The organism is Ruegeria sp. CJ6 (genome assembly GCF_056536665.1).
Genome location: NZ_JBQFQB010000008.1, coordinates 1 through 57,671 on the forward strand (window position 1 = coordinate 1; position 57,671 = coordinate 57,671).

A 57,671-nucleotide genomic window follows, 5' to 3' on the forward strand; every position below is an offset into this window, starting at 1 on the left:
CCCAATCAAAAACCTCAGATGCCCCCAGTCTCTCCCGAGCGTCTCCGCAGCTTCCACCGCGTCCCAGCACCTCAGCAGCGCCGGTGAAGGGGTATTTACGGATTAGGTCTGGGACCTGCAACCCCCAATTTGAAAAAACTTCACATTTCCGACCACCTTCTTCTTCACCTTAATAAAAACAACAGGTTAGCTTAACAAATCCTCCCGAGAACTCACAAAAAGGAGGTTTACAGAAAGAGAAAGAACAGTCTCTCGGCGGAATCGTACCCAATGCTTGGTACGCGCCCTGAGTCAGGCGCATGAAAACGCCGCCCGACTCTCCTCGGGCGGCGCAATTTACTGCGATGGTTATAGGGTTACTTCAGATCAAAACGATCCGCGTTCATCACCTTGTTCCAGGCCGAGATGAAATCGCAGACAAATTTGCCACCTGCGTCGTCCTGACCATAGACCTCAGCCAGTGCCCGCAGCTGCGAGTTCGACCCAAAGACCAAATCCACGCGGGTACCTGTCCACTTCACGTCACCACTTGCGCGGTCGCGGCCTTCATAGACGCCGTCACCGGATGGTTTCCATTCGGTGCCCATATCCAGCAGGTTCACGAAGAAATCGGTGCTGAGCGTGCCGACCCGTTCGGTCAGCACACCATGAGAAGTTCCGTCAAAGTTTGTGCCCAGCACACGCATCCCACCTACAAGCGCAGTCATCTCCGGTGCCGACAGCGTCAGCAGTTGCGCTTTGTCCACCAGCAGGGCCTCGGCCGGAACCGAGTATTCCTTGTGCAGGTAGTTGCGGAAACCGTCCGCGATCGGTTCCATCACCGCGAAAGACTCGACATCCGTCTGCTCTTGCGAAGCATCGGTGCGGCCGGGGCTAAAGGGAACATCAACGTCATGACCTGCGGCCTTGGCTGCCTTTTCGATGGCAGCACCACCACCCAAGACAATGAGATCGGCCAATGAGACCTTCTTGCCACCAGACTGCGCGTCATTGAACGCTTTCTGAACGCCTTCCAGCGCATTCAGCGCCTTGGATAGTTTCAGCGGTTCGTTGACCTCCCAATCCTTCTGCGGGGCCAGACGAACGCGCGCACCGTTGGCACCGCCACGCATATCCGATCCCCGGAAGGTCGAGGCCGAAGCCCATGCGGTCGACACCAGATCTGAGACAGACAATCCCGTCGCGAGTATCTTGGCTTTCAGATCGGCTACATCAGCGTCGTCAATAAGCGCGTGATCGACGGCCGGGACGTTGTCTTGCCAAATAAGCTCTTCGCTGGGAGCCTCGGCTCCAAGATAACGCGCACGCGGACCCATGTCGCGGTGGGTTAGTTTGAACCACGCGCGAGCAAAGGCATCGGCAAATTCGTCCGGGTTTTCGTGGAAGCGCTTCGAGATCGGGCCATAGATCGGATCCATGCGCATCGCCATGTCGGCGGTGGTCATCATAGTCTTGACCTTTTTCGATGGATCACCCGCTGCCGGGGCCATGTCCTCTTCCTTGACCCCAACAGGTTCCCAGATCCACGCGCCCGCTGGGCTCTTGGTCAGGTTCCAGTCGTAGCCAAACAGCAGGTCGAAGTAGCCGTTGTCCCACTTGGTCGGGTTTGCGGTCCAGGCACCCTCGATGCCGCTGGTGGTGGTATCATCACCCTTGCCGCTGCCAAAGTCGTTGATCCAGCCAAAGCCCATCGCCTCCATCGGGGCGGCCTCGGGTTCGGGACCGACAAGACCGGGATCACCGGCGCCGTGGGCCTTACCAAAGGTGTGGCCACCCGCAACCAAAGCAACGGTTTCTTCGTCATTCATCGCCATTCGGCCAAAGGTGTCGCGAATATCGCGACCTGAAGCCAAGGCATCTGGCTGACCATCTGGACCTTCCGGATTCACATAGATCAGACCCATCTGAACAGCGGCCAACGGGTTTTCCAGATCACGTTCGCCCGAATAGCGGCTGTGCGGGTTCTCGGTTGGGGCCAGCCATTCGGTCTCGGCACCCCAATAAATGTCTTCCTCAGGTGCCCAGATGTCTTCACGACCACCGGAGAATCCAAAGGTCGTGCCGCCCATGGATTCGATCGCGCAGTTGCCCGCCAATATGTAAAGGTCAGCCCACGAGATCTGGTTGCCGTACTTCTGCTTGATCGGCCAAAGCAGACGGCGCGCCTTGTCCAGGTTGCCATTGTCCGGCCAGCTGTTAAGAGGCGCAAACCGCTGATTGCCGGTCGATGCGCCACCGCGGCCATCTGCCGTGCGGTAGGTGCCCGCTGCGTGCCAGGCCATACGAATGAACAAACCACCATAGTGCCCATAATCTGCGGGCCACCAATCTTGCGAATCCGTCATCAGCGCATACAGGTCTTCCTTCAGTGCCTTCAGGTCGAGCTTCTTGAACTCTTCGGCATAGTCGAATGTCTCGCCCATCGGGTTCGATGCAGGGCTATGCTGATGCAGAATCGACAGGTTCAGTTGGTTCGGCCACCAATCCCGGTTGGACCGGGCCTCGGCGCCATGCATTACCGGGCATTTGCCCATGTTGGGGGTATCACTTCCGTCCATATCGATCTCCAGTCCTGGCTAGATGTATGCGTCGCGCGGTTAACTTTGAAACGAGAAACAGGGGTCTTGAGTGTTTTTGCGCTCGTCCTTGGAATGGGCATTACGCGGGATCGCGCAGATCGGCCCGGCCTTCATTGTAGGAAATAGCATTAACGACTCGTTCTTTCTGTTTGGATGTAGATTTAGCAAATCCAAGCCATTCATATAAGTTTTGTTTTTTGATGATATTGATAATCCAGAGCTATCATTTGAACATCTGCGCGCAGCCTGACCCTGAAGCGCGTGATCGCGATTGCACCGCCAAGCTTCACCATGCCTCGCAAGTCGGGCACGAGAGAGAGTAGACGCAAATAAGCTTACGATGATGGCCGCGCATGAAACGACTGAACTGAGTCTAACGCAAAACGGATTGACCGGCCCAGATTCAGTGGCCACTGACCTTCTTATAAAGGGCCGATTTATAGCCGAAGGGAATTCCCAATACCCCGACAAGCCACCCAACCGTTCGGGCGATCTGGATCAATCGCCGATCTGGTTGGAACGGAAACAGAAGGATTGCCCCTAACAACGCCAACAAGCGAAAGGGGGTGCTCAAAAACCCCAAGATCGCCTTTGTTGGCTTCTGATCAAGCTTACGGCGCATATGGGTGTTGGACTGGTCCCTTCCCCGGGCGGTCTGATACCAGAATGACAACCTTTCGGGAGGAATGGTCTCGTACACAAAAGCGTCGGGCACCCAGCCGACCGGTAAGCCTGCAGCAACGGTCTCGGCATAAAACTTTGCATCGGTCCCGCCGGTCATCCGCATGGTTTCATCGAACCAAAGGCCGGTTTCGCTGAACAGACGTGTCTCGCCCAGCCAGTTATTTGTCACGATGGTCACGCCACCGGTACCGTTCAACGTGGCTTTCTTTGCAGCCGCGTTTTCCTTGTCGAGGTAACGATTGCTGATATTGCGCAACATCAGCCGCTGAATCGCGGTCTCCTGCCCCGATGGCCCCGCCGCACGAAGCGGAGCGCCCATTAGCACGGCAGAGCTGTTGCGATACCCGGCGACCAACCGTTCAAGCCAATCGACCGCCACCACTTCGTCATCATCGACAAAACAGAGCAGATCCGAGCCATTCTCCAACGCTTCGCGTGCGGCTCGGTTGCGTCCGAACGGGATGCCGAGTTCGGTCTCAAGGACATAGTTCAGACTTGCTCCATTAGGCAGCTTCTCCCCTACTGCCTGCACGGTACCTTCGCTGAGCGCTGAGCTGTCGTTTTCCACCACCAAACATCGCACCGAGCAGTCGGGCGGCAACTTCATCTCTCCCCAGCTTCGAATCAAAGCGGCCAGCATCTCGGGCCGCTGCCGGGTCAGGGTCGAAACGGTAATGTTCAGCGGGACAGAGCGGTCTTTCATCGAAATCCCATACAATCCGTGCCGGTTTCTTGGCAAGGCGCGGTGATCAAGTGGCATCCTTCTGATGCTGCATCAGTGCTTCCAACCCTACACGGTAGTTCGGATAGAGCAATGAGACGCCCAGTTCATCCTTGATCCGATCATTCCGAACGCGCTTGTTCTCATTATAGAAACTGCGCGCCATCGGGGTCAGATCAGCCTCATCAAACGGAACAGCAGGTGGCATCGGCAGACCTTGCAATTCGGCGGCATAGCCGATCACATCCTGCGGCGGCACCGGTTCATCATCACAGACATTGTAGATCGCACCCGGATTGGGTTTGGCCATCGACGCGATCAAAACTTGTGCAATGTCGTCAACATGAATGCGCGAAAACACCTGGCCCGGCTTGATGATCCGCCGCAACCCACCGCGTTTCAGCTTTGAAAACGGCCCGCGACCCGGCCCGTAAATCCCTGCCAGTCGGAAGATATGCAAGGGCAGGCCCGGAATGCCGCCCCATTGCTCCTCGGCACGCACGCGCCAACGGCCACGTTCAGCCGTCGGTGTGGCGGGCGTCGTCTCATCCACCCAGCCTCCCTGGTGATCCCCGTAAACGGCTGTGGTCGACAGGTAGCCGACCCATTTGAACTGTCCGATCCGCGCGGCGATCTCATCCTTCAATTCCGCCAGCACCGGATCACCTTCGGCTGTGGGTGCTGTAGAGACAAGCAGATGCGTCACCCCGTCCAGATCAGGCCGATCCCCTGGCCAGACACGAGGCTCGGCACCCGAATCGCGAATTGTCTCAAGTTGTTGGGAATCACGCGTGGTTCCGATGACCCGCCATGCGGTTGGATCCAGTTGCTTCGATATCGCTCGGGCAGAATAGCCGTGGCCGAAGGAGAATAGTGTCTGTGTCATGGTCCCTTTGATGATCTGCCCGGCACGTGGATGCAAGCGCCGGATGGACGCACTTGATTCGAATCCTCTGATGCGCATTCATTGAGAAATGACCAAAAAGACACCTGACTTGCACGCAGCCTACTCCCTGAAATCGCCCGAGGAGAACAAGCGCCTTTATGCGGAATGGGCAGGGGAATATGACGACAGTTTCGCAGCGCTTGAGGATTATCAACTCCACAACCACACGGCGCGCGCTTTTGTGGGTGCAGGCGGACAAGGCCCGGTATTGGATGTAGGCGCGGGCACGGGGTTATGCGGAGCTATTCTGGCCGGGTTAGGCGTGGGTCCGATCGACGCCACCGATATCAGCGCCGAAATGCTGGACGAGGCGATGCGCAAGGATATCTATCGCGACGCGATCGAAGCCGATCTCAATCAGGGCCTGCCGGTTCCGCGCGGCAGCTATGCCGGTGTCGTCTCGTCCGGAACGTTCACCCATGGCCATCTTGGGCCAGAAGTTTTGCCAGCGCTCTTGCGTGTCGCACGCCACGGTGCGCAGTTCGCCCTGTCGATCAACGCAAAACACTTTGAGGCGCTCGGGTTTGCCGATACCTTCCGCCGGCTCGAGGCGGATCAGATCAGAGACTTATCTTTAACGCAGGTCCGGATTTACGGCGATCTTGCTGCCGGCCCCAACAAAGATGACGTCGCTTTGATCGCGTTGTTTGAGAAAACCTGACCAAAGCTCTGCGTAGGTCATATACGGACCTATGCAGAACTCGGCGGGGCAGAACGCCCTCGTGTCTAAGTATACATCTGCTTCTTGAAAGCCCGTGTCCGCGTTGTCGCCTCGGCTGAACCATCGTGATAAGTGCCGAACCACTTGTCGAACGGAATCTCGGATGTGCCGTAGTTACACTCGAAATACCGGTGATGAAGCTGGTGGAAGAAATCCCCGGCCCGCGCGGCATCCGTTTCACCAGCCTTCAGCTTTTCGAAACCCGAGTGAGACAGTACCGGGCTGATCTGCTGGAAGTAGGCGTGAAATAGCAGATGCAGCGGATGCGAGGGTACAATCAGATGGATGAAGTAGGTGGTGAAATAAAGAAGGTTTTCATACCAGTGGTTCGATATTCCCGACCATGGTCCGATATTGACGTTACGATGGTGCACAGCATGAACGTGCTTGTAGAGTTTCGGGTGATGTTCCAATCGGTGCACCCAGTAGAAATGAAGCCCTGACCACATCGGGATGAAAAGCATCCAGATCACGAACCAAACGGGGGCCGCGGCCCAGGTTATCACTGGCGCATAGCCATTCGCCATCGCCCAGTAGATCAGCCACTGATAGACCGTCGCCACAGTCATCGCACTTCCCAGCGTCCACCAGATGTTATCCAAAACCTGATTTCGAAAGGTAAACGACCCATTGTCACGTGTCAGATCACGCCGGTCGAATTTCTTGTACATGCCCTGCCCTTTGCGCATGTAAAGCCACCAATGCAGACCTCCTGCTATCATGATCTGAGGCACCATGTTCAGCAGCCAGATACGGAACATCCAGCCGGGCGCGAAACTCTGCATGGTCTCTAATGGAGGTAAAAACACGAAATAGGCGGCAAAAGCCATCACCATGCAAAGCGTCAGCGACGTAAGGGGAAGCCAAGCCCCTTTGTACCAGTTCAGGATAGCCGCAGGACGCGGCGGCCAGTTGAACAAAGGGTTCAAACCGACGGGCCCTTCGGGGCGGTAATTCCATCGGGCGGCTTCTGCATCATGCATATCGGTCATGGCTGAAACTCCTAACAGTGCGCTTCAGGTTGCGTAATCCGAGCCTTCGGCATCCAGAACAGATTTGATTTCGCGTAGATGTGCTTCGGCCTGACCGGGATATTCATCAAGCTCTTGCGCGGTTTTCTCAGCAATCTCATCGGACAGAACGCGCAAAGGTTGCCTGGTTTGAAGAGCACGAATGTACGTTTCTGCGGCGCGTTCAAAATAATAGAGTCTGTTAAAGGCATCTGCCGGACTGTCGCCGATCACCAAAACCCCGTGGTTGCCCATGATCATGACTTTCTTTTTCGGGTCCGACAGCATCGCGGCACAGCGCTCACCTTCGTTTTCAAAAGCCAGACCTCCGAATTCTTCATCGATTACGTAGCGATTGAAGAAAGTTGCGGTGTTCTGATCGATCGGCGGCAAGCTGCTGTCTGCCAGCGAGGCAAGAACCGTCGCAAAAATCGAATGCACGTGCATCACGCAGCGCGCATGCGAGCAATGGCGGTGGATCGATCCGTGGAGCCCCCAAGCCGTCGGATCCGGTGCGCCGGGCTGGTCCATGACATCTTTGTCATTGGCATCAAGCAGCAGCAGATTTGACGCCTTGATACGCGCGAAATGCATCTGGTTGGCATTCATCAGGAACTGCGTGCCGTCTTCGTTCACCGCAAGGCTGAAATGGTTCGCCACCCCTTCATGCATGTTCAACCGTTCGGTCCAGCGGAATGCGGCGGCCATGTCCACGCGTTCGGACCAATGATCGATGTTGGGACGCAGGTTTGTAACGCTCATGCCGGGCTCCTTCGCTGGTCAATTGACTTCTGGGAAATCGTGCCTTCACCGCAAACGTTTGACCAACGAAAAAAACACGCCTAGTTCATTAGTAAAACTACTGGCAGAGTTATGAGCATGCAGAAATCACTTCCACCGCTCGGCTGGCTACGCACATTTGAAGCGGCGGCCCGTCATTTGTCATTCACGGGGGCGGCGCGGGATTTGAACATGACGCAAAGCGCAGTCAGCCAGCAAATCAAATCACTAGAGGGCTATTTGGGTCAGCCATTATTCCTACGTCGTCCGCGTGCATTGGAGCTGACCGAAGCTGGTATCACCTATCTGCCGGTCGTGCGTGAAGCCTTTCGAACTCTGGTAAGGGGGACACAAGCCGTCACGGGCGCACAACAAAACGCGGTTCAGGTCCAGAGCAACATCACATTTGCCGTCAACTGGCTGGCTCCGCGCCTACCCCGGTTTCGGGAACTGCATCCGGATGTACATCTGAATATCTTTACTGAGCTCTGGGAGCCGCGCGAAATGGCCGAAGGCGCGGCGGTGGAAATCCGCTATTCGCTGCGCCCGGCCGATACGGTGCGAACGGAATTGCTACGGACAGATCACTACTATCCTGTCTGTGCCCCCGACTTCCCGGTGACGCTGGAAACCCTGCAGGAACAGCCCCTGTTCGACTGTTCAAATTTGTTGTCGAATTGGGAGAGCTGGATCACAGATCAGAGTCTAACTTGGGGGAAACCTAAGGTAACCTATTCGACGACCTATCTGGTCAGCCTGTCGGTTGCGATGGCCGGAGGAGGCTTGTGTTTAGCCCACGACATGATCGCAAAACGGTTGATTGAAGAAGGCCGCCTGATCGCGCCGTTCATCCATCGCGCTGCTATGCCCGAGGCCTATTATCTATTGCTATCGCCCCAAGCCGAGGAAACGCCGGGCGCGTTGGCGTTTGTCGACTGGCTGCGCGCAGAGATTGAAGCCGATCGCCACAACTAATCGCGGGTCGCTCCCGCCCATCGTTGATGCCCTTTGGGCATCTCCTCTGGTTGGGCGTGGCAGCGCTGGCGCGCTGCGGATGGCAGGTTTTGTGATGATTCCATGATACCTTAATAGTGGGGGTTGCACCTTGCGCCGCATTCGGGAAAGTTGGGTCATGGAATACACTCCCTTCCCAAGTTGGCCCGATACCGCCCCTCGTCTCATCGCCGTGGCTGCTGGCCGCGAGGCTGCCGATTTGGTGATCCGTGGCGGCGTCTGGGTCAATGTGCATAGCCGCGAAACCCTGCCTGACCATGACGTGGCGATCGCTGCGGGGCGCGTTGCTTTTGTGGGGCCGGACGCCGCGCATTGTATCGGTCCTGAGACTCAGATCATCGAGGCGCACGGTCGCTATTTGGTGCCGGGGTTATGCGACGCACATATGCATATCGAATCGGGCATGTTGACCCCGGCAGAATTTGCCCGCGCAGTCATTCCGCATGGCACAACTTCGATGTTCACCGACCCGCATGAGATCGCCAATGTGATGGGGTTAGAAGGTGTGCGACTGATGCATGACGAGGCGCTGATGCAGCCGGTGAACATTTTCACTCAGATGCCGTCCTGTGCGCCATCAGCTCCCGGGTTGGAGACGACCGGGTACGAAATCACTGCTGAGGATGTGGCCGAGGCGATGTCGTGGCCCGGTATCATCGGACTGGGCGAGATGATGAACTTTCCCGGTGTCATTCATGGCGATCCGAAAATGTTGGCAGAGATCGCAGCCACACAGCGCGCCGGGAAAATTGTTGGCGGGCACTATGCTTCGCCTGATTTAGGGTCTGATTTCGCGGCATATGTCGCCGGCGGCCCTGCTGATGACCATGAGGGCACCTGCGAGGCAGACGCCATCGCACGTGTCCGTCAGGGAATGCGGTCAATGATGCGGTTGGGGTCGGCTTGGTATGATGTCGAAACCCAGATTACTGCGGTGACTGAAAAAGGGCTGGACCCGCGCAACTTCATCTTGTGCACCGACGACTGCCATTCGGGAACGCTGGTAAATGACGGACACATGAACCGCGTAGTGCGACATGCGATTGCCTGTGGTTGCGATCCTCTGGTTGCGCTGCAAATGGCGACGATCAACACGGCGACCCATTTTGGGTTGGAACGCGAGATCGGCTCGATCACACCCGGGCGGCGCGCTGACATTATCCTGAGTTCTGATCTGGTAGAGCTTCCGATCGAAACCGTGGTCGCGCGCGGTCAGATTGTGGCTGAAAACGGGACGGTAACGGTCGAATGCCCGCATCTGAACTGGCCCGCTAAGGCGCGAAATACCGTACACCTAGGGCATGCGTTGACCTCGACAGACTTTGAAATCGCAGCCCCTGCCGGAGCGAACCGTGTCACGGCCAACGTGATCGGGGTGGTTGAAAATCAGGCCCCAACGCTAGCGTTGAAATCCGAGCTGCCGATTATCGAAGGGCTTGTTGAAGGCGAAGGCGACGTGTGCCAGATCGCATTGGTCGAACGGCATCGCGCCACGGGGGGTGTGACTAACGCCTTTGTCTCGGGCTTTGGGTATCAAGGCAAAATGGCCATGGCCTCGACCGTTGCGCATGACAGCCACCATATGATTGTTGTCGGCACCGACCGTGAACAGATGGCGCTGGCCACGAACAGGCTGGCCGAAGTGGGCGGAGGCATCACAATCTTTCGCGATGGCGAGGAACTGGCCTTGGTGGAACTGCCCATCGCAGGCTTGATGTCCGACAACCCAGCGACTGAGGTTGCCGCCAAAGCGGAACAAATGGTCGAGGCGATGAAGACCTGCGGCTGTCAGCTTAACAACGCATATATGCAGCATTCTCTGCTGGCCCTGGTTGTGATTCCTGAACTGCGGATCTCGGACCTTGGGCTGGTGGATGTACGTACATTCGAAAAGATCGACCTTCTGGAACCCCTTGCATGACTACTATCCGAACACCTGACGTTCCCAACCCCGAGAAATTTAGCGATCCGCTTGCAGCTGTCGCACGTTTAGAAGAGCTCTATGAACAGGCGACAAAATTCCTGTGCGATAGGTTTGCAAATGCACTTAAGAACGGCGCTCCTACCGAGAGGTTTCGGGCGTTCTACCCCGAAATCCGGATCAGGACCTCGTCTTACGCGCAGGTCGACAGTCGGCTGAGCTTCGGTCACGTGTCCGAACCAGGTACTCATGCCACGACAGTGACGCGCCCCGATCTGTTCCGGTCATACCTTACCCAGCAAATCGCACTATTGATCAAGAACCACGATCAGCCGGTCACAATCGGAGCCTCGGAAACGCCGATCCCGGTCCATTTCGCTGTCGCCAATAACCCGGATCTGGTTGTCCCGCATCAGGGTGCAGCTGGTTTCACTCTGCGCGATGCGTTTGATGTACCGGACCTGAATACAACAAACGACGATATCGTGAATGGCGTGCACGAGCTGGAAAACGAAGCCGGGCCCCTTGCGCTGTTCACGGCCCAGCGGGTGGACTATTCGTTGGCAAGGCTTTCGCATTACACCGCGACTGACCCCGGTCATTTCCAAAACCACGTGCTGTTCACCAACTATCAGTTCTATGTCTCGGAATTTGAGAGCTACGCACGGGCTCAACTGGCCGATCCCGACAGCGGCTATACCAGCTTTGTCTCGACCGGGAATGTTGAGATCACGGACGCCGAAGCCGTACTGGAACAGCCCCTTAAACTGCCGCAAATGCCAACCTACCACCTGAAACGCGCGGATGGGTCTGGGATTACGCTGGTCAATATCGGTGTCGGGCCATCGAATGCCAAAACGGCCACCGACCACATTGCGGTTCTGCGCCCGCACGCCTGGTTGATGGTCGGCCACTGCGCCGGTCTGCGCAACACGCAGGCGCTTGGGGATTTCGTACTGGCACATGCCTACCTGCGCGAGGACAAAGTGCTAGACGACGACCTGCCCGTCTGGGTGCCGATCCCCCCGCTGGCCGAAGTCCAGGTCGCGCTGGAACAGGCTGTGGCCGAGGTAACCGAGTTGGAAGGCTACGAGCTGAAACGTATCATGCGAACAGGTACAGTCGCCTCGGTCGATAACCGCAATTGGGAGCTTCGCGATCAGTCCGGCCCGGTGCAACGGCTCAGCCAGTCCCGTGCGATTGCGCTGGATATGGAAAGTGCAACAATCGCAGCCAACGGTTATCGGTTCCGGGTTCCTTACGGCACCTTGCTGTGCGTCTCGGATAAGCCCTTGCATGGTGAATTAAAGCTTCCCGGCATGGCTTCGGCGTTCTATACCACTCAGGTCAGTCGTCATTTGGCAATCGGAATCCGGGCGATGGAGCACTTGCGCGGCATGCCGCTGGAACGGTTACACAGCCGGAAATTGCGTTCGTTTGACGAAACGGCCTTTCTCTGAAGCAAAAAAGCAACGAATTTCCCCTATTTTTGGGGTTTTTAGTGCTACTATTCGTTGTGTTCAGCCACAATATCCCGTTACAGTTACGCGGTGAGGCCCTATAGATCGGGCACGTTAAGGAGACCAAGAAATGGCAAAGCCTATGACAAAGACTCAGCTGGTGGCTGCTCTCGCTGAGGAAATGGGAACTGACAAGAAATCCGCAAATGCTGCGCTCGAGGCCATGACCGGCCTGATCACTCGCGAAGTTTCGGCCGGTGGTGCCGTCACCCTGCCCGGCGTTGGCAAAATCTACTGCCGCGAGCGCCCCGAGCGCATGGTGCGCAACCCCGCCACCGGCGAGCAGTTCAAGAAAGAAGCCGACAAAGTGGTCAAAATGACCATCGCGAAAGCTCTGAAAGACAGCGTCAACGGCTAATTCGCCGAAGACAGATCGCAAGATCGAAGGGGTCGCCACCGGGCGGCCCTTTTTTTGTCTGAATAAGTTATGTAAGCATCTGATTAATATCGAGTTTTTGCAGCTATCGCCATAGTTGTGTCATATTCCTCATCCACTCGCTTAATGGGAAGTATTATTGAGGAATCTCGATTTATGGCACGATATCAAACCACTGAATTCGATACAGAAAATCAATTCGACTGGGCAAGCATCCAATACACGATTGAAGACGATGTTGTCGTTGCAACGCGGACGACTTTTGATGCCGGATACGAGGTCTTCGGGACTTACGAAGACGGCGTTTTGCGTCAGGAATTTTATGTCGGAACAGAAGAGGCATTGGGCTTTGATAATCGGTTCATTGACTATGACGCCAATGGCATAATGACCGAACGCGGAACGGTTTATCCAGACAGTATCCGCGTGACCGAGACCTTTCAAAATGGTGTTCCGAATGAGATTCTCATCCAAGATGGGTTTTTCGGAGACGGTGCAAAACCCTGGGACCAGATCGTTCTACGCTATGATGCGTCGGGCAATATCATAGGCCGCACGATAACAAACGATAATGGTGCCCGGACGGTTGAAGCCTTCGCGCCCGGTCATTTCAGTACTGTTCAGGACTTTCTACAAACCAAATCCTGGGATCGGATCGACACGTTCTTCGATGTCAACGGGGAGACAACCGGACGGACGACCACCTATGACAATGGAATTGTCAAACAGGAAACGTGGACAGACGGACAGCGTAGCAACGTAACGCAGACAGACGGAAGCGACACAAAGTCGTGGGAAACCATCAGCACCTCATTTGATCGCAGTGGAAAGAAATCTGAAAAGACAACGACATATGACAATGGAGTCGTGAAACATGAGATCTGGTCAAATGGCCAGCGCGTCAGCATCAGCCAGACTGATGAGTTGGATGCGAAATCCTGGGATTCGATCACGACCGCCTATCAGGACGGACAAATCTCGGAACGTCGGCTGGAGAAAGATAATGGGGACGTAACCGTTACACTTTATGCGGATGGAAAACGTTCTGACGTGCTGCAACTGGACGGGGACGACAGTGCTTCTTGGGCATTGAAGGTCACCAGCTATCCAGACGCAGGCGGGAAAGAGATTTCTTTGTATGAAAAGGTCGAGGACATCCCTGAATCCTTGCTCCAATACTTCCCGGAACTGACCGCGCCTGACCCGCTTGAAGAGTTCGTGCTGGATTTCAATGACGGAACCCGCATCAATGACAGTGATCAGGTGCTGAATGGTGCATTTATTGCAAGTGTTAGCAAAGGGCAGAGCAACACTGATGGTATTCTAACCCCATACGAATACGGTGGCTCAAACCCCGACCCCGACCTGGAGGCGTTCAATTCCTGGGGGGCAACTGTCGGCTTCTCGAAAAGCGATGGCGAAGAATTCAACTTCAACAGCGTTTCCTTGGCCAATGCTTCCAGATCGGACACCACGTATATACCTGAATCGAACTGGGCAAACCAAGTCACTATCAATGCCTATAATGGCGATGAGCTGGTGCACTCTGCAGAGGTCGATCTGACATTCGATCACGTCACACACGAGTTTGACTGGCGCGATATTGATCACGTCGAGTTCGTTGCATCGGGAGGTGAAATTACCAATGACCATGTCGAGAACGCGGGTTGGTTCTCGATGGACGATCTTAGCTTTTTCGCCTGAATCAAGCGACAAGCTGAATCATAATGATGAGCAGCGCTTTTCTACAAAAGCTCTGCTCATTCTCATTGCGCGCAAGCTCATTGATGCCAACTATCGGGCGACCCCGCTATTCGACGCAATGGGTCCTTGCAGCTCATGTTAAAATCAGGAACAGTCGCCCGAATTTCATCAGGAGGCCGTAATGGACCTGCGCGCCATCGCCATGGGGCTTGTTTTCGCCCTCATCTGGTCTTCGGCCTTCAGCTCGGCGCGGATCATCGTTGCCGATGCCTCGCCTTTGTTCTCGTTGGCGCTGCGATTTCTGATTTCGGGACTAATTGGCGTGGCGATCGCACGCGCCATGGGGCAAAGCTGGCGCCTGACTCGCAACCAATGGCGCGCCACTATTCTGTTCGGAATCTGCCAAAATGCCCTTTATTTGGGTCTAAACTTCTATGCGATGCAGACAGTCGAGGCTTCGGTCGCGGCGATCATCGCCTCGACTATGCCCCTGCTGGTAGCCCTAGCCGGCTGGCTGCTATTGGGTGAGCGGATACGCCCGCTGGGCATCGTCGGCTTGCTGGCAGGTTTTGTCGGTGTCGCGCTAATCATGGGTAGCCGGATTAACGCTGGTGTCGATCTGTTCGGGGTTCTGCTCTGCGGAATCGGGGCGCTGGCGCTGACCTTTGCCACCTTGGCTGTTCGGGGGGCGACTTCGGGCGGTAACTTCATGATGGTGGTTGGGCTGCAGATGCTTATCGGATCGGCGGTGCTGTTTCTCGCCGCCCCGGTGTTCGAGTCTATTCATATCCACGCCACACTGCCTTTTATGCTGGCTTTTACCTACACCACGCTATTCCCGGGCCTTCTGGCAACTTTCATCTGGTTCCTGCTACTGGATCGCATCGGCCCGATCCGTGCAGCAACGTTCCATTTCCTCAACCCGGTATTCGGCGTGACCATCGCCGCCATTTTACTGGGTGAGAAGTTGGGCCCATTGGATGCGGTGGGGGTTCTGATCACAACGCTGGGAATTCTTGCCGTACAGCTGTCGCGCGAACCCGGTCAGCGCAGTAACGCCTCGACCTGATCTATCAATTTAGGCGCATTTGGCTTGGTGCTTGACCCATAGGTGGCAACGACCTCACCCTCGGGGCCAATAAGCACTTTGTTAAAGTTCCATTTCGGGACAAAGCCAGTCTGCGCAGCAACAGCTCGGTAAAACGGATGGGCATCCGAACCTTTCACTGGAGTGATATCCGTCATCGGAAGCGTAAGGTCATAATTTAGTTCGCAAAAATTCTTGACCTCTTTCGACGACGCCAGCTCTTGTTTGAACGAATTCGACGGGACCGCCAGTACCACCAGCCCGCGTACTTCATATGTTTCGTGCAGCTCCTGCAACGCTGCGTATTGTCCGGTAAAGCCGCAAAGCGACGCCGTGTTGACCACAAGCACGGGCTGTCCGCGCCAGTCTTCCAGTGATAATGTCCCGCCATCGATTGATGAAAATTCGCCCGTCAGTGGTGCCGCCTGAAGGGCTTTGCCCAACAAGATCAGAGCAGTCAACAGAGCCATACGGAACATCACTTCACCTCCTGTTATAAATCATACGCGCTGTGCATTCGTTTGGATCAACTGCACAGACCCGCGAGCGCGCTGTAATATGGTTTTGATTCCTACGCATCTATGCCCAAATAGGACATCATCATTCAAACACCGGAGGATCCATGTCCCGTTATACCAAAGACCCCGAGGTCATTGCGGCCCTCTCACCTGAAGAATTTCACGTCACCCAGCGCAGCGGCACCGAACGCCCGGGCACTGGCAAGCTGTTGAACAACAAGGAACCGGGCATCTACGTGGATATCGTCTCGGGCGAGCCGTTGTTCGCCTCGACCCACAAATACGAATCCGGCTGCGGCTGGCCCAGTTTCACCAAGCCAATCATACATGAACATGTCGAAGAGTTTCGCGACACCACTCATGGCATGATCCGGACCGAGGTCCGCTCGAAACACGGCGACAGCCACCTGGGCCACGTGTTTCCCGATGGCCCCCGCGAACATGGCGGGCTACGCTATTGCATCAATTCCGCCTCGCTGCGGTTCATTCATCGCGACGAGATGGAGGCCGAAGGGTATGGCGAATTTCTGATCCATGTGGAGGATTTCTGATGACCGATGAACGCGCCGTTCTGGCCGGAGGCTGCTTTTGGGGCATGCAGGACCTGATCCGCAAACTGCCCGGCGTCTCGCGCACCCGCGTCGGGTACACCGGCGGCGATGTGCCAAACGCAACTTATCGCAACCACGGCACCCATGCTGAAGGGATCGAAATCTGGTTCGACCCGACCCAGATCACCTATCGCGATCTGCTAGAGTTCTTTTTCCAGATCCACGACCCGACCACCCTGAATCGTCAGGGCAATGACCGCGGAATGAGTTATCGCTCGGCGATCTACTATGTGGACGATGCCCAGAAACAGGTGGCCGAAGATACAATTGCCGATGTCAACGCCAGTGGCATTTGGCCCGGCAATGTGGTGACCGAAGTCGAACCCGTCGGCGATTTCTGGGAAGCCGAGCCCGAGCATCAAGATTACCTAGAGCGCATCCCCAACGGATACACCTGCCATTTCCCGCGCCCGGACTGGGTGCTGCCAAAACGCTCCAGTGCGGCAGAATGACTTGCGCGGTATAGCCCCTTGCGGGGCTATCCGACCGCCACCCGAGGTCGTCCACTGGCCTCGACCGTGATCAACGCTTCGACGAATACCTCTTGCGCTTCAATCTTGGCGGTGCGGATATCGCGGTCGACTGTCACGCGTATATCCTCGGCACCTGCTTGGCGCACCGCGCCCTCAGCCTCGTTGCGCAGCACCTCTTCAAGCAGCTGCAGAGCGGAATTCGAGTCCGAGAAATCCTGCGGCCCCTCTTCCAGATGTACCCGATAGCGGCCTTCGGCCGGGGACGTAACTGAACCGGCCCGCCGAAGGGTCAGCCGCCCGACAACCGCACCGATGGCATTTGCAACACCGGCATGCTCTGGCAGGACCATCTTGCAATGCAACCGCTCTCCGACTGCCGGGTAATAGCTGGGGGCCGAAGCCCCAAGGCCCACTACATCCACATTCAGCGCGGTATCCAATGCCAACAACCCACGGTGTTTCGCCAACCCGCGCTGCGTCAGAACATGCCGGGCCAGATCTCTTGCAGGCTGGTCAAACCCATGGCTTTCCTCGGCAAAAGCAGTCTCTAATAAGGTCAATGAGGTTTGTTCCGTCAACTGATCGACAATGAGCTGAGCCAGCGCTTCAGGCGATACTGCCAGCCTGTCCCCTGATCCAACCCGCTTACGCGCCATCAGTTCCAGCGCCTTGAGCGCTGCCGAGCAGTCCCAATCCGCAAGCCGCCCCAGAGCATGGCTGGCATCCGAAGGGGTGACACCCGAGACCTGTACGATCCCGCGATCCACCAAACGGCCCAGTGCCCCATGCTCCATCCGGGTTTGCAACAGACTGCTGAGCGGCACAACACGATCCTCCAACCGGTCCAGTAATACTGTTTCACGCGGCCCGACCCCATCGGCGGGGATACCCGACACACGACGGGCAAACCTCGTGTCATGTTCACCTACGGTCGTCGCCCGCAATTGCTCATCCAATGCCGCATGTACCACATCCGGGGCCTCAGCTGCGATCAGCGACACCGGCAGAACCCGACGCGGCCCAAGGAAGACACCGCCGCCCAAGCCTTCGGTCACCACATGCACCTGACTGTCACCGCCCAAACCATGAGTCCGCATCGCAACCGCTTCAACCATGGTCCTGAAACCGCCAACCTGCGCGCCTGCGGGGTCGATGGCAGGTTTGCCATCTCTGATCAGCGCGACGTCGGTCGTGGTCCCGCCGATATCGGACACCAGCGCGTTCTCAACATCGGTCAGCCAGCGCGCGCCAACGATAGAGGCCGCAGGGCCACTTAGGATCGTTTCAATCGGACGCTCCCGCGCCTGCTCGGCGCTCATCAAAGCGCCATCCCCGCGCACAACCATCATTGGGGCGGTGATGCCCTGCGCGCGCAACTGATCCTGCGCGCGCCCGATCAAGCGGTCGATCATCCCGATCAATCGTGCATTCAGCACGGCGGTCACTGCACGCTTTGGCCCATTCAGCTTGGCCGACAGATGATGAGAGCACGTGACCGGCACTCCCGTACGCTCGGAAATCACGCGCGCCACTTCCAGTTCATGCGCCGGATTCCTGGTCGCGAACTGTGCCGCAACCGCATAGCCGGAAATGCCTGAATGTGAGTCTAAAAAGGCCTCTAGCCCTGCAACATCCAATTCGGCGACCTGACCCCCTGCATGGTTGTGCCCCCCAGCCAGAACCAAAGCCGGATCGCCCTTCAACGCCTCTCTTAGACCGTGTTTCTCAAGGTCGCTTTCCCGAAACCCGACATAGATCAACGCCACGCGCCCGCCCTGGCCTTCGACCAACGCATTGGTGGCCAGCGTTGTCGACAACGATGCCATCCCAATCTGATCCGGAGACACATCAGCCGTCTCTAGCACAGCAGAAACCGCGCGCCCCACACCAATCGCTAGATCCGCTCGTGTGGTCAGCGATTTGGCCGACGCGATCACCTCGCGCTCATCCCGGATCAGCACCGCATCCGTATAGGTTCCGCCCGTATCCACCCCCAAAGCCAACGCCATCGGGTCCTCCATCTGTTCGCCAGAACCGGGTGTAGCGTTTTCCTGCGGCGCGTCCAGCCTGTTTACGACAACCGGGATGCCGCCCAGCGCGCTGCATCAGCCGCGGTCGGATCCGGATCATCGGTCAGCGCCTGTGCAACCGGCAGTAACGCCGGCACCGCTGAGTTCCCAATCGCATAAAGCACGTTCCGCACGAACCGATTCCGGCCGATCCGCTTTATCGGCGAGCCCGAGAACATCGCGCGGAATGCTTTATCATCCAGCTGCGCCAGTTCCGCCAACGGAGGCGCCTTTAGCTCCTCCCGCGCCGCATAGCGAAGGTCACTGGCCGCGACCGCAAACTTGTTCCACGGGCAGGCCGCAAGACAATCATCGCAGCCATAGATTCGGTTGCCCAACAGCGCGCGCAACTCTTCCTCCACCGGCCCCTTATGCTCGATGGTCAGATACGAAATACAGCGCCGCGCATCCAACTGATACGGTGCCGGAAACGCGTCGGTCGGACAGGCCGTCAAACACGCGCGGCATGAGCCACAATGGTCGACCTCAGCGCCATCCACAGGCAAATCCAAAGTTGTGAAAACAGACCCTAAAAAGGCCCAATTTCCCCAATCCTGACTGACAAGATTGGTATGCTTGCCCTGCCACCCCAGCCCAGCGGCCTGCCCCAGCGCCTTCTCTGGCACCGGAGCAGTATCGACAAACACCTTCACTTCACCCCCACCCTCGGCAATCAGCCAGCGCGCCAATCGTTTGAGGCGCTTCTTAACCAGATCGTGATAATCCTTGTTCTGCGCATAAACCGAAATGGCGCCCAAGTTAGAATGCGCCAGCACCGCAGTCGGGTCATGCTCGGGCGTATAGCTCTCCGCAAGCATGATCACCGACCGCGCGTCAGGCCACAGCACAGACGGATCACCGCGCCAATGAGCCCGCTCAGCCATCCAGCCCATCTGGCCATGATATCCGGCTTGTAGAAAGGCATCCAACCGTTCGGGAACAAGGGGCACATCCCAAGGACGACAAACCCGACAGGCGACAAACCCCTCAGACAAGGCTTGCTCCACCAACCGCTGTTTCAACTCCGATCCGCTCTTCATCTGGCCAAAAATACCTTCGGGGGTGAATTGGCCCAATGGCCAAGAGGGGGCGGACAGCACCCTACCCCTCAATCTATCAGAAATCCAGATCCGCGTAATGTGGCGGTGGCCGGAATCCCGGAACCTGATCCGCCAGAATCGAGCGGAACGCCGGGCGGGATTTGATCTTGGCGTACCAGTCCTTCACCGCAGAGCTTCGGTTCCAATCTACGTCCGAAATGTAATCCAGCGCCGACAGATGCGCCGCCGCGGCGAAATCGGCCAATGTCATCTGATCTCCGGCCAGCCAGCGACGGTGATCCAGCAGCCAGGCCATATAATCCAGATGATACTTGATCGCGCGCGCGCCTTCCTTGACGTTCTTGCTGTCCGGATAGCCTTGCCCCGTTACTTTCTTGTTCACCCGCTCATAGAGTAGCTTTGAGGTCACCTCGTGGTGAAACTTGTCATCAAACCAGCCTACCAAACGCCGCACCTCATAACGTGCTTCGGCTTTTTTAGGCATCAAGGGTGGCTCGGGTCGGGTCTCTTCGATATATTCGCAGATCGCGGCGCTCTCGGCCATGATCTGACCATCCAGTCGCAGCACAGGAACCTTACCCGCCGGGTTGCGGCGCAAAAAATCCGGGTCCTGTTCCCAGTATCGTTCTTCGACCAGCTCAACCTCGATCTTCTTTTCGGCCAGAGACAGGCGAACCTTGCGGCAATAGGGCGAGAGGGGGACGTGAAACAGACGCGCCATGAACTTCCATTCGAACCAGTAGAGTACCCTTCAAGCTTTAGCCGCTGAGGGGTCTGGGTTTCAATCCTCGAAACACGCGGCGCGTCCATCTGCGCGGATGGTGGCCGCTCCATCCAGAATTGACGCGGCACGCCTGCGGGTCCGCACCGATGGATCCGTCACCGACCGGTTGCGCGGGGATGGCAGAATCGCCGCCACACGCGCCGCTTGTGTCGGAGACATTTTTGCCGCACTCACCCCATAATACTTCTGCGCCGCGGCCTCGACGCCAAAGATCCCTTGTCCGGTTTCCGCGACGTTCAGATACACTTCGAGAATGCGCTGCTTGCTCCAGACGATTTCAACAACCGGTGTCATCGAGGTTTCAAGCGCCTTGCGGACCCAGCTGCGCCCCTGCCAGAGAAATACATTCTTGACCACCTGCTGCGTGATGGTCGATGCACCCCGGCTGCCGCCATCTTCCAGCGCATCGCGGATCGCTTCGACATCAAAGCCCCAATGCAGGCAGAAGTTGGCATCCTCGGCTGCTACGACCGACCGCGCCATGATCGGGGCAATCTCTTCGATCGGCACCCACTCGCGATCAACCTTCCCAAGCCGACGCCACTCGGACCAGATCGTATGCGTGACCGGCGGGTTCACGACTGAATAGATCAGAACCAAAGACACAAAAGCCACGACCATCGCCAGAACAACACGAAGGGCCCAGCGCCGTATCCGAGCGATGGGGCCTGTTGTTTTGTTTGATCTGGACGCCTTCTTTTTCTTACCGCGCGGTTTGCGGACTGCTTTTTTTGCCATGCCTTGCTATACGCCGCGAAGGGCGTATTTGAAACGGATTATTTCGACAACATCTGTCCGTCGCGCGGTCGCACAACCGGGCGTGCAGTTCTGACTGAGGCTGCTCCGCGCGCCGCCAACTCCGGGAACAAGGCCAATACTTCTGCTTGCGTCCGACGCTCGGCCTGGGTCAGTGCATGTCCCGGGTAGTAGCTTTCACTTTTGGCGCCATTGGCGAACACGATCTCATGTCGCAGGAACAGAATGTGGATATAATCCACCTCGCCCCCTTCGACACGCGTGACTGTTGTTCCGTTCACAAGACAATGGGCAGCGATCAGAACTTCTTCATGGCCAAACAGGTAGGGTGCACGCCAATCATCGATCAGCATCCTGTGCTGCGGCGAAACAAGCAGAGGGCGCGTGAGCCCGAACATCCCTGTCTCGAACCGAATTGGGGCCAGTTTACCCTCGGCTGCCACCTTGGTCCGACCAATCCAGAGCACAGGTTTAGCGCCGCTATCCGCGGTCGTAACCAGATCTCCAAGTTTCAGGTCCTCGACCGGCCGAGGCCCATCGGGAGTATCAATCAATGTGCCGGGCGTAAAGCAGGGCGGACCCAGATCACCGTTGGCGATATCGACCGAACCAAACGAAGCCCCATCATCGCTAAAATCGGTGACTGACGAAGAAACAAACGTGCCTTGCTGCAGAACCGATCCGTCTGTTGGGGTAAAAACCTCGCGCCCGTCAGCAAGGTAGAAGGTAACGCCGGTATATGTAACCTGCGCACCACCCGGCAACTCGATCGTCACCATATCATCGAAGTAAGACGCAGTGATGTCAGATCCGTCGACCGAGTCTCCATTCAGCCGGTTGACCAGATCATCGTCATTCTGATCGATGATATCAAAGAACTCGACGTTCAGCGTGGATCCAACAACGGTTCCGTTCGCACCCGGATTGGCCGGGTCGAGCACAAAAAACTGGTCTGTATACGTCGTGGGCACACCGATATTCCACTTCACTCACATCATTGGGATAGCAGCATGCCTGCATTTCCCGAATAAACTATGACTAAAGCTAGGCGTTATGCACGGCATTACACAAGAATTGGAAACAATATGGCCAGACAAAAGAATACCCGGCGTGTTGGGAACGACACGCCGGGCCAAAGATTTAGATCTCTCAAGACCTATTCTGCAGGAATCGCCGCCACTTCGGTGGTCAGAGGATGACTGAGCTTGTTCAACATCTCTTTTGGGCAAACCTGCAGGAAGTTGGTCTTTTCCACATCCCAATGCTGTAAGATATCAATGGCTTTGCGGCTGTTGGTCTCCGCGACATGGCGCTCGATCATTGCTTTCAGCTGATCTTCCCAATGGTCCACTGTCACCGGACAGGTGACAAGCGTCTCCATATTCATCAGCGCCTCAGCTTTGCCTTCGGGGTCGTACAGATAAGCCATACCACCCGTCATCCCCGCACCAAAGTTGGCACCGATATCGCCGAGAATAACCGCAACGCCGCCGGTCATGTATTCACATCCGTTCGAGCCGCAGCCTTCGATAACCACTCTGGCACCTGAATTTCGCACCGCGAACCGCTCACCTGCGCGGCCTGCCGCAAATAGGTGGCCATCGGTGGCACCGTATAGGACGGTGTTGCCAATGATGGTGTTATATTCCGCCTTGAGCGGGCTCACCTGCGGGGGTCGCACAACAATCATGCCGCCCGAAAGCCCCTTGCCGACATAGTCGTTGGCATCACCCGAGACCTCCAGCTTGAGACCTGGAGCGGCAAAAGCCCCCAGCGACTGGCCGGCCGAACCCTGCAGTTTCACATGCAAGTGATCGTCCTGGAACGTGTTCCGCATGCCGAAATTCTGGACGATGTGGCTTGAGACACGTGTACCCACGGTCCGATGCGTGTTCTGCACCGCGTAAGATAGTTGCATCTTCTCACCGTCTTTCAGGAACCGTGCTGCATCGCGCACAATCTCGGCATCCAGCGTATCCGGCACTGCATTACGATCCTTGTCGCGGTTGTAGACGATATCATGTGCACCATCGACGGTGATCAACAGCGGGTTGAGGTCCAGATCATCCAGATGCGCCGATCCGCGGCTGACCTGTGCTAGCAGATCAGCACGACCGATGATTTCGTCAATCGAACGTGCGCCGAGGCTAGCCAGCAGTTCTCGCACTTCCTGTGCGTAGAAGGTGATCAGGTTCACCACCTTGTCCGCGTTGCCAGTAAACTTGGCACGCAACGATTCGTCCTGCGTACACACGCCCACCGGACAGGTGTTCGACTGGCACTGACGCACCATGATACAGCCCATTGCGATCAGGGCGGCGGTACCGATGCCGTATTCCTCAGCGCCCATCATCGCGGCCATGACGATGTCGCGACCAGTGCGCAGGCCACCATCGGTCCGTAGAGTAACGCGGTCGCGAAGGTTGTTCATCGCCAGAACCTGATGCGCCTCGGTCAGGCCCATCTCCCACGGCAGTCCAGCGTATTTGATACTGGTTGCGGGCGACGCGCCCGTTCCGCCATTGTGACCCGAAATAAGGATAATATCGGCTTTCGCCTTGGCCACACCGGCAGCAATCGTGCCAACGCCCGAGGACGCCACCAGCTTAACCGTCACTTTGCAGCGCGGGTTGATCTGTTTCAGGTCATAGATCAGCTGCGCCAAATCCTCGATCGAGTAGATGTCGTGGTGCGGCGGCGGCGATATCAGCGTAACGCCCTTAGTAGAATGCCGCAGACGCGCGATCAGGTCTGTGACTTTCATACCCGGCAGCTGACCGCCCTCACCCGGTTTCGCGCCTTGGGCGACCTTGATCTCAAGCTCTTCGCACTGGTTCAGGTATTCGGCGGTCACGCCGAACCGGCCCGAGGCCACCTGTTTGATCTTGGCCGACGGGTTGTCACCGTTGGGTTCAGGCACAAAATGCGCCGGGTCTTCACCACCTTCGCCGGAATCCGACTTCGCGCCAATCCGGTTCATCGCCACGTTCAGTGTCTTGTGCGCCTCGGGGCTGAGGGCGCCCAGCGACATGCCTGGAGTGACAAAGCGTTTGCGGATTGAAGTGATCGATTCGACCTCTTCGATCGGCACCGGCTTGCCCAGCGGCTTGAAATCCATCAGATCGCGCAAGTGAATCGGAGGATTGGACTGCATCTTGGCCGAATACTGTTTCCACAGCTCATATGAGGCGCGGTTACAGGCCATTTGCATCATGTGCATTGAGGTTGCTTCCCACGCGTGGGTCTCACCCGATTTACGCGCTTTGTAGAAACCTCCGATGGGCAGAACATCCAGACCGCTGTCCCACGCCTTAGCATGAATTTCTTCGACTTTGGTCTGAATGCCGGTGACACCGATGCCGGAGATACGACTGGTCATACCCGGGAAATACTCGGCCACCATCGCGCGGCTGAGACCCACGGCTTCGAAATTCAGACCACCGCGATAGGACGAGATAACCGAAATACCCATCTTGGCCATGATCTTCAGCAGACCCTGGTCGATGGCTTCGCGATAGCGCGCAACGTTTTCGGTCAGGGTGCCGTCCAGCAGACCACGGTCAATGCGATCAGCCAGTGAATCTTCGGCCAGATAGGCGTTCACAACAGTCGCGCCACAGCCGATCAGAACCGCAAAGTAATGAGGATCAACACATTCAGCAGACCGCACGTTCAGCGAACAAAAGGTCCGCAAACCCTGACGGGTCAAATGCGAATGCACAGCACTGGTGGCCAGGATCATCGGCATCGCCACACGACCTTGCCCTGAATTCATGTCAGACAGAACCAAGTGACCCGCGCCCGAGCGCACGGCTTCCTCTGCTTCGGCTCTAACACGTGCCAAGGCGGCGCTCAGAGCGCCTCGGCCGGGTTCAAAGCTACAATCGATCTCCGCAAGGGGTGAACCCAGTTGATTGACCAGGGTGTCCCATTGTGCATTGCCGACAAAGGGGCTTTCCAGAACGATGATCTCGGTCTGGCTGCTGTCTTCGTCCAGCACGTTCTTAAGGTTGCCGAACCGCGTCTTCAGCGACATCACACGGTATTCACGCAAACTGTCGATCGGAGGGTTCGTCACCTGGCTGAAGTTCTGCCGGAAAAAGTGGCTGAGCGGGCGGTATTGCTTGGACAGAACAGCCGAGGGCGTATCATCCCCCATCGAAGCCAGCGCCTCTTTGCCGTCCTCTGCCATCGGGGCAAGAATCTGTTCTAGGTCTTCTACAGAATACCCGGCCGCGATCTGACGCTTGCGCAGTTCTTCTCCGGTGAATTTCGGGTGTTCCGTCACGCCCGCAAGTGACTCGTCCAGATCGTTGATCTTGCCGACCCAGTCGCCAAACGGCAGTGCTCGGGCCAGTTTGTCCTTGATCTGCTTGTCGCGGAACAGCTTGCCCTTTTTCATATCGACAGCCAGCATCTGGCCCGGTCCCAGCGCGCCTTTTTCGGTCACGGTGGCCTCATCAATCGGCACCATACCCGCCTCGGACCCCGCGATGACCAGACCATCGCCGGTTACCACATAGCGCATCGGGCGCAGACCATTCCGATCCAAACCGGCACACACCCAGCGGCCATCCGTCATTGCCAGCGCAGCAGGGCCATCCCAAGGTTCCATCACTGAATTGCAGTAGGAATACATGTCGCGCCAGCTTTGCGGCAGCTCGATAGCTTGCTTGGACCAGCTTTCCGGAACCAGCATGGTCTTCGCCATCGGCGCCGAGCGCCCCGCACGCACCAAAACCTCGAATACCGAGTCTAATGCGGCAGAATCCGACGATCCGCCCGCAATGATCGGCTTGATGTCCTCGGCATAGACGCCAAAGCTGTCCGAGGTCATGCGGATCTCGTGGCTTTTCATCCAGTTGATGTTGCCTTTCAGCGTGTTGATCTCACCGTTGTGGGCCAACATACGGAAGGGCTGGGCCAGCCACCATTGCGGGAACGTGTTGGTCGAATAGCGCTGGTGGTAAATCGCAAAAGCGGACTCGAACCGCTCATCCATCAGGTCGGGGTAGAAAACAGCGACCTGCTCGGCCAGCATCATGCCTTTGTAGATGATCGACCGGCAAGACAGCGACGCCAGATATAGCCCCGAGATTCCTGCGGCCAGCGCCGCTTTTTCTATACGGCGACGAATGACATAGAGCTCACGCTCGAATGTCTCTTCATCCACGCCTTTGGAGTTCGAGATCAAAATTTGCTCGATCTCGGGCCGGGTCGCGTTGGCCTTTTCGCCCAGACAGGTCACATCAACCGGCACATGTCGCCAGCCATAAATATAGTAACCCATGCGTAGAACTTCGGTTTCCACGATGGTCCGGCACTGTTCCTGCGCGCCAAAATCTGTGCGGGGCAGGAAAACCTGACCGACAGCAACCAGTTCATCCAAGTTTGGTTCATGACCCGTGCGACGAATCTGATCATAGAAGAATGGGACCGGGATCTGCACATGGATACCTGCGCCATCCCCGGTTTTACCGTCCGCATCCACCGCGCCGCGATGCCAGATTGCCTTTAGCGCATCGATCCCGGCATCCACCACCTTGCGTGACGGCTTACCATCGACGGACACAACAAGGCCCACACCGCACGAGGAATGTTCTTCTTCCTCTGAATAGAGACCGTTTTCTGCCATCCATTTGCGCTTGGCTTCCTCGGCCCGCACCCAATCGGCATCATATTTGGTCATTGGCTGTCTCCTTCTTCCCAAGGGGGCACACAGGCTTTTGTTCATCTGTCGGCGTTCGCTTTCGAACGCATACCCGCTGGGATTTTTCGAATTGCTTTTGCGTTTTGTTTCACTCGGCTGCGATGGCGGATTTGGCGTTAAAACGCTCAATTATGGCATCTGCGCAATCGCGCCCGTCACGGATCGCCCAGACCACCAGCGAAGCACCGCGCACGATGTCGCCGATGGCATAAACGCCCTCCATCTCGGTTGCACCGGTCTGGAACGCAGCTTTGATTGTACCCCAGCGGGTCACAGGCAGATCAGGTTGGCCGAATAAGGTGGGCAGGTCTTCGGGTTCGAAGCCAAGCGCCTTGATCACCAGATCGGCCTCTTCGACATAGTCTGCGCCCTCAATCACTTCGGGAGCCTGACGGCCCGAGGCATCGGGCTGGCCCAGACGCATCTTCTGCACCATGACACCGTTTACTTGCTCATCGCCGGTAAAGCCCTTGGGTGCGCTAAGCCATTCGAAGATCACGCCTTCTTCCTCGGCATTCTGGGTCTCACGCTGCGAGCCCGGCATATTGGCGCGGTCCCGACGATAGAGGCATTTGACCGACGTCGCACCCTGACGAATCGACGTGCGCACGCAATCCATTGCGGTATCGCCCCCGCCGATGACGACCACTTTCTTACCTTCCGCGTTCAGGCGGCCATTGTCGAAGTCATCAACCGCATCGCCAAAACTTTTGCGATTCGAGGCTGTCAGAAAATCGATCGCCTTTTCAATCCCACCCAGACCGCTGCCGGGCATGGACAGATCACGGGATTTGTAGACGCCCGTTGCAATAATCACCGCATCATGTTTCGCGTGGATTTCCGCGAATTTCGCGGCGTCCACATCGCAGTTCAGCTCAAATGCAACACCACCATCTGCCAGCAGGTCATTTCGGCGTTGGACGATATCCTTTTCCAGCTTGAAACCGGGAATGCCGTACATCAGCAGCCCCCCCGCACGGTCATAACGATCATAGACCGTGACCTGAATACCCGCCCGGCGCAGCATATCCGCCGCTGCCAATCCACCGGGTCCACCGCCAATGATACCCACGCTTTCGTCGCGCTCGGCACGAGGCTGAACGGGTTTGACCCAGCCTTTATCCCAGGCTGTATCGGTAATGTATTTCTCGATCGAGCCGATGGTGACCGTACCGTGGCCTGATTGCTCGATCACGCAATTGCCTTCGCACAGACGGTCCTGTGGGCAGATGCGGCCGCAGATTTCAGGGAAAGTGTTGGTAGCCTGGCTTGTTTGATACGCCTCTTCCAACCGCCCGGTTGCCGTCAGGTTCAGCCAATCAGGGATATTGTTGTGCAGCGGACAATGGGACTGGCAATAGGGCACTCCGCACTGGCTGCATCGGCTGGCCTGTTCGGCCGCCTTCTCCGCGGCGTACTCGGCATAGATTTCATCGAAGTCCTCTTTGCGGTCACTGGCGGCACGCTTTTCAGGCATGACACGATCGATCTGCACAAATTTCAGCATCGGTTGCTTGGCCACGGGTCAGACTCCATGAATTGGCTTGGTCAGGGTTCTTTAAGTGAAGTCATTCTGGATGAAAAGTCAACTGTACTGACCTATATTGAGAAAACTGCATCGCTCGATGTTTTTTCAGAGAAATTTGTCGTGTTTTTAGTTCCGATTCGGACCTATCTGGACACTTCACTTTCCCGTTGCCCGCTTATACCCATTGTTCTCAACAAAACGAGCACGGTACCGGCAGAGCAGATGAGCCTTTTTCACTTGATTCTTGTGGCGATCATTCAGGGCGTCACCGAATTCTTGCCTGTATCTTCATCCGGGCACCTGATCCTGCTGCCCCGCCTGACTGGCGCGGATGATCAAGGCCTGGCAATCGATGTCGCCGTCCATGTAGGAACACTTGGCGCGGTTATTCTTTATTTCTGGTCAGATGTGAAACAAGCCCTAGCCGGGATACCCCAAATTATCCGAGGACGAATTGAGACGCCTCAGGCGCGGTTGGCACTGGGCTTGGTCATCGCCACGATTCCGACAGTCATTGCGGGCGGGATCGTGTACCTGACGGGGCTTGAGCAGACTCTACGTTCAGTCGCCGTCATCGGATGGGCGATGCTTGGCTTCGGGTTAGTGCTGTATTGGATGGATCAAAAGGGGGTACAAACCAAACGTAGTTCGGACTGGGGCCTAAAGGACGCAATGATCATGGGGCTGTGGCAGATGTTGGCCTTGATCCCGGGGACTTCACGCTCGGGGATTACGATCACAGGCGCTCGCCAGCTTGGCTATACACGCGAAGATGGTGCGCGGATTGCCATGCTGATGTCGATACCAACGATTGTCGCTTCGGGCGTCCTGCTTTCGGTCGACGTCGTCCGTGAGGCGGACACACAGCTGGCCAAGGACGGCGCGATTGCCGCAGCCTTCGCCTTTGTTTCGGCTCTGCTCGCGCTTAACCTGATGATGCGGCTTCTGCGCAGCGTCAGTTTCACGCCCTATGTGATCTACCGGGTCATCCTCGGAGCAATACTGCTAATGATCGCCTATAGCTGATCAGATGCGCAGGTTCTTGGCCGAGTTCTGAATATCGTCATACTGACCCGCGGGGCGGAATTTCCACAGATATTCTGGCAGAACCGACTCCAACGTCGCGGGCTCGATCCCGAGGTCCGAAAAACCATTGGCGTCATCCGCCACCACATTATCGTGCCGCAGATTCTTAAGTTGGTCACGGGTCAGGATATTGTTCGGAAACAACTGAAAACTGACGAACTTCGCGATATCCAACACACCCGCCATGATTTTCGCCGCCCAGAAAGGCATCCCGATGATGATCCGGCGGCGATGAATTACGTCGAGCATCTGCTGCATCAAGGCGCGGAAACTCTTTACCTCTGGCCCGCCCAGTTCATAAACACCGGCAGACGCTTTGCCCAGAACGCCCTGAACTGCCGCTTGCGCAACATCATCGACATAGACAGGTTGAAATTTCGTTTCCGCCCCAACGAGCGGCAGGAACGGGCTCATCCGTGTCATTCCTGCGAAGCGGTTGAAAAACTGGTCTTCGGTGCCGAAAATGACTGATGGGCGCAGAATGACGGCACCCGGCATGTGTTGCAAAACGCCCGCCTCGCCCTGCGCTTTGGTGCGCGCATATTCGCTGTCGGATTCGGGATCCACACCGATGGCCGAGATATGAACCATGCGGTCGATACCCTGAGCGGCCGCCAGCCGGGCGATCCGTTCGGCACCTTCGGCCTGCACTGCGTCGAACGCATTCTTGCCCAGCTCATTCAATACGCCTACGCAATTCACCACTGCGTCCACACCATGCATCGCTGCAGCGACCGAGGCGTCATCACGGATATTGCACAAGATAGGCTCGACCTGACCAACCGCGCCATAGGGTCTGACGAACATCGCTTCATTGGGCCGCCGTACAGCGACGCGGACACGCCAGCCTTCGGCAGCCATACGCCGCGCGATATATCGGCCGACAAAGCCCGATCCACCGTAAATCGTGACGAGTTTCGACATGATGGCGCTCCTGCTGTCTTGGTCTGAATTGATCTAGCGCCCACGAGCCCGTCGAACAAGGCGCAATAACGCCGCGCTTCTCTGAAAATCCGTCGCGTGAACCAGAAGTTGGGGCACGCATCAAAAAACTTTCAAAAACCCCCCGAATCTGGTTGACGCCCCCTGCCAGTCAGCTTAAACGCCCCTCCACGACACCTGCCCAGGTGGCGGAATTGGTAGACGCGCTAGCTTCAGGTGCTAGTGTCCGTATGGACGTGGAGGTTCGAGTCCTCTCCTGGGCACCAAAATCTCCATAAAATTTGAACCCCTGGCACTTCCGGTCACTTGACCGATGTACAATCAGGCTGGTTTGGCCTGTCTGAGTCAATTTCTTTGTTTGACCCCGAGAATCGACCCGCAGGTACCGGAATTAACAATCTCTGTTGCACTACCTTTTGCCAGTCGAAGAAGGACATGGTGCAAGGCTATGGCAATTTCCTGCAAATCAAACTCATCTTTTTTGAAGATACCTTCCCGTCGCGCTTGTTAGTTACAAAGTCAACTATTACCACACCCATTAAATTCGATCGTATCTGTCCGGAAGGAACGTGCAAAATGAATGAGCTGACCAAGAATGAACGCATGACAGTTGCCCCATCCTTGAAAGGGCCGCACGAAGGGTACATGCCGGGCTTTGGCAACGATTACGAAACCGAAGCGCTTCCTGATGCTCTGCCCCAGGGTATGAACAGCCCGCAGAAATGCAATTACGGCCTCTATGGTGAGCAGCTTTCAGGCACTGCGTTCACGGCACCTTCGCACCAGAACGAGCGTACCTGGTGCTATCGTATCCGCCCGTCGGTAAAGCATTCACATCGCTATGAAAAAATCGATGTTCCCTATTGGAAATCAGCGCCCAATGTAGATCCTGACGTTGTCAGCTTGGGACAATACCGCTGGGATCCGGTGCCCCATACCGGTGAACAGACAACCTGGGTCACGGGCATGCGCACCATGACCACTGCCGGGGATGTGAACACTCAGGTCGGGATGGCTAGCCATATCTATATGGTGAACACTTCGATGCAGGATGATTACTTCTTCTCGGCTGACTCCGAGCTGCTGGTGGTGCCGCAAGAGGGCGTTCTGAGATTCTACACCGAATTAGGGATCATCGACCTTGAACCCAAGGAAATCGCTATCATTCCACGCGGCCTTGTCTACCGGGTCGAAGTTGTGGAAGGCCCTGCGCGCGGGTTCGTGTGCGAAAACTACGGCCAGAAATTCGAACTGCCTGGCCGCGGCCCGATCGGCGCCAACTGCATGGCCAACCCGCGTGATTTCAAAGCACCGGTCGCGGCGTTTGAGGACCGCGAAGTGCCCTCAAACGTGATCGTCAAATGGTGCGGTCAGTTTCACCAGACCAAAATCGGTCACAGCCCGCTGGACGTGGTGGCGTGGCACGGCAACTATGCACCCGTCAAATACGACCTGCGTACATATTGCCCGGTCGGAGCCATCCTGTTCGATCATCCGGATCCGTCGATTTTCACCGTTCTAACCGCACCTTCAGGCCAGCCCGGCACCGCCAATATCGACTTTGTTCTGTTCCGCGAGCGCTGGATGGTCATGGAAGATACCTTCCGCCCGCCCTGGTACCACAAGAACATCATGTCCGAACTGATGGGCAATATTTACGGCCAATATGATGCGAAACCGCAGGGCTTTATTCCCGGCGGTATGAGCCTGCACAACATGATGCTGCCCCACGGCCCAGATCGCGAAGCCTTTGAAAAAGCATCGAATTCAAACCTAGGGCCAGACAAGCTGGAAAACACCATGTCCTTCATGTTCGAAACCCGCTTTCCGCAGCATCTCACAGCGTTCGCCGCCAATGAGGCACCACTGCAGGACGATTACATCGACTGTTGGAGCGACATCGAAAAGAAATTCGACGGCACACCCGGCAAGAAGTGACGAGGGTATAATTTCTTCGTCTCCCAAAGGGCAGAGATTTAGAACGCTTGATCTGTAACGCATTTAAGCGGGTACGTTCAGAAAAGCTTGGCGACCCCGGCAGGATTCGAACCTGCAACCTGCCCCTTAGGAGGGGGCTGCTCTATCCAGTTGAGCCACGGGGCCGCGCGTCGTTTTCTCTAGCGGGGTTTTTTCAGATTGTCATGGGCTTTGCACAACAGTTGAACAATTCGCCCTGTTCACGCTACCATCGGCCAAACAAACAATGCAGGTATCTCGGTGACAACAGAAACAAAACGCCCGCTTACCCTTCGTGATGTCTCGGAAGCGTCCGGAGTATCCGAAATGACCGTTAGCCGGGTGCTACGTAATCGCGGGGATGTGTCGGATGCCACCCGTACCCGTGTTTTGGCCGCCGCAAAAGAGCTGGGATATGTGCCCAACAAGATCGCGGGAGCATTGGCGTCAAGCCGGGTGAATCTTGTCGCTGTGATCATCCCGTCATTGTCAAATATGGTCTTCCCCGAAGTTCTAACCGGTATCAATCAGGTGCTGGAAGATACTGAACTGCAGCCGGTGGTTGGCGTCACGGACTATCTGCCAGAAAAAGAAGAAAAAGTGCTGTACGAGATGCTCTCGTGGCGGCCCTCAGGCGTGATCATTGCCGGACTGGAGCATACCGAAGCCGCGCGCGCTATGCTGGATTCAGCTGGCATACCGGTGGTCGAGATCATGGATACTGATGGCAAACCGGTGGATGCGATGGTGGGAATCTCTCACCGCCGCGCCGGGCGCGAAATGGCGCAGGCAATCCTGAAGGCGGGCTATGAGCATATCGGGTTTATGGGCACCAAGATGCCGTTGGACCACCGTGCCCGTAAACGGTTCGAAGGCTTCACCGAAGTATTGGGCAAGCACGGGATCGAGATCGAAGATCGCGAATTCTACTCGGGCGGGTCGGCGCTGGCCAAGGGGCGCGAGATGACACAAGCGATGCTTGAACGCTCGCCCGAGTTGGATTTTCTGTATTATTCCAACGATATGATCGGCGCAGGTGGGCTGCTGTATTTGCTGGATCAAGGGATTGATGTGCCCGGTCAGATCGGATTGGCCGGATTCAACAATGTGGAGCTGCTGCAGGGGCTACCACGCAAGCTGGCCACGATGGATGCCTGCCGGACCGAGATTGGGCGCACCGCGGCCGAGATCATTGCGGCGAAGCTGGCCGATCCGGATTCCGAGGTTGAAACCCGCGTTACCCTGACCCCCAAGATCAGCTATGGCGACACGCTGAAACGGCGATAACTCCCGATGGCGCAGCAACGTCTGGACAACCGCGCGGCGCGGGCGCTGTTCATGGATCGGCACGCGCTTTTGGAACAGCCTACTGGAAGTTCCAAAGGCGATGACTTGTTACAGCTGATCCATCGTTTAGGGTTTGTCCAGCTCGACAGTATCAACACCGTCGCCCGCGCGCATGACATGATCCTATATGCGCGTAAGCCCAGCTATCGTTCGCGCCACCTCAAACACCTCTATGAACGCGACCGCGCGCTGTTTGAGCATTGGACGCACGATGCGGCGGTGATCCCAATGGAATTCTATCGCCATTGGCATCTGCGGTTCCTACGCGATGCCGACATGTTGAAAGCCCGCTGGAAGAACTGGCGGCGTGACGGGTTTGAGCAAAAGTTCGAAACCGTCCTACAACATATCCGCGACCATGGTCCGGTTGGCTCGTCCGATGTCGGAAAAGACGAGAAAAAGGGATCTGGCGGTTGGTGGGACTGGCATCCATCCAAGACCGCGCTGGAATATCTCTGGCGATCCGGCGCGCTGACCGTGGTTGGACGCGATGGGTTTCAGAAACGCTATGACCTGACAGAGCGGGTTATAGAAACTCAACTTTGCCCCGGCAACTTGCTCTGCGACGCAAATGAAACTGTGGATTGGTTGTGTAACGCCGCACTCGACCGGCTGGGGTTCGCCACATCGGGAGAGCTTGCCGCATTCTGGGATACGGTAAGCGCTGCCGAGGCAAAATCCTGGTGCCAACAGGCTCTAACACAGGGTGAAATCGAAGAGATCTGCGTCGAATGCGCAGACGGACGGGAACGAAAAGTGTTCGCCCGCCCCGGTCTATGCGAACATGCAGCGGCGATGCCCGATGCGCCGGGCCGGATCAGAGTTCTCAGCCCTTTTGACCCTATGTTGCGTGACCGGAACCGGGCCGAGCGGTTGTTCGGATTCCACTATCGGATCGAGGTGTTCGTCCCCGAACCCAAGCGTACCTACGGCTATTATGTCTTCCCGTTGCTTGAGGGGCACCGGTTGATCGGGCGCATCGACATGAAGGCCCAGCGAGACCGTGGGCTGTTGCAAGTCCGATCCGTATGGCCTGAAAGGTCGGTGCGTTGGTCTGATGCAAGAACCCGCCGCTTGCACGCCGAATTGGACCGTGTACGGCGATTTGCGGAACTTGACGGGGTGGAGTTTGAAAAGGATTGGCTGAAAGATCCTAGATAGAACCCAATTTTTCGATCAGGAAACCTTGTTCCTCAATCAGTAGGCGCAGCTCGTTCAGCGAAACATGTGGCGCCCTGCCCGATGTATCCAGCTGCGCATTTGCTCGACCATACAAAGCCTCGCGACTGGCCAATATGTTCTTGAGCTGCTCCATCGCCTTGGGATTTCCGGCCATCGGGCGTTCGTCGCCTTGGCCGCGCACGCGATCCATATGCTCGGTCGGTGACGCGCGCAGCCAGATGGTGTGAAACCGGCCAAGCAGGGTAGCATAGGTCGAAGGCTCTGATACGATCCCGCCCGCGACTGCCAGCACGACCCGATCATGCTCTGCAATCACCCGATCCAGCGCCTGCGCTTCCAGATTGCGATACCCGTCTTGCCCGTAGAACGCCATCACTTCAGACATGGGCATGCCGGCCATCTCTTCAATCATGGCTGTGAGTTCAACAAACGGCAGTCTTTGTGCGGCAGCCAGCATAGCGCCAAGAGTTGACTTACCCGCTCCGCGTAACCCAATCAGACAAATCCGATGCGCACGTGCATCCTCATCTGGGTGAGGTTGCAATGCACGCCTGACGCTTTCTTTGACGTCGTCGCTGGCTTGTCGGAAAAGCTCAACTATCTGCAAAGCATCCGAATCCCACGGATCATCTTCACCAATCAACCATTCGGCTTTGTAATCCAGTGCCTGTGCGACACGGTGCAACACGCCGATCGAGATGTTGCCCTCACCCGCCTCAAGCTGCGCCAAATAGCGTGGGGAAACGCCCGAGTTCTCAGACAGGATCCGGCGCGGGATGCCTCGCATTTGACGCGCCCGGCGTACACGCGCGCCCACTCGCTCGCTTAAATCCTGCTTTGCAATATGTGCAGGCAGTGCCGGTTCTGGCGGTTTGGGCCCATCCATCTGCATTGAACCGTTTGTTAAAGGTAAGGATGAGGCTACGACGCGAACCATCTACGGGCAACGAATATTACCTTCTCCGCCCACAATGCTTATCGTTTGGGGCCCTGAACGAGGTCTGAACGACGACAAGAAGTTTGGTTAGAGCCTGTTCTGAGCATTGCGCTCAGCCTTCCAGCTGGTGAAGCTCTACCAGAAGGTCCAGCAACTTCTCGTGCTGCTCTGCCCCGAGCAAAGAGCGGGTGTGTTCCGCCAGCTCCAACATTTCCGCCAGATTTGCGTCGATAATTTGCAACCCATTCTCGCTGATTTCGACAATCTGTCGGCGGCGGTCTTTGGTATCAGGCCGCCTCATGATCAGCTTGCTGTCTTCGAGCTTTTTCAGAATGCGCGTCAGGCTGGGCAACAAGAGGCAGGCGCGCTCGGCGATCTGAGTAGGCTCCTGAGGTCCTTCTTCCTGCAAAACGCGCAGAACGCGCCATTGTTGCTCGGTGACGCCAGCATCCGTTAGCACACCACGAATAGGCCCCATCACCCTTTCCCGAGCGCGCAACAGCGCTATCGGCAATGATCGGGACGTCTGTGGTAAGTTCTTTGACATATGGAATTTTCGCGCAATTCCAAATATTTCGCAATAGAACGTTGGTTGTGGTTGAGTTTCGTTTACTGGACTTTACTTAACTTGTTTAGCATATGATACTGACAAAAAGGCTACCGAGGCGGATAAGATGAAATGGAATGAATTCTCCGATTGGGGCAAGAAGGTTGCCGAGTGGACGCAAGACTATCACCTGACGGTGGGCGACAAGCCCGTGCGCGCCCGGACCGAGCCGGGCGATATCCTGAACGCTCTGCCCGCGCATCCCCCTGAGCAGGGCGAGCCGATCGAGGACATCTTTCATGATTTCGAACAAATCGTGATGCCCGGCATTACCCATTGGCAACACCCTCGGTTCTTCGCCTACTTCAATTCGAACGCCTCGGCCCCGTCTGTTCTGGCCGAGTTCCTGGCCAGCGCCATCGCGCCGCAATGTATGCTGTGGCAGACCTCGCCCGCCGCAACCGAGATGGAAACACGAATGATGGACTGGCTGCGCGAAGCGCTGGACCTGCCCAAAGGGTTTGCCGGGGTTATTCAGGATTCGGCGTCATCTGCGACATTGGCGGCTGTGCTGACCATGCGCGAGAAGGCGATGAACTGGCAGGGCAACACGCAGGGGCTGTTCGGTCAAAAGCCACTGCGCATTTATTGCTCTTTCGAGGTTCATACCTCAATCGACCGCGCCATCTGGGTTGCGGGGATCGGACAGGACAATCTAGTGCGCATCCCCGTGCGGGGTGATTGGCGTGGAATGAACCCCGAGGCGCTTGAAGCAGCGATTCAATCAGATTTAGAGTCTGGATTCCACCCGGCGGGCGTGATCCTTTGTGTTGGAGGGACCGGAACCGGGGCAACTGATCCAGTGGATCACTGCCTAGCGATTGCACAGAAATACGGGCTTTATACCCATGTCGATGCAGCCTGGGCGGGGTCGGCGATGATCTGCCCCGAATATCGTCACTACTGGCCGGGGATCGATCAGGCCGACAGCATTGTATTCAATCCCCATAAGTGGCTGGGCGTGCAATTCGATTGCTGTGCGCATTTCCTGAAAAACCCCGATGATCTGGTCCGCACGCTTGCGATCAGCCCGGAATATCTGAAAACCCACGGCAAGGACGGGATCATCAATTACTCGGAATGGTCGGTGCCATTGGGACGTCGGTTCCGCGCGCTGAAACTGTGGTTCGTCATCCGCACCTATGGGCTGGAGGGGTTGCGCGAACGGCTGCGGAATCACGTCAATTGGTCGCGCGCACTGCATGATCGTCTAGCAGCAGAACCGGATTTTCGGATCGTGACGCCTCCAATGTGGTCTCTTTGGACCTTCCGATACGAGCCGGATGGGGCCGAAGATCTGGATGATCTGAACCTGCGGCTGGTGAATGCAATCAATGATGATGGGCGGATCTACCTGACACAGACCCGCGTGGATGGCGATCTGGTCATCCGCTTTCAGGCCGGTCAGTTTGAAACCACAGAACAGGACGTGATGATGGCCTATGACGTGATCACTGAAATCGCTCGAGGGCTTTAGGCCCTCATTGACGCTGCAGCCTGCGCGTATCCCCCCGAGGCCCCGTCAACAAAATGCACATGGTCGTCGCGCATGGCCGAGGGAACAAAGCAGGTCATCATCGCCTCTTGCTGGGCGTGCATTCCATATCTGATTTTGCCTTTTGTTTGCGCGTCGTCCAGCATCTGAGTGAGCTGTTCCAACGTGCTCGAGTCACAATCCAGCGTCATTTTCAGACCGTCATCAAACTTTCGGAAATCAGCGTTGCGACTGACCATCTCTTTGTAATGCTTGGGTTCGAATTGACCCAGGCGCATCCCGGTTTTGAACAACAAGCCGATCAACATATTCCCGATCATCAAGCGTGTTTTCTGCATCAGAAGATTCCGACCTGCGCGTGAGACATGGGCGTCGATATCGACGCCGGGCGGAGGGAAACTCATCGGAGGTCCTTTGGCCGGAACCGGGTGACCGGCGCGTTCTAGCCCTTCGGCGACGGACAGGATGGATTGAGTCAGGGCGGCGAATTCAGCCTCATTAGACTCTGATGTAGGCTGAATAACCAGTGAAACGATCTGACCAACCCTCGCTGGACTGTTGGACCAACGACAAGATAGGCCGGTCAGATCGGGCTGCGCGTCAGGTCCGGCTGGTTGCACAACAAGTTGCCCGGATTTCATCTGAGCCTCGGCCCAGGCCAGTCCCCCGCCGGTAAACATCGCATAGTCAACGCCGGTGGACGGCGCAAAGCGAGCAACACGCAGATCACGTCCAGCGGCGCGGATGTCGGCCACCGAAACCAGCGCCGCGCGCAAAGTGATGGCGAATTCCGTTTCGGCCCAGCTTTGCAGTGTTGCCAGCGTATCCCGCGCGATCTCGGCATCCTCACCCGATACGGCGAATCCAGCACCATCACCACCGAAGACATACGGAAATATGCGCCCACCCAGCGCATTGATCATGCCTGAAATCACGGCCGCCCCCACCATGTTGACGGTCTTGTACCGGCCCCGCGCGATTTCACCGGTCGAATCTACGATATCGGCGACGCCCAGAACCCATGTCTCGGGCAAAGGTGTGAACTGCGCGGGGTCACTGAGGCTGAGGAAATTGTCCGAAATGGGGACGGAGTCATAAAATACAGAGTCTGAGGGGGTCATAACACACTCGGGAAATCCAAAATCTTCCGTGATGATAGCTCAATTGTGAAGAATGTCCGCCCCAATCGATTCAATCATGGCACTTGTGCCGATCAACGCGGCGTGCCAAGCATCGGGGCGAGGCAGCTAGACAATAGGTCAAGAAATGCAGGCAGGTTTGGTGATCTTGTGTCTGGCCTATGTACTCAGCCAGTTTTTCCGCGCTTTTCTGGCAGTTTTGAGCACCGATCTGGGACGCGATATCGGCGCAACACCCGAAGACCTCGCCTTTGCTTCAGGTCTTTGGTTTCTAATCTTTGCGGCGATGCAGATCCCGGTGGGCTGGGCACTGGACCGCGTCGGTCCTCGGCGCAGTTCTGCGGTGCTGCTGCTGATCGGCGGGGCTGGCGGGGCTGGCTTGTTCGCGGTCGCAACGACCCCGTTCCATGTGGCGCTCGCCATGGCGTTGATCGGGGTAGGATGCTCGCCGGTTCTGATGGCATCCTACTATATCTTTGCACGAGAGTTTCCACCTGCCAAATTCGCCACGCTCGCCGCCGTGATGCTGGGCGTGGGATCTGTCGGCAATCTGGTCGCCTCATACCCCACGGCGCTGGCGGTCGAGCTGATGGGCTGGCGCGCGACGCTGGCCGGTCTGGCGATTATCTCTGCTGCGGTGGCTGCGGGGATCTGGCTGACGGTGCATGACCCTGAAAAGGTAAAAACCGAGCAAAAAGGATCACTTCTAGACCTGCTGAAAGAACCTGCGCTGTGGACCATTCTGCCGCTCATGCTTGTGTCTTATGCGCCATCGGGTGCGATCCGAGGGCTTTGGGCCGGGCCGTATTTGAATGACGTGTTCGGGCTCAGCACCGCTCAGATCGGGACGGCAACGTTGATCATGGGGGCCGCGATGATCGCAGGAACCTTCGCCTATGGGCCGCTGGACCGTATCCTGGGCACCCGGAAATGGGTGATCCTGGGCGGTAATACCTTGGGAGTCGCAGCACTGGGCCTGCTGTGCCTGTGGATTGACAGCGGCGTTTGGGTCTCGGTGCTGCTGTTGGCAGTGATCGGCTTTCTGGGCGCCAGTTTTCCGGTGATCATGGCCCATGGCCGGGCCTTCGTGCCGCCGCATCTGGTCGGGCGGGGCGTTACCCTGCTGAACCTTTTTGGCGTTGGCGGCGTTGGTCTGGCGCAATTTGCCACCGGGCGCATCCATGCGGCCAGCGCCGGGATCAGCCCCTCAGCACCTTATACGGCGATCTTCGGCTTTTTCGCGGTCACCCTTGCCATTGGCTGCGTGATCTATCTATTCAGTCGGGACAGCGTGGACTGAAACCGGAGACCGCCCGTGCAGGACATTGAGGTGATTGCACCCAATCTGAAGCATTCCCTGTCGGGCGTGACAACGACGGTGATCCGACTGCTGCCAATCCAGCAGAAAATGATCGGCATCCGTGCCACCGGTCCCGGCCTGCCGCCAGATTTGCCCCATATCAGACTCTGGAAACTGTTGCTTCTACCCAATCGCAAACGGGTTTGGCATGCGCGCCGGAATACCGAGATGTTGATGGGTCTGTTTCTGCGCACTGTGCTTCGGCGCAACTACAAACTGCTATTTACCTCAGCCGCGCAACGTGATCATTCCGGGTTCACCAAGCGGCTGATTTCGAAAATGGACGCGTTGATCGCGACGACGCCTCAGGCCGCTTCCTTTCTGGAGCATCCCGCTACTGTCATCATGCATGGCGTCAACACCGAGCTGTTTCACCCAGCCGAGGACAAAAGCGCCCTGCGCCAAAAACTTGGCCTGCCAGACGGGCTGCTGATCGGGTGTTTTGGCCGTATCCGCCCTCAGAAAGGGGTCGACTTGCTGGTCGATGCCGCCCTGAAGATGCTGCCTAATCACCCCGATGCGCATGTGATCTTTACCGGGCGTACCACCAACGAATTTGAGGCGTTTCAGGCTGAGCAGGAGCAAAAGCTGCAGGACGCCGGGCTGGGCGACCGCGTTCATTTTCTGGGTGAGCGCCCTTGGGATGAGATTGTCGAGACCTATTGCGCGCTCGATCTGTTCGTTGCGCCCGCACGGCACGAAGGGTTCGGCCTTACACCGCTTGAAGCGATGGCCTCGGGCGTGCCCGCCATAGCCAGTCACGGGGTCGGAGCGTTCAGTGCGCAAATCAAGGATGGTGAGACCGGAAGACTGGTCGAGAAAGACAATGCCCCTGCACTGGCCGACGCGCTGGAGGATATGGTGCAGGACCGCGCCGCGCTGGCCGCTGCGGGACTAGCCGCGCGCGCCCATGTCGAGCAGAATTTTCGAATCGAAGGCGAAGCGCAGGCGATTGTCGAGGTTTATCGATCCTTGCTGAAACAACCCTGAACGGTACTGAACTGTGTCAAATCGGTGTGACGGGGTGAAATAAGCCGAAACGCCTCTTTTTTCTTTGCCGCAACGCGGCTATGAACGCGCGTCCTTAACTTTGGAGACATGAAATGGGCTATCGCGTCGTAGTCGTCGGCGCCACGGGTAACGTGGGCCGCGAAATGCTGAACATCCTGGCGGAACGCCAGTTCCCTGTCGATGAACTTGCTGCTCTGGCAAGCCGTCGTTCGCTGGGTACTGAGGTGACATTTGGCGACAAGACGCTCACTACCAAAGATCTGGACACATTCGATTTCACTGGTTGGGACATGGCGCTGTTTGCCGTGGGTTCCGAGGCCACAAAGGTTTACGCCCCTAAGGCGGCAGCGGCTGGCTGCGTGGTGATCGATAACAGCTCGCTCTATCGCTATGACCCGGACATTCCGCTGATCGTGCCGGAATGTAACCCCGAGGCGATCCACGACTATAAAAACAAAAACATCATCGCCAACCCCAACTGCTCGACCGCGCAGATGGTCGTCGCGCTGAAGCCTCTGCATGACCGTGCCAAGATCAAGCGCGTGGTTGTGTCGACCTATCAGTCGGTGTCGGGCGCCGGTAAGGAAGGCATGGATGAGCTTTGGGATCAGACCAAGGCCATCTATAATCCCACGACCGAGGTTGAGCCGAAGAAGTTCCAGAAACAGATCGCCTTCAACGTCATCCCTCAAATCGACGTCTTCATGGAAGACGGCTCGACCAAGGAAGAGTGGAAGATGGTTGTCGAGACCAAAAAGATCGTCGATCCGTCGATCAAGGTCACCGCAACCTGCGTTCGCGTTCCGGTATTCGTCGGCCACTCCGAGGCGGTGAATATCGAGTTCGAAGAGTTCCTCGACGAAGACGAAGCCCGCGACATCCTGCGCGAAGCACCGGGCATCATGGTAATCGACAAGCGTGAAGCCGGTGGTTACGTCTCGCCCATCGAATGCGCGGGCGACTTCGCCACCTTCATCAGCCGTATCCGTCAGGACTCGACTATCGAGAACGGCCTGAACCTGTGGTGCGTGTCCGACAACCTGCGCAAAGGCGCGGCGTTGAACGCTGTTCAAATTGCAGAATTGCTGGGCCGTGAAGTTCTGAAGAAGGGGTAACCTTCGCCAGTTGGTTGTGACTCTATTAAACCCCGCTGCACCGCCAGTGGGGTTTATTATTTTGTGGACGGGCAGAGATGGCAATATTGCGGGGCAAAGCCGCCTTGTGCATGCGTTGCCATTGCCTATCCAGCACCAGTTGGTCAGCCACCGATCTGGGACATTGTCGCTTTTACCGCGTAGTATCTTTGAGAGTTTGGGGGATGCGTCCCCAGAAAGCGATCACCAGGATCAGGAACTCGTGCGAAGTACAGCGCACCCTTGAGTGGATCATAACCCGCTTTGTAGGCTATTACCGTGCCTAGTCGATCAGCTTCCAATTCAAAGTTTTTTGAATAGCTGCGCCCACCAACAAAGGCTCCAATGTCTTGTGCTGCGGCAATGTCATTCGGCCCTGACCCCGCAATTGTTGCTAGACCGGCCAAAAGCACCGCACCAGCCGCCGCATTTTGGGCCTGTCGCGCCAAATGCCCTTGAATGTGGTGAGCGGCCTCATGCGCCATAACAAATGCAAGTTCGTCAGTGTTGTTTACATTCCGTATCAGCGCTTGAGTCATTGTGATAACGGGGCGCCCCGACTTACTTAAACTCTGATACGCGTTTGAGGGTGCTTTTTTGTCTGGATCAATGCGGATCAAAAAATCACAATTCACATTCGTAGTGCGGCGGCGGCATTCGCGTTCTGCCACAGGTTCTATTCGTGAGGCGACCTGACGGAACCTTATTTGTGCCTGTTGTGAACTGACGGGCGCGCTCGCGCGACCGGGGTTTGGAATAGGTGCTGATGGAGGAGTGGTGGTTGAAGCGCATCCCGCTAATGCCAAAACAGCTAACATCAATACCGTTCGCCTCATAAACACACCTTTCCAAATGTTCAGAGCATCAAAATCGAATCTGTGGCTTTCGAGAAACCAACTTGCACATTCGAACCTACGGTCTTCACGATTTGATATTCAATAACAGACGGGTTGTCGGTGGTCGCCCCGATTAAGCTGTCGTCAATATGGTAGGCACTACAAATGGCATTGAAGCGAAGGACCAAACGATCCACGCCCCGTTCTGTATGGGCTTGAACCGAGTTGAACACCGCGTCAGCGGAGGTTATTTGCGCTGCACGATGGCTTGATCCCAGCCTCCTGCGCGGCAAAGGGACTGCTATGAGCGCACGTACATTTCAACAATCGTTTCTGGTATGGCCTCAAAGCAGTCATCAGAGAGATGCCTCCTGCCTGATCCTTCACCCCTGTCCCTCAACCAGCGTCTTCAAATTCTCCAACCCGCGCTCGTAATCTCCGCCGACCCAATTGTCCATCATTAGGCCCATCCAGCGGGACATGGGGTTCATACCAAGGTCGGATACGAATCCCCAGGTAACCTGTGTGCCTGATCCTTCTGGCCGCAACTGGAACGAGGCGGTGGCTGTCCCCATCGGGCCAAAATCCAGTGCGGTTTGCACGGACTGATCCGGGGTGCTCTCGGTGATTTCCTGCGAACCGATTCCCACCTGCGGGTTGTCCGAGGCCCAGTTCAGCGTGTTTCCGACACCCGCTTCCGGGCCGCTATAGCTCAGCTTGGTTTCGGGGTCCCGGGACAGCCAGGGGGACCATTTCTCGGTCTCCTGCATCGAATTCACATAGGGAAAGATCGCCGAGGCTGGCGCGTCGATCGTGATGCTGCGGGACACCTCGGCCTGACCAGGCAAAAGATATGATACTCCGACAAGCGCCAGAATGATCACCAGTAGGGTGACGAGAATACGTTTAATCAATTTCATGAGCTCGATCCGATTCTGACAACATCATCGGAAACATATCAAAGAATCGACGTAATTTCAGAGGCCCGATCGTATGGCCCGCAGGATCAGGCCGGTGGCTGGTAAGGCAGCGACGAATGGTGCAGTACGATGCGAAGCACTCCGTCAGCGTCTTTTTTGTAGCCGAAGCTTTTGTCGACTTGCGTGATGTTACCTTGGCCATCCGTCAGAATGACCTTGCCCATCCACATGGCGACATCACCTTCGACGAAGCTGGCCGATGTCTCACTTGCCATTTCGCGCCAACCCTTGATCCCGAAACCGCCATCAAGCGGAAATTCGGCATCGTGACCGACAAAATAGGCCAGTGCACCGTGGCGAGTCGGGCGAAAGGTATGATCTCCGGACGCCATAGTTGGTTTGAACAGGACCGGGCCCAGATTATAGCCGTATGCCGCATCCAGAACACCCTCGGCAACGGAACGGGCCGCATCGATCCCACCGTCTTCAAAAGCTTTGGAGATCGCAATCAACCCATCGCCCCAGGCGGTACGGGCAGCGGCCAGCTCGTCAGTGGTAATCGGCATGATCCTGTCCTTCTCTGTCCGGTTTCTATGGTACTGGCAGCAAGTGAGCGTCAACGCAAGAGGTGTGACCGGACTCTCGCCCGGTTTTGCCCACAGAACCGCGTGGAAGCCTGAATTCTCAGAAAATTCGACCCATTCTTTTGAACCGGTGCAAGGTTTTGCAAAGTATTTGCCGCCAATCTCTGACAGTGCCGTGGGGGCATTTCAATTGGGGTGAATGTGGTGGACAAGATTATCACACTGGAACAGAAAGAACCCGTGCGTCTGGACCCGGACCGCCTGAGCAGCCTGTACAATCAGCTTGGCGACACCAACGCGATGGACGTGCTGTGCCGCACGGTTGAAGAACTGGCGTTGCGGCTGTCGAATTGTGAACGGTTTTGGCGGCAACGCGATTGGGCCGGGCTGCGCAAATGCGCAAAATCTCTCGTGGCCATATCCGAGCAAATCGGCATGACAGCACTGGCACGTGTGGCAGGCGATGTAGCTTGTACTGTCGACGCTGGCGATGCGGTGGCGACAGGGGCGACTCTGAGCCGCCTAATCCGGGTGGGTGAGCGATCGCTGACTGCCGTCTGGGACCAGCAAGATCTATCTGTCTGAGAGGGGGTTGCGAGTGCGCCGCAGACAGATAGTCTGGGCGAAAATCCAACCAGCCGAGACACGCATGACCCTGTCCTTCGCCCCTGCCTCCGACCCATCGCTGCCACTACATGTGTTAGAGCAATCAGATTTTGAGAGCTGGCTGACCGATCAGCCGGATCATATCCGAGCTTGGGTTGCGGCCGATGGGTTTTCCGGAGCTCTGGGTCAAACACTTCTGGTGCCCGGCACAGATGGTAATCCGCAGTTTGCCATGGCGGGATATGGCAGCGCGGCAAAACGGGTACGCAAGCGATTTCCGCTAGCCGCTGCCGCAGAATCGCTGCCCAAGGGCACCTATCATATCGCCTCGGGCGTTCCCGCAGATGTGCTTGAGGCTGAATGCCTGGGCTGGCTGATGACGGGATATGCCTTTGATCGCTATGCAGCGCAAAGCCCGGCTAACGCCACGCTGATCGCGCCCGAGGGCGTAGATGCCCGGCGGATCGAAATCATGGCCAATGCCGAGGCATTGACACGGGATCTGGTCAACACACCCGCTTCGGACATGGGCCCGGTGCAATTACAACACGCGGTTGAGGCACTGGCACGGGAACACGGCGCAGACATCTCGGTCATCACAGGCGATGCGTTGCTGGAACAGAATTTTCCGATGATCCACGCGGTGGGGCGTGCTGCCGAACAGGCCCCGCGTCTGATCGAGATGAACTGGGGCGATCAAGGGCCAAAACTAACATTAGTTGGGAAAGGGGTCTGTTTCGATACCGGCGGCCTGAATCTGAAACCCGGTGCTTCGATGGGGTTGATGAAAAAAGATATGGGCGGAGCGGCCAATGTGCTGGGTCTGGCCCGTATGATCATGGCGCTGGATCTGAAGGTGCAATTACGGGTCCTGATCCCGGCGGTCGAAAACGCAGTAGCGGGCAATGCTTTCCGCCCCGGCGACATCCTGACGGCGCGTAATGGGCTAACGGTTGAGATCAACAACACTGATGCCGAGGGTCGGTTGGTGCTGGCCGATGCCCTTGCTCTGGCGCATGAAGGGGCACCAAACCTGCTCATCTCGATGGCCACTTTGACTGGCGCGGCCCGGGTTGCATTGGGCGCTGATTTGGCCCCGTTTTATACCGATGACGACAAAGCCGCGGACGTGCTGGCGCGTGCTGGCCGGGCTGCCGCTGATCCGGTCTGGCGTATGCCTTTTCATGACCCCTATGAAGCGATGATCGAACCCGGCATCGCTAACCTCGACAATGCGCCTTCTGGTGGATTTGCGGGCTCTATCACCGCGGCACTGTTCCTGCGCCGGTTCGCTGCCGAAAGTCGCTATATGCATTTTGACATCTATTCGTGGCAACGCAGTAAGGAACCCGGTCGCAGCAAGGGTGGTTTGGGCCAAGGCCCGCGTGCCCTCCTAGGGGCTTTGCCAGAGATCCTTGGCCTATGACTCAGGCGCGCATCATTCAACCGGTCATAGACCTGCTACGCCACCCTGACGGTCCGCGCGACCGGCAATTGTTGTTCGGCGACACGGTCACTGTTTTGGACGACCAAAACGGCTGGAGCAAGACCTCAGCCAGCAAGGACGGCTATACCGGATGGGTGGCGACGGACCATCTGGGACCAATTGAGCCACAGACTCACTGGATCGTCGCCGCTTCGACCCATGCCTATGAGAAGCCCGATATAAAAAGCCGCGATCTGACCTCTCTTAGCTTTGGCAGTAAAATCAGGGCTCTGTCTGAGGAGGGCGGATTTCTGGAAACGCCAATCGGGTTCATTCCGGGGGTGCATGCCGTGCCCGCCTATTCCCTGCTGACCGATCCCGTTTCCGCGGCCGAACTTTTTCTCGGCACCCCTTATCTTTGGGGTGGTAACAGTCGATTCGGGCTGGATTGCTCGGGCCTCGTACAGCTCGCACTGCTCGCCTGCGGCGTTCCTTGTCCCGGAGACAGCGGCGATCAGGAACGCGAAGTTGGTGGATCGGTGCCCGAGGGCGATCCCGCACGGCGCGGAGACTTGCTGTTCTGGAAAGGCCATGTTGCCTGGGTTGCCGCCGAAAACCTTCTACTTCACGCCAACGCCTATCACATGGCCGTTGCGCTCGAACCGATGGATCAGGCGATTGCCCGGATCGCCGCCCAGGGTGACGGGCCGGTTACAGCGCATAAAAGGCTCTAATCTAGGTCAACGGCCCGGATAAGCTTGCGTTCCAGAACCCTCAGAACCGCGCGCAGATCGTGCCCGCGCTTCAATATACGCCCATCCATGCCGACCACGGAATACATGCCCTGACGTAGCCGCAGGCGCGGGTGCTTCTCGACCCTGTAAATGGGATGTTCCGCCGTGCGCCGAAAGATCGAAAACACCGCCATATCCCGCAGGTTCGAGATTCCGTAGTCGCGCCATTCACCGGCAGCAACCATTCGGCCATAAACAGACAGGATTTGAGACATCTCGCGCCGGTCAAACGCGACCGGCATCTGGGCAGAGCCGGACCCGAACCGGCTGGGAGGCTGCATGTTCATATGACAAGCCTTGCCGGAAATCGCCGTCGAATCAAGCCCACTGGCATCAAGGTGTTGTATTTTTGGATCGCCCGCCCGCTATCTGCGCCCAACCTGACGGCAAATCAAGATCACCGGCAGCAACCCGACAGCCAGAATAACCAGCGACGGAACCGCTGCACCTTCAAGCCTCTCATCCGAGGCCAGACGATAGGCCTGCACTGCTAGCGTGTCGAAGTTAAAAGGCCGCATGATCAGGGTCGCGGGCAGCTCTTTCATCACATCCACAAAGACAATCAACAGTGCCGTTAGCAGCGAAGGCGTAAGGATCGGCAGATGCACCCGGCGCAGCGTTCCCAACGGGGTTTGACCCAGTGACCGCGCGGCGGCATCCATATTGGCGTGAACGGTACTCTGCCCGCCCTCATAGGCGCTGAGCGCGGCGGCCAGAAAGCGCACCATATAGGCCGCGATCAACAACCAGATGGATCCAGTGACCAGTAGTCCGGTCGAGATACCAAAGGTTTGGCGCATCCACGCATCCAGTGCGTTGTCGAAACCCGCAAAGGGGACGATCAGCCCCACGGCAATCACGCCACCCGGCACCGCATAGCCCAACCGCGCCACATAAGCCGCCATGGCGGACCCGCGCCTGGGGCGCAGGCGTTGGAAGAATCCTATCGAAATCGCTGCGCTGACGGTGATAACCGCCGCAGTCCCCGCCAGTGTCAGCGAGTTCTGTATGAACCCGATATATCGGCGCGACAGCAGGTTCTGCTCGGATTCCAACCCCATCTGCACAAGGATAACCACAGGCAGAAGGAATCCGAACAGGACGGGAATTGCGCATAGCAGAAATGCCGCGAGTGATTGCCATCCCTTGAGTTGCGCCGCTGGCAGACCTGCGTGGCGCTTGCCTGCCTGATAGTATTTGGCCTTGCCGCGCTGTGTCCGCTCGGCCACGGCCATGACAAGCGCAAAACCCAACAGACAAAGGGCGAGTTGCGCCGCAGCAGCGCGATCAGCCATGGAAAACCAGCTTGTGTAGATGCCAGTGGCAAAAGTCTGCACTCCGAAATAGGCGACTGTGCCGAAATCGGCGATGGTTTCCATAACCGCCAGCAAGACGCCCCCCGCAATCGCCGGGCGTGCCATCGGCAGGGATACGCGCCAAAAGGCATGCCAGGGGCCATTGCCCAGCGCCCGGGCCGCCAGAAAGGCCGTGGCGCTTTGCTGCAGAAATGCCGCGCGCGCCAGCAAATAGACATAGGGATACAACACCAGGATCAACATCACCGCCGCGCCCTCGGTCGAGCGAATCTCGGGGAACCAATAGTCGCGCGGGCCCCAGCCGGTCACATCCCGCAGCGTGGTCTGAACGATTCCGGGGTGATCCAGAATGAAGGTATAGGCATAGGCCAGCACATAAGCCGGAAAGGCCAGCGGCAGGACCAGAGCGATTTCCAGCCACCGCACTCCGGGAAAGCGGGTCATCGTGACCAGCCACGCAGCGCCGACGCCAATCGAAAACGTCCCTGCTGCGACCAGCACCACCAGGATCACCGTGGTCAGCGCATAGCCAGGCAAAACAGTCTCTAACAAATGGGAAATTGTGTCGGTGCCACCGGTCACCGCCGCTAGAACAACCGCCACCATTGGCAACAGACAAGCGGCCGCCACGACATAGGCAATGCCGCCCACAAAGCGTGTGCCTAGGGCGCCGCGGTTATGCGTTCCGTGTTCTGAATATTCGACTTCGGCCATCGCGTCTGACTGAGAATCCCATAGGGTCTGCCTTTAATCGACTAAAACTCTAAGAAACACCAGTGGGCCCACTAACAAAAACTGCGGCAATGTTTGCCGCAGATCCCTATTCATAAACGCGCTGATCCTCGATCACCAAGCCATCTTTGGGCAAAGAGCCCGGCGCCACAACTTCAATCGCGCCTTTCAGTTTCAGGACTTCGACCACCGATTTTGCATAGGCACCATCGTTCTCGCAGGGGCTTTCGATCTGAACGGTCATGGTATCCATCTCGCCCTGTCGCGCCGCAATGACACGCGCCTTGACGATTTCATCATGCTTGTCGACCAGCGCGGCCACCTGTTCGGGGCGGACGAACATGCCCTTGATCTTGGTGGTCTGATCGGCGCGACCCATCCAGCCTTTGATACGCATATTTGTGCGCCCGCACGGAGACTCTCCGGGCATGATCGCCGACAGATCACCGGTGGCAAATCGGATCAACGGGTAATCGGGGTTCAGCGTGGTCACAACCACCTCACCTACTTCACCAGGTGCAACCGGGGTTCCTGTGCCGGGGGTGACGATCTCAACGATCACGTGTTCGTCGATGATCATACCCTCCATCGCAGGGCTTTCATAAGCTATGTTGCCCAGATCAGCGGTCGCGTAGCATTGCAGACAGACGATGCCCCGATCGGCGTAATCCTGTCGTAGGCTTGGAAACAGCGCCCCGCCACCCACAACGGCCTTGGAAAATTTCAGCGCGACGCCCATGGCTTCGGCTTTATCCAGAATAACTTTCAGATAGTCAGGCGTACCTGCATATGCGGTGCAACCCACATCGCGTGCGGCGGTCACCTGCAACTCGGTCTGACCTGTACCTGCAGGCAGGACCGACGCGCCAACGGCCTGTGCGCCGCTTTCAAAGATCATGCCCGCCGGGGTGAGGTGATAGCCAAAACAGTTCTGAACGATATCGCCCGGACCAACCCCAGCAGCATTCAGGAACCGGCCCATGCGCCACCAGTCGTGATCAGTGCTGCCGGGTTCATAGATTGGCCCCGGAGATTGAAAGACATGCTGGAAATTCCGCGCCGGTTTTACGGTGAACCCTCCAAACGGAGGTCGGGTGCCCTGCGCCTTTGTCAGATCGGATTTTCGCAGAACCGGCAGTTGTGCCAGCGCCTGCATGTCTGTCACTGTGCCGGCGTCCACGTTGGACAGGATGCCGGCATATCCGGGCGCTTTTTGCGCGCGGGCAATCTGTTCTGGCAAGGCGCGCGCGTGATCAGCGGTGCGCTCGTCAGCGGATCGGGTTTCAAGCTTATCAAAATAGGTCATTGAAATATCCTCCACCCGCTTACAGCCATCTCTTGCGGCGGCGGTATGAGCGCACATCTCGAAAGCTCTTGCGGCCTTCGTCAGACATGCCGAGATAAAATTCCTTTACGTCCGGGTTTTCGCGCAATTCAGCGGCGGGGCCGTCCATCACCACGCGGCCAGATTCCAGAATATAACCGTAATGAGCAAACCTTAGAGCCACATTTGTGTTCTGCTCGGCCAGCAGGAAGGACACGCCTTCCTTCTCGTTCAGGTCCCTTACTATGCCAAAAATCTCTTCGACAAGTTGCGGAGCCAGACCCATTGAGGGTTCATCAAGAAGGATGGTCTCGGGGCGCGACATCAGAGCCCTGCCCATTGCAACCATCTGCTGCTCACCGCCCGAAGTATAACCGGCCTGACTACGACGGCGTTCCTTCAAGCGTGGGAAGTAATTGTAAACCAATTCAAGGTCCTGCTGGATCGCGGCAGACCCGTCCTTCCGGGTATAGGCACCGGTCAGCAGATTTTCCTCGACTGTGAGGTGTTCGAAACAGTGGCGGCCTTCCATGACTTGAATGACGCCCTTCTCAACCAAGGCAGCCGGGTCGCTTTCATGCACGCCCTCGCCGCGATATTTAATCGAGCCTTTGGTAACCTCGCCCCGTTCCGAATGCAGCAAGTTCGACACGGCCTTCAATGTGGTTGTCTTGCCCGCACCATTGCCACCCAGTAGGGCTGTGATGCCGCCCTTGGGCACAGTCAGGCTGACGCCTTTCAGAACAAGGATCACATGGTTGTAGATCACCTCGATATTGTTGACCTCAAGCAGGGTTTCCGCCTGCACGTCAGTGGTTTGTGCCGCATCCAACATCAGCGCGTGTCCTTGTGCGAGTGTGGGGTTCGGGGCGGCAGCGATCCGCCGCCCCGTTTGGTTCAGAGCACCTTATTCGCAGCGCTGAGAAATATTGTTCTCAGCAGCATATGCGCCCGAGTCTTCGTCGATCAGTGCGTTGATGACCTCAGCGTCAGTCGGTTCGAAGCCCTGAATCGAGTTCCAGGTACCCGCCGCTGCATCCCACTGAACAACGCCGACAAGGCCTGGGCCGCCGTGGTTTTCGCATGAGACCGCGAATTCAGGTCCGAAACCGGCCATACCCAGCGCTTCCATCTTGGCGTTGGTGATCTCCAGCGCCTCCATGCCATCGCGCATCATCGATGCGTCGATCTCGGCAGTGCCGTGCATTTCTTGCGCGGTTTTCACTGCTTCTGCGGCCAGCATCGCAGCATAGAGGCCGCGGTTGTACTGCACCGTACCCAGTTGATCACCGGCGCCTGCAGCTTTGCCCGCATCGACGACATATTTCTTCAGGTCGTCATAGACAGGATAGTCGTCGCCCAGACCGGTGAAGGTCAGCGCTTTGTAGCCGGTGGCCTTATCACCCGCAGGCTCAACATCAAACTCGGCCCCGGACCACCAGACACCGATGAAGTTCTCCATCGGGAAGCGGATATTGGCGGCTTCTTGCACGGCGACCTGGTTCATCACGCCCCAGCCCCACATGATCACATAGTCGGGCTTTTCCCGGCGGATTTGCAGCCACTGCGACTTCTGCTCCTGACCGGGGTGGTCGACCGGCAGCAGGGTCAGGTCATAGCCATGTTTTTCAGCCAGTGTTTCCAGCGTACGGATCGGTTCCTTGCCATAGGCCGAGTTGTGATAGACCAGCGCGATCTTCTTGCCGCTCAAGTCGCCACCGTTTTCGTCCAGCAGATAGTTGATCGCGCCCGACGCCCCGTTCCAGTAGTTGGCAGGATAGTTGAACACGTTGCTGAACACCTTACCGTTCGCCGCCGAGGTGCGGCCATAACCCATCGTGTGCAGCGGAATGCCGTCTGCGGTCACTTTAGGGATCAACTGATAGGTGATGCCGGTGGACAGGGGCTGATAGACCAAAGCACCTTCGCCCTTGGTCGATTCATAACATTCCACGCCTTTTTCCGTGTTATATCCGGTCTCGCATTCGATCACGTTGGCCGCAACACCGCCGATACCGCCATCGCGTTCGTTCAGCAGTGTGAAGTAGTCGGCATATCCGTCCGCAAATGGGATACCGCCGGCCGCATAAGGCCCGGTCCGGTAACTGAGCGACGGGAATACAAGGTCGGCCATGACCGGACCTGCGGCCATAACGGCGCCCAGCGCCAGGGTTGCCAGTTTCTTTTTCATCGGGTGTCTCCTCCCTTGGTTGATCCGATGTTGGGTTTCGGGTTTCACACCCGTCTTTTCGTTGGGCCGGTCCCTAGTGCGGGAACGGCCAGAGTCTGAGTTTCTCTTTCGCCACACGCCAAAGCTGCGCCAGACCGTGCGGTTCGAGGATCAGGAACATGATGATCAGAGCACCGACGATGACGAGGTTCAGGTGCGCCACGATATCTGTGGGCCAGCCCAGCAGATCGACGCCAAGCAGTTTCAAAACGACTGGCAGCAACACGAGGAAGGCGGCACCGGCAAAGGATCCAAAAATAGACCCTAATCCGCCGATAATCACCATGAACAGCACCAGGAACGATTTTTGAATGCCGAACACTTCTCCAACCTCGACCGCGCCCAGATAGACCGCAAAGAACAGCGCGCCGGCCACGCCCACGAAGAACGAACTGACAGCAAAGGCGGTCAGCTTGGCCTTGAGCGGGTTCACCCCGATGATCTCGGCCGCGATGTCCATGTCGCGGATTGCCATCCAGGTACGACCAGTGGTGCCGCGGGTCAGGTTACGCGCGATGATGGCACAGACGGTCAGGAAGATCAGGCAGAACAGATAAGTCGCCCATGCCGGAGCATTCGGGCCAGTGATAATGATGCCGAACACATCGCGTTCCGGCGCATTGATCTGGCCAGAGGCCGAGTAGTTGTAGAACCACGGCACCCGGTTAAACAGCCACACAAGAAAGAACTGCGCCGCCAGCGTAGCGACTGCTAGATAGAATCCCTTGATCCGCAGAGATGGCAGACCAAACAAAACACCAACAATCGCAGTGATCCCTCCAGCAAGGATCACATGGATGAACATGCTGACATCCGGAAAAGCCGTCATCAACTTGTAACAGGCATAGGCCCCCACAGCCATGAACCCGCCGGTGCCCAGCGACACCTGCCCGCAATAGCCCACCAAAATGTTCAGCCCGATCGCAGCGATGGCATAGATCAGGAATGGCAGAAGCAGCGCATTGGCCCAATAATCGTTGATGATGAACGGAATTATTCCAAACGCCACCGCCAGAACGACATAGTACCGATACCGGTCAAACTTGATCGGGAAAGTCTGGCTGTCGGCGATATATGAGGTTTTGAAATCCCCGGCCTCACGATAGAACATATCTTACTTTCCCCATTCTTCCTGCGCCCGATTGCGGGCAGCGGCGTCCAGTTGATTGGACCCTTTGGCATATCCGGTGGCCTCGGAAGCGCGCACCAGTTTCATGTAAGCCAGGATGCCCATGACCAGCCCGGCAAAGGCCAGAATTACAGCGATCACAAGTTGGCCCTCGGTCAGATCGCTCGATGTCAGGGCGATGTAGCCGAAAGCCCAAAACCCCGCCCATGCGATCACGTTGATGATAGCAATCAGCTTGGTCACGCCCTAAACCCTCTCGATGATCTTCTCGCCGAACAGGCCCTGAGGTCGGAACACGAGGAATATCAGCGCCAATACATAGGCAAACCAGTTCTCAGTCGCACCGCCAACCATTGGGCCGATGGCGAACTCGAACAGTTTCTCACCCACACCGATGATCAGGCCACCGACGATGGCTCCGGGGATCGAGGTGAACCCGCCTAGCATCAGCACCGGCAGAGCCTTAAGCGCGATCAGCGACAGCGAGAACTGAACGCCCGATTTGGTGCCCCACATGATGCCCGCGACCAGCGCCACAAACCCGGCGACCGACCAGACCATGATCCAGATGAAGTTCAGCGAAATCCCGACCGATAGCGCCGCCTGATGGTCATCCGCCACCGCACGCATCGCCCGACCCTGCTTGGTGTACTGGCTGAACGCGACCAGAGCCGCCACCAGAAGTGCTGCGATGATCGTGGCCACGATGTCCAGATTGTCGATGAAGAAACCGTAGTCGAAGATATTAAAGGTCGTCTCGTCAATCCACAGGTTGATACCCTGCGGCAGACCCACATCCAGCGTCTTGATCTCGGACCCCCACATCAGGTCGGCGACGCCCTCAAGGAAATAGGCCAGACCAATGGTCGCCATGAACAGGATGATCGGCTCTTGCCCGACCAGATGGCGCATGACGAACCGTTGCACGCACCAGGCCAGCAACACCATCACGGCCATGGTCAGAATAATCGCAAGCAACGCGGGCACATTCCAACCAAAATTATAGACGTGCGTGCCGAAAGTCGCGTTGATCAGATGCGCAAAAGGCACCTGCCCGTTCATGATTCCGACCAGCGTCATCGCCGCAAACAGGGCCATAACCCCTTGGGCATAATTGAAAATCCCCGAAGCCTTGTAGATCAACACAAAGCCCAGCGCGACCAGCGCATACAGCACCCCAGCCATCAGACCGTTGAGGATGACCTCCATCGCGAAGATTAATTGTTCAGGCATGCCAGCCCCTCCCCAATTCTGCCCGGACCTCAGTCATGGCTGACCCCCAAATAGGCATCAATGACTTCTTGGTTGTTGCGCACCTCATCCGGGGTGCCGTCACCAATCTTTTTGCCGTAATCCATCACAACCACACGGTCGCTCAGATCCATTACCACGCCCATATCGTGCTCGATCAGCGCAATCGTGGTGCCAAACTCGTCATTCACGTCGAGGATAAAGCGGCTCATGTCCTCTTTCTCTTCGACGTTCATCCCGGCCATCGGCTCATCCAGCAGCAGCAATTTCGGTTCCGCTGCCAGCGCGCGCGCCAGTTCGACGCGTTTCTTCAACCCGTAAGGCAGGCGGGACACCGGCGTTTTGCGGATGTGCTGAATCTCAAGGAAATCAATGATCTTCTCGACCGCCTCTCGGTTCTCGGTCTCTTCTGCCTCGGCCTTGCCCTTCCACAGCGCTTGCTGAAGAATATTGGTCTTCATAAAACCCAAACGCCCGGTCATCACGTTATCCAACACGCTCATGCCTTCGAACAGAGCGATGTTTTGAAACGTCCGCGCGATCCCCTGCTGCGCCACCTCAAACGGCCGCATCGGAGGGCGCTTGGAGCCGTGAAACCAGACCTCACCTTCTTGCGGGACATAGAACCCCGAGATCACATTCAACATCGAGGATTTGCCCGCGCCGTTTGGCCCGATGATCGCCCGGATCTCACCCTCACGGATGTCGAACGAGATATCCTTGATGGCCACCACGCCGCCAAAGCGCAGGGTGATGTTCTTCATCTCCATCACCACACCGCCGATCTTGCGGCCGTCTTCGGTGACATATCCTTCGGAGTTATCCAGCATCAGAACCTCCCTGACACAAAAACGGGACGGCGGGCGGGGCGATGACCGCAGGTCGAGCGGCGCGCGTCAGCCCACTCATTCCGCCGCCACCTTGTGCTGCGCGACCGGAACCACTGGCGCATCGACAATTTCCAACGTCGCAGAAATCGATCCCTTACGACCATCTTCATAGGTCACTTCAGTCGTGGTCGAAACGCTCGACGACCCGTCATACAACGCCGCAATAATGTCGCTGAATTTGTCCTCGACAAACCCACGCCGCACCTTGCGGGTCCGAGTCATCTCGCCATCATCGGCATCCAGTTCCTTGTGCAGAACCACAAAGCGATGCACCTGACAGCCCGATAGCATTTCATCCGCCGCGACCGACTTGTTTACCTCTTCAACGTGGCTCCGAATCGTCTCTAACACACGAGGATGTCCCGCAAGTTCCTGATAGGACGCGTAGGCCACGTTGTTGCGTTCCGCCCAGTTTCCGACCGCCGTCAGGTCGATATTGATGAAAGCCACGCATCGATCCTTGCCATTCCCGAACAGCACGACTTCAAGAATATCGGGATAGAACTTCAGCTTGTTCTCGACATATTTCGGCGCGAACATCGAACCATCAGCCATCTTGCCCACGTCTTTGGCACGGTCAATGATCCGCAGATGGCCGGAGTTCTCCTCGATGAACCCGGCATCCCCCGTCGCCACCCAACCTTCGGCATCCTTAGTCGAGGCCGTCGAATCCGGGTTGTTGTAATACTCGACGAACACGCCGGGTGAGCGGTAATGAATCTCGCCCTTATCATCGATCTTCAGCTCGACATCCGGCGCCGGAACACCAACCGTATCCGCCCGTACCTCGCCATCCGGCTGCACGGTGATGAACACAGTCGCTTCGGTCTGACCGTAAAGCTGCTTCAGGTTGATGCCCAAAGAG

At 57.0% G+C, this 57,671-nt stretch carries 50 protein-coding genes and 2 tRNA genes (1 of these 52 running past the window's edge); 21 read left to right on the forward strand and 31 right to left on the reverse strand.

What is annotated here, in order from left to right; genetic code table 11:
* Positions 1–356: 356 nt before the first annotated feature.
* From katG to ACR0BT_RS18845, 3 genes are all read right to left on the reverse strand, one after another.
* Positions 357–2,558, reverse strand: coding sequence for a catalase/peroxidase HPI (gene katG / locus ACR0BT_RS18835; RefSeq protein WP_170627061.1), 2,202 nt, complete (start codon positions 2,556–2,558; stop codon positions 357–359).
* Between the two features lie 424 nt (positions 2,559–2,982).
* Positions 2,983–3,966 carry a glycosyltransferase gene (locus ACR0BT_RS18840; protein ID WP_170399125.1) on the reverse strand — a complete coding sequence of 328 codons (984 nt, stop codon included), beginning with the start codon at positions 3,964–3,966 and terminating at the stop codon, positions 2,983–2,985.
* Positions 3,967–4,012: 46 nt separating this feature from the next.
* Entirely contained in the window at positions 4,013–4,870 is an 858-nt protein-coding gene (locus ACR0BT_RS18845) for an SDR family oxidoreductase (protein ID WP_170819227.1), read from the reverse strand.
* Between the two features lie 88 nt (positions 4,871–4,958).
* Between ACR0BT_RS18845 and ACR0BT_RS18850 the strand changes: the two genes are divergently transcribed.
* Positions 4,959–5,591, forward strand: coding sequence for a class I SAM-dependent methyltransferase (locus ACR0BT_RS18850; protein WP_170598618.1), 633 nt, complete (start codon positions 4,959–4,961; stop codon positions 5,589–5,591).
* A 65-nt stretch (positions 5,592–5,656) separates the two neighbouring features.
* Here ACR0BT_RS18850 and ACR0BT_RS18855 read toward each other — a convergent pair whose 3' ends face one another.
* Together ACR0BT_RS18855 and ACR0BT_RS18860 are read right to left on the reverse strand one after the other, a co-directional pair.
* A complete protein-coding gene (locus ACR0BT_RS18855; RefSeq protein WP_170399131.1) occupies positions 5,657–6,643 on the reverse strand; it encodes a sterol desaturase family protein in 987 nt (328 codons plus the stop codon).
* Positions 6,644–6,667: 24 nt separating this feature from the next.
* Positions 6,668–7,423: a class II aldolase and adducin N-terminal domain-containing protein gene (locus ACR0BT_RS18860; RefSeq protein ID WP_480763825.1), complete on the reverse strand. Its 756-nt coding sequence runs from the start codon at positions 7,421–7,423 to the stop codon at positions 6,668–6,670.
* 117 nt (positions 7,424–7,540) lie between these two features.
* Between ACR0BT_RS18860 and ACR0BT_RS18865 the strand changes: the two genes are divergently transcribed.
* The 6 genes from ACR0BT_RS18865 (at position 7,541) to ACR0BT_RS18890 (ending at position 15,045) form a co-directional block, all read left to right on the forward strand.
* Positions 7,541–8,416, forward strand: a complete 876-nt coding sequence (locus ACR0BT_RS18865; RefSeq protein ID WP_170598615.1) for a LysR family transcriptional regulator — start codon at positions 7,541–7,543, stop codon at positions 8,414–8,416.
* A gap of 157 nt (positions 8,417–8,573) precedes the next feature.
* A complete protein-coding gene (gene ade, locus ACR0BT_RS18870) occupies positions 8,574–10,376 on the forward strand; it encodes an adenine deaminase (RefSeq protein ID WP_480763826.1) in 1,803 nt (600 codons plus the stop codon).
* Positions 10,373–11,836 carry an AMP nucleosidase gene (locus ACR0BT_RS18875; RefSeq protein ID WP_170399140.1) on the forward strand — a complete coding sequence of 488 codons (1,464 nt, stop codon included), beginning with the start codon at positions 10,373–10,375 and terminating at the stop codon, positions 11,834–11,836. Before ade ends, ACR0BT_RS18875 begins: the two co-directional genes overlap by 4 nt.
* 130 nt (positions 11,837–11,966) lie before the next feature.
* On the forward strand, positions 11,967–12,254 hold the full coding sequence (locus ACR0BT_RS18880) for an HU family DNA-binding protein (protein WP_010442901.1): 288 nt from the start codon (positions 11,967–11,969) through the stop codon (positions 12,252–12,254).
* A 174-nt stretch (positions 12,255–12,428) separates the two neighbouring features.
* The gene (locus ACR0BT_RS18885) at positions 12,429–13,976 is read left to right on the forward strand and encodes a hypothetical protein (RefSeq protein WP_480763827.1); all 1,548 of its coding nucleotides are present in this window, start codon (positions 12,429–12,431) and stop codon (positions 13,974–13,976) included.
* Positions 13,977–14,157: 181 nt separating this feature from the next.
* Positions 14,158–15,045, forward strand: a complete 888-nt coding sequence (locus ACR0BT_RS18890; protein ID WP_170399146.1) for a DMT family transporter — start codon at positions 14,158–14,160, stop codon at positions 15,043–15,045.
* On the opposite strand, the gene ACR0BT_RS18895 is transcribed toward ACR0BT_RS18890, so the two are convergent.
* A complete protein-coding gene (locus tag ACR0BT_RS18895; protein ID WP_480763828.1) occupies positions 15,021–15,542 on the reverse strand; it encodes a glutathione peroxidase in 522 nt (173 codons plus the stop codon). The genes ACR0BT_RS18890 and ACR0BT_RS18895 overlap by 25 nt on opposite strands.
* 143 nt (positions 15,543–15,685) lie before the next feature.
* Here ACR0BT_RS18895 and msrB point away from each other — a divergent pair, with 143 nt between their 5' ends.
* Entirely contained in the window at positions 15,686–16,132 is a 447-nt protein-coding gene (gene msrB, locus ACR0BT_RS18900) for a peptide-methionine (R)-S-oxide reductase MsrB (protein ID WP_480763829.1), read from the forward strand.
* Positions 16,132–16,644, forward strand: coding sequence for a peptide-methionine (S)-S-oxide reductase MsrA (gene msrA, locus ACR0BT_RS18905; RefSeq protein WP_170408742.1), 513 nt, complete (start codon positions 16,132–16,134; stop codon positions 16,642–16,644). Before msrB ends, msrA begins: the two co-directional genes overlap by 1 nt.
* Positions 16,645–16,670: 26 nt before the next feature.
* On the opposite strand, the gene ACR0BT_RS18910 is transcribed toward msrA, so the two are convergent.
* The 7 genes from ACR0BT_RS18910 to ACR0BT_RS18940 all read right to left on the reverse strand — a co-directional run bounded on the left by ACR0BT_RS18910 (position 16,671) and on the right by ACR0BT_RS18940 (position 28,567).
* Positions 16,671–18,674 carry a hydantoinase/oxoprolinase family protein gene (locus tag ACR0BT_RS18910; RefSeq protein ID WP_480763877.1) on the reverse strand — a complete coding sequence of 668 codons (2,004 nt, stop codon included), beginning with the start codon at positions 18,672–18,674 and terminating at the stop codon, positions 16,671–16,673.
* A gap of 62 nt (positions 18,675–18,736) precedes the next feature.
* Positions 18,737–19,774, reverse strand: a complete 1,038-nt coding sequence (gene queG, locus ACR0BT_RS18915) for a tRNA epoxyqueuosine(34) reductase QueG (protein WP_480763830.1) — start codon at positions 19,772–19,774, stop codon at positions 18,737–18,739.
* A gap of 76 nt (positions 19,775–19,850) precedes the next feature.
* Positions 19,851–20,516, reverse strand: coding sequence for an FtsZ-binding protein FzlA (gene fzlA / locus ACR0BT_RS18920; protein WP_170399162.1), 666 nt, complete (start codon positions 20,514–20,516; stop codon positions 19,851–19,853).
* Between the two features lie 60 nt (positions 20,517–20,576).
* On the reverse strand, positions 20,577–21,317 hold the full coding sequence (gene mtgA, locus ACR0BT_RS18925) for a monofunctional biosynthetic peptidoglycan transglycosylase (RefSeq protein ID WP_170598598.1): 741 nt from the start codon (positions 21,315–21,317) through the stop codon (positions 20,577–20,579).
* A 38-nt stretch (positions 21,318–21,355) separates the two neighbouring features.
* The gene (locus ACR0BT_RS18930) at positions 21,356–22,324 is read right to left on the reverse strand and encodes a Hint domain-containing protein (RefSeq protein ID WP_480763831.1); all 969 of its coding nucleotides are present in this window, start codon (positions 22,322–22,324) and stop codon (positions 21,356–21,358) included.
* Between the two features lie 167 nt (positions 22,325–22,491).
* Complete coding sequence (gene gltB / locus ACR0BT_RS18935) at positions 22,492–27,024, reverse strand: glutamate synthase large subunit (RefSeq protein ID WP_480763832.1); 4,533 nt, start codon at positions 27,022–27,024, stop codon at positions 22,492–22,494.
* A gap of 109 nt (positions 27,025–27,133) precedes the next feature.
* A complete protein-coding gene (locus ACR0BT_RS18940; RefSeq protein ID WP_170466699.1) occupies positions 27,134–28,567 on the reverse strand; it encodes an NAD(P)-dependent oxidoreductase in 1,434 nt (477 codons plus the stop codon).
* A 228-nt stretch (positions 28,568–28,795) separates the two neighbouring features.
* Between ACR0BT_RS18940 and ACR0BT_RS18945 the strand changes: the two genes are divergently transcribed.
* Positions 28,796–29,599: an undecaprenyl-diphosphate phosphatase gene (locus ACR0BT_RS18945; protein ID WP_480763833.1), complete on the forward strand. Its 804-nt coding sequence runs from the start codon at positions 28,796–28,798 to the stop codon at positions 29,597–29,599.
* Here the strand turns inward: ACR0BT_RS18945 and ACR0BT_RS18950 are convergent, their stop codons facing one another.
* Entirely contained in the window at positions 29,600–30,583 is a 984-nt protein-coding gene (locus tag ACR0BT_RS18950; RefSeq protein ID WP_170567216.1) for a complex I NDUFA9 subunit family protein, read from the reverse strand.
* Between the two features lie 197 nt (positions 30,584–30,780).
* Between ACR0BT_RS18950 and ACR0BT_RS18955 the strand changes: the two genes are divergently transcribed.
* A tRNA-Leu gene (locus ACR0BT_RS18955) sits at positions 30,781–30,867 on the forward strand.
* Positions 30,868–31,177: 310 nt separating this feature from the next.
* A complete protein-coding gene (hmgA, locus tag ACR0BT_RS18960) occupies positions 31,178–32,539 on the forward strand; it encodes a homogentisate 1,2-dioxygenase (protein ID WP_480763834.1) in 1,362 nt (453 codons plus the stop codon).
* Between the two features lie 88 nt (positions 32,540–32,627).
* Here hmgA and ACR0BT_RS18965 read toward each other — a convergent pair.
* A tRNA-Arg gene (locus ACR0BT_RS18965) sits at positions 32,628–32,704 on the reverse strand.
* Between the two features lie 114 nt (positions 32,705–32,818).
* Here ACR0BT_RS18965 and ACR0BT_RS18970 point away from each other — a divergent pair.
* Together ACR0BT_RS18970 and ACR0BT_RS18975 are read left to right on the forward strand one after the other, a co-directional pair.
* Positions 32,819–33,844 carry a LacI family DNA-binding transcriptional regulator gene (locus ACR0BT_RS18970; protein ID WP_170399205.1) on the forward strand — a complete coding sequence of 342 codons (1,026 nt, stop codon included), beginning with the start codon at positions 32,819–32,821 and terminating at the stop codon, positions 33,842–33,844.
* 6 nt (positions 33,845–33,850) lie between these two features.
* The gene (locus ACR0BT_RS18975) at positions 33,851–35,065 is read left to right on the forward strand and encodes a winged helix-turn-helix domain-containing protein (protein WP_480763835.1); all 1,215 of its coding nucleotides are present in this window, start codon (positions 33,851–33,853) and stop codon (positions 35,063–35,065) included.
* Here ACR0BT_RS18975 and ACR0BT_RS18980 read toward each other — a convergent pair.
* The gene (locus ACR0BT_RS18980) at positions 35,058–35,972 is read right to left on the reverse strand and encodes a helix-turn-helix transcriptional regulator (RefSeq protein ID WP_480763836.1); all 915 of its coding nucleotides are present in this window, start codon (positions 35,970–35,972) and stop codon (positions 35,058–35,060) included. The two genes, ACR0BT_RS18975 and ACR0BT_RS18980, sit on opposite strands and share 8 nt — an antisense overlap.
* A 163-nt stretch (positions 35,973–36,135) precedes the next feature.
* On the reverse strand, positions 36,136–36,570 hold the full coding sequence (gene hpaR, locus ACR0BT_RS18985; RefSeq protein WP_170408752.1) for a homoprotocatechuate degradation operon regulator HpaR: 435 nt from the start codon (positions 36,568–36,570) through the stop codon (positions 36,136–36,138).
* Positions 36,571–36,697: 127 nt separating this feature from the next.
* Between hpaR and ACR0BT_RS18990 the strand changes: the two genes are divergently transcribed.
* Positions 36,698–38,107, forward strand: coding sequence for a pyridoxal phosphate-dependent decarboxylase family protein (locus ACR0BT_RS18990; RefSeq protein WP_480763837.1), 1,410 nt, complete (start codon positions 36,698–36,700; stop codon positions 38,105–38,107).
* Here the strand turns inward: ACR0BT_RS18990 and ACR0BT_RS18995 are convergent.
* The gene (locus ACR0BT_RS18995) at positions 38,104–39,246 is read right to left on the reverse strand and encodes a DUF3095 domain-containing protein (protein WP_480737690.1); all 1,143 of its coding nucleotides are present in this window, start codon (positions 39,244–39,246) and stop codon (positions 38,104–38,106) included. The two genes, ACR0BT_RS18990 and ACR0BT_RS18995, sit on opposite strands and share 4 nt — an antisense overlap.
* Positions 39,247–39,391: 145 nt before the next feature.
* On the opposite strand from ACR0BT_RS18995, the gene ACR0BT_RS19000 reads away from it, so the two are divergent.
* From ACR0BT_RS19000 to ACR0BT_RS19010, 3 genes are all read left to right on the forward strand, one after another.
* Positions 39,392–40,564 carry an MFS transporter gene (locus ACR0BT_RS19000; protein WP_170648975.1) on the forward strand — a complete coding sequence of 391 codons (1,173 nt, stop codon included), beginning with the start codon at positions 39,392–39,394 and terminating at the stop codon, positions 40,562–40,564.
* A 15-nt stretch (positions 40,565–40,579) separates the two neighbouring features.
* Entirely contained in the window at positions 40,580–41,614 is a 1,035-nt protein-coding gene (locus ACR0BT_RS19005; RefSeq protein WP_480763838.1) for a glycosyltransferase family 4 protein, read from the forward strand.
* Positions 41,615–41,727: 113 nt separating this feature from the next.
* Complete coding sequence (locus ACR0BT_RS19010; RefSeq protein ID WP_170399241.1) at positions 41,728–42,750, forward strand: aspartate-semialdehyde dehydrogenase; 1,023 nt, start codon at positions 41,728–41,730, stop codon at positions 42,748–42,750.
* 143 nt (positions 42,751–42,893) lie between these two features.
* On the opposite strand, the gene ACR0BT_RS19015 is transcribed toward ACR0BT_RS19010, so the two are convergent.
* The 3 genes from ACR0BT_RS19015 to ACR0BT_RS19025 all read right to left on the reverse strand — a co-directional run bounded on the left by ACR0BT_RS19015 (position 42,894) and on the right by ACR0BT_RS19025 (position 45,090).
* The gene (locus tag ACR0BT_RS19015) at positions 42,894–43,403 is read right to left on the reverse strand and encodes a M48 family metalloprotease (protein WP_480763839.1); all 510 of its coding nucleotides are present in this window, start codon (positions 43,401–43,403) and stop codon (positions 42,894–42,896) included.
* Positions 43,404–43,987: 584 nt separating this feature from the next.
* Positions 43,988–44,524 carry an SRPBCC family protein gene (locus ACR0BT_RS19020; RefSeq protein ID WP_480763840.1) on the reverse strand — a complete coding sequence of 179 codons (537 nt, stop codon included), beginning with the start codon at positions 44,522–44,524 and terminating at the stop codon, positions 43,988–43,990.
* Positions 44,525–44,610: 86 nt separating this feature from the next.
* Positions 44,611–45,090: a phosphoribosyl-AMP cyclohydrolase gene (locus tag ACR0BT_RS19025; RefSeq protein ID WP_170567248.1), complete on the reverse strand. Its 480-nt coding sequence runs from the start codon at positions 45,088–45,090 to the stop codon at positions 44,611–44,613.
* Between the two features lie 213 nt (positions 45,091–45,303).
* On the opposite strand from ACR0BT_RS19025, the gene ACR0BT_RS19030 reads away from it, so the two are divergent.
* From ACR0BT_RS19030 to ACR0BT_RS19040, 3 genes are all read left to right on the forward strand, one after another.
* Entirely contained in the window at positions 45,304–45,693 is a 390-nt protein-coding gene (locus tag ACR0BT_RS19030) for a hypothetical protein (protein WP_170399254.1), read from the forward strand.
* A gap of 64 nt (positions 45,694–45,757) precedes the next feature.
* On the forward strand, positions 45,758–47,140 hold the full coding sequence (locus ACR0BT_RS19035; protein WP_170567321.1) for a M17 family metallopeptidase: 1,383 nt from the start codon (positions 45,758–45,760) through the stop codon (positions 47,138–47,140).
* Positions 47,137–47,874: a C40 family peptidase gene (locus tag ACR0BT_RS19040; protein ID WP_480763841.1), complete on the forward strand. Its 738-nt coding sequence runs from the start codon at positions 47,137–47,139 to the stop codon at positions 47,872–47,874. Before ACR0BT_RS19035 ends, ACR0BT_RS19040 begins: the two co-directional genes overlap by 4 nt.
* Here ACR0BT_RS19040 and ACR0BT_RS19045 read toward each other — a convergent pair.
* From ACR0BT_RS19045 to ACR0BT_RS19090, 10 genes are all read right to left on the reverse strand, one after another.
* Positions 47,871–48,221: a DUF2794 domain-containing protein gene (locus ACR0BT_RS19045; protein ID WP_170399260.1), complete on the reverse strand. Its 351-nt coding sequence runs from the start codon at positions 48,219–48,221 to the stop codon at positions 47,871–47,873. The two genes, ACR0BT_RS19040 and ACR0BT_RS19045, sit on opposite strands and share 4 nt — an antisense overlap.
* 78 nt (positions 48,222–48,299) lie before the next feature.
* Positions 48,300–49,964: an ABC transporter permease gene (locus tag ACR0BT_RS19050; protein WP_480763842.1), complete on the reverse strand. Its 1,665-nt coding sequence runs from the start codon at positions 49,962–49,964 to the stop codon at positions 48,300–48,302.
* A gap of 106 nt (positions 49,965–50,070) precedes the next feature.
* Positions 50,071–51,288, reverse strand: coding sequence for an acyl-CoA synthetase family protein (locus ACR0BT_RS19055; protein WP_170426281.1), 1,218 nt, complete (start codon positions 51,286–51,288; stop codon positions 50,071–50,073).
* Between the two features lie 19 nt (positions 51,289–51,307).
* Positions 51,308–52,141, reverse strand: a complete 834-nt coding sequence (locus ACR0BT_RS19060; RefSeq protein ID WP_170399269.1) for an ABC transporter ATP-binding protein — start codon at positions 52,139–52,141, stop codon at positions 51,308–51,310.
* Positions 52,142–52,213: 72 nt separating this feature from the next.
* Entirely contained in the window at positions 52,214–53,497 is a 1,284-nt protein-coding gene (locus ACR0BT_RS19065; protein WP_170408764.1) for an ABC transporter substrate-binding protein, read from the reverse strand.
* Positions 53,498–53,570: 73 nt separating this feature from the next.
* Positions 53,571–54,647, reverse strand: a complete 1,077-nt coding sequence (locus tag ACR0BT_RS19070) for a branched-chain amino acid ABC transporter permease (RefSeq protein WP_170408765.1) — start codon at positions 54,645–54,647, stop codon at positions 53,571–53,573.
* A gap of 3 nt (positions 54,648–54,650) precedes the next feature.
* Positions 54,651–54,908, reverse strand: coding sequence for a hypothetical protein (locus ACR0BT_RS19075; protein ID WP_170408766.1), 258 nt, complete (start codon positions 54,906–54,908; stop codon positions 54,651–54,653).
* A 3-nt stretch (positions 54,909–54,911) separates the two neighbouring features.
* Complete coding sequence (locus ACR0BT_RS19080; RefSeq protein ID WP_170408767.1) at positions 54,912–55,898, reverse strand: branched-chain amino acid ABC transporter permease; 987 nt, start codon at positions 55,896–55,898, stop codon at positions 54,912–54,914.
* Positions 55,899–55,927: 29 nt separating this feature from the next.
* Complete coding sequence (locus tag ACR0BT_RS19085) at positions 55,928–56,746, reverse strand: ABC transporter ATP-binding protein (protein WP_170399285.1); 819 nt, start codon at positions 56,744–56,746, stop codon at positions 55,928–55,930.
* Between the two features lie 75 nt (positions 56,747–56,821).
* Positions 56,822–57,671, reverse strand: partial view of an AMP-binding protein gene (locus ACR0BT_RS19090; RefSeq protein WP_170515296.1) — the 3' end only. It continues 1,094 nt past the right edge of the window; only the last 850 of its 1,944 coding nucleotides appear in the window; its start codon lies off the right edge, out of view; the stop codon is at positions 56,822–56,824.

Excerpts from the sequence above, each read along its gene's own strand:
- katG (WP_170627061.1), bottom strand. The coding sequence starts at position 2,558 with ATGGACGGAAGTGATACCCCCAACATGGGCAAATGCCCGGTAATGCAT.
- ACR0BT_RS18840 (WP_170399125.1), bottom strand. The coding sequence starts at position 3,966 with ATGAAAGACCGCTCTGTCCCGCTGAACATTACCGTTTCGACCCTGACC.
- ACR0BT_RS18845 (WP_170819227.1), bottom strand. The coding sequence starts at position 4,870 with ATGACACAGACACTATTCTCCTTCGGCCACGGCTATTCTGCCCGAGCG.
- ACR0BT_RS18850 (WP_170598618.1), top strand. The coding sequence starts at position 4,959 with ATGACCAAAAAGACACCTGACTTGCACGCAGCCTACTCCCTGAAATCG.
- ACR0BT_RS18855 (WP_170399131.1), bottom strand. The coding sequence starts at position 6,643 with ATGACCGATATGCATGATGCAGAAGCCGCCCGATGGAATTACCGCCCC.
- ACR0BT_RS18860 (WP_480763825.1), bottom strand. The coding sequence starts at position 7,423 with ATGAGCGTTACAAACCTGCGTCCCAACATCGATCATTGGTCCGAACGC.
- ACR0BT_RS18865 (WP_170598615.1), top strand. The coding sequence starts at position 7,541 with ATGCAGAAATCACTTCCACCGCTCGGCTGGCTACGCACATTTGAAGCG.
- ade (WP_480763826.1), top strand. The coding sequence starts at position 8,574 with ATGGAATACACTCCCTTCCCAAGTTGGCCCGATACCGCCCCTCGTCTC.
- ACR0BT_RS18875 (WP_170399140.1), top strand. The coding sequence starts at position 10,373 with ATGACTACTATCCGAACACCTGACGTTCCCAACCCCGAGAAATTTAGC.
- ACR0BT_RS18880 (WP_010442901.1), top strand. The coding sequence starts at position 11,967 with ATGGCAAAGCCTATGACAAAGACTCAGCTGGTGGCTGCTCTCGCTGAG.
- ACR0BT_RS18885 (WP_480763827.1), top strand. The coding sequence starts at position 12,429 with ATGGCACGATATCAAACCACTGAATTCGATACAGAAAATCAATTCGAC.
- ACR0BT_RS18890 (WP_170399146.1), top strand. The coding sequence starts at position 14,158 with ATGGACCTGCGCGCCATCGCCATGGGGCTTGTTTTCGCCCTCATCTGG.
- ACR0BT_RS18895 (WP_480763828.1), bottom strand. The coding sequence starts at position 15,542 with ATGTTCCGTATGGCTCTGTTGACTGCTCTGATCTTGTTGGGCAAAGCC.
- msrB (WP_480763829.1), top strand. The coding sequence starts at position 15,686 with ATGTCCCGTTATACCAAAGACCCCGAGGTCATTGCGGCCCTCTCACCT.
- msrA (WP_170408742.1), top strand. The coding sequence starts at position 16,132 with ATGACCGATGAACGCGCCGTTCTGGCCGGAGGCTGCTTTTGGGGCATG.
- ACR0BT_RS18910 (WP_480763877.1), bottom strand. The coding sequence starts at position 18,674 with ATGGCGTTGGCTTTGGGGGTGGATACGGGCGGAACCTATACGGATGCG.
- queG (WP_480763830.1), bottom strand. The coding sequence starts at position 19,774 with ATGAAGAGCGGATCGGAGTTGAAACAGCGGTTGGTGGAGCAAGCCTTG.
- fzlA (WP_170399162.1), bottom strand. The coding sequence starts at position 20,516 with ATGGCGCGTCTGTTTCACGTCCCCCTCTCGCCCTATTGCCGCAAGGTT.
- mtgA (WP_170598598.1), bottom strand. The coding sequence starts at position 21,317 with ATGGCAAAAAAAGCAGTCCGCAAACCGCGCGGTAAGAAAAAGAAGGCG.
- gltB (WP_480763832.1), bottom strand. The coding sequence starts at position 27,024 with ATGACCAAATATGATGCCGATTGGGTGCGGGCCGAGGAAGCCAAGCGC.
- ACR0BT_RS18945 (WP_480763833.1), top strand. The coding sequence starts at position 28,796 with ATGAGCCTTTTTCACTTGATTCTTGTGGCGATCATTCAGGGCGTCACC.
- ACR0BT_RS18950 (WP_170567216.1), bottom strand. The coding sequence starts at position 30,583 with ATGTCGAAACTCGTCACGATTTACGGTGGATCGGGCTTTGTCGGCCGA.
- hmgA (WP_480763834.1), top strand. The coding sequence starts at position 31,178 with ATGAATGAGCTGACCAAGAATGAACGCATGACAGTTGCCCCATCCTTG.
- ACR0BT_RS18975 (WP_480763835.1), top strand. The coding sequence starts at position 33,851 with ATGGCGCAGCAACGTCTGGACAACCGCGCGGCGCGGGCGCTGTTCATG.
- ACR0BT_RS18980 (WP_480763836.1), bottom strand. The coding sequence starts at position 35,972 with ATGGATGGGCCCAAACCGCCAGAACCGGCACTGCCTGCACATATTGCA.
- hpaR (WP_170408752.1), bottom strand. The coding sequence starts at position 36,570 with ATGTCAAAGAACTTACCACAGACGTCCCGATCATTGCCGATAGCGCTG.
- ACR0BT_RS18990 (WP_480763837.1), top strand. The coding sequence starts at position 36,698 with ATGAAATGGAATGAATTCTCCGATTGGGGCAAGAAGGTTGCCGAGTGG.
- ACR0BT_RS18995 (WP_480737690.1), bottom strand. The coding sequence starts at position 39,246 with ATGACCCCCTCAGACTCTGTATTTTATGACTCCGTCCCCATTTCGGAC.
- ACR0BT_RS19000 (WP_170648975.1), top strand. The coding sequence starts at position 39,392 with ATGCAGGCAGGTTTGGTGATCTTGTGTCTGGCCTATGTACTCAGCCAG.
- ACR0BT_RS19010 (WP_170399241.1), top strand. The coding sequence starts at position 41,728 with ATGGGCTATCGCGTCGTAGTCGTCGGCGCCACGGGTAACGTGGGCCGC.
- ACR0BT_RS19020 (WP_480763840.1), bottom strand. The coding sequence starts at position 44,524 with ATGAAATTGATTAAACGTATTCTCGTCACCCTACTGGTGATCATTCTG.
- ACR0BT_RS19025 (WP_170567248.1), bottom strand. The coding sequence starts at position 45,090 with ATGCCGATTACCACTGACGAGCTGGCCGCTGCCCGTACCGCCTGGGGC.
- ACR0BT_RS19035 (WP_170567321.1), top strand. The coding sequence starts at position 45,758 with ATGACCCTGTCCTTCGCCCCTGCCTCCGACCCATCGCTGCCACTACAT.
- ACR0BT_RS19040 (WP_480763841.1), top strand. The coding sequence starts at position 47,137 with ATGACTCAGGCGCGCATCATTCAACCGGTCATAGACCTGCTACGCCAC.
- ACR0BT_RS19045 (WP_170399260.1), bottom strand. The coding sequence starts at position 48,221 with ATGAACATGCAGCCTCCCAGCCGGTTCGGGTCCGGCTCTGCCCAGATG.
- ACR0BT_RS19050 (WP_480763842.1), bottom strand. The coding sequence starts at position 49,964 with ATGGCCGAAGTCGAATATTCAGAACACGGAACGCATAACCGCGGCGCC.
- ACR0BT_RS19055 (WP_170426281.1), bottom strand. The coding sequence starts at position 51,288 with ATGACCTATTTTGATAAGCTTGAAACCCGATCCGCTGACGAGCGCACC.
- ACR0BT_RS19060 (WP_170399269.1), bottom strand. The coding sequence starts at position 52,141 with ATGTTGGATGCGGCACAAACCACTGACGTGCAGGCGGAAACCCTGCTT.
- ACR0BT_RS19065 (WP_170408764.1), bottom strand. The coding sequence starts at position 53,497 with ATGAAAAAGAAACTGGCAACCCTGGCGCTGGGCGCCGTTATGGCCGCA.
- ACR0BT_RS19070 (WP_170408765.1), bottom strand. The coding sequence starts at position 54,647 with ATGTTCTATCGTGAGGCCGGGGATTTCAAAACCTCATATATCGCCGAC.
- ACR0BT_RS19080 (WP_170408767.1), bottom strand. The coding sequence starts at position 55,898 with ATGCCTGAACAATTAATCTTCGCGATGGAGGTCATCCTCAACGGTCTG.
- ACR0BT_RS19085 (WP_170399285.1), bottom strand. The coding sequence starts at position 56,746 with ATGCTGGATAACTCCGAAGGATATGTCACCGAAGACGGCCGCAAGATC.